This is a genomic window from Kiritimatiellales bacterium, from assembly GCA_041656295.1.
Lineage (GTDB): Bacteria > Verrucomicrobiota > Kiritimatiellia > Kiritimatiellales > Tichowtungiaceae > Tichowtungia.
Window position 1 is genome coordinate 1 of sequence record JBBADV010000011.1, and the last position, 57,671, is coordinate 57,671.

Consider the following 57,671-nt stretch of genomic DNA (forward strand, 5'->3'; position numbering starts at 1 on the left):
ACTTTGACCGGTTCAGATTCTGCCATCAGATTAAACAGGTCAAAATAATGACAGCATTTTTCAACCATTGTACCGCCGGAATATTCTGAAAACTTATTCCATTCCTCCCATTTATTCAAAAACGGGCGGCGATGCTCCATGATATACATCATCTTTATATCGCCAGCGGTTTTCCGCTCTTTTAATTCATCCAGCAGCACCTGATAAACCGGTTTAAAACGGTATTCCAGGCCGATGAAAAATACTTTCTCATAATCGCGTGCCAGCTCAGAAATTTTCCAGGCATCCTGCAGCGAAGCGGAAATCGGTTTTTCAAGTAAAATATGTTTTTTAGATTTGCAGACCTTTTTCACAACATCAAGATGTGTGTAATTCGGGCTGCTGATAATCATAGAATCGGAGTTTTTATCCGCACAGGCTTCATCCAATGACGAATAAATTTTTACGCCGGAAAGTTTGGGATGAAGTTGTAAACAATACTCTATGCTAGCCGGATTCGGGTCGTAAATTCCAACAACATCCGCCTCACCGACGGCTTCAATCGTCGTGATGTGCTCCGCCCCCATACAGCCGGCACCGATAATTGCAATCTGCGGGCGTTTCAAATTCGAATTGCCGTCTTCGCGGCCCCAAACAATCGAAAGGTCAAGCTCTAACGGAATATACGGCTTCTTCTCATTCATAACGATCTATCTCCTTAAACAAAACATTTCATTAATCTTTTAATTTACCGCGGATGCCTGCCGCCGGTTCAGATTTTATTTTTAATATTTTTCAAAAGGATAACCTAGCTTTCTGCGCGATAAACTGTTTTTTATGTTAATCGTTTTACCTTAACGCGATGGAGATATATTGTACCGCAAATTATGCGCTGGTGATATCCGGCAGCTCAGAGGAGATATCCTTAAATTGCTGATGAATATTTTGGAACCGGCACAGAAAATAAAAAACAATTCTAAGTTTTATAGATTCCCGATTTATTCAACTTTACCCAAAAAAGAGTTCATAAATTCGTTTTCGTCTTCCGGGAGAGCCGCTGTTTCTTTGCTGGAATGATCCGCATACCAAAAGCGCTAAGGAGCATGGATTCTAACCGCCCGGGCATCGGGATAATTTATCCGGAATTAAACGCGGATCGGGTAAAAAGACTCGCTGCAGGCAGGCAGCAAAAAGTGTCAAATGACACGAAGCAGGAGATTTATATCACCTTTGGGGCGGGTAAAACTCAACGTTTTTTAATTGCCAATGGCACTGTTGCTCTGCGGCTAGAGCATTTTAAATTAATGTATAGCCGCAAAAACGCGCAAAAATCGCCAAATAATTATGGGCCGAATGATTGATAAACCGCAGAACGCACTGAGAACTTTTCAACTCTCAACTGTAAACTGAAAACCCTGAATACGGAACGCGGCGAGGGCGCCGCGTCTACTGCTCTGCCGCTCTGCTAATCCCTGAATGCCTGATGCTTTCTGCAGAACTTCCGTGTGTGTTGTGAATCCCGTGGTTTAAATATCTGCGTTCATCTGCGTTATCTGCGGATTTCCCAAGGCAGGCAAAGATGCCTGCGATACATTACACTTTTGTGTGTTTTTTGTGACTATAATTTTTCTTAATACGCTCTAAACTGTAATTATTCATAAATCCATTTATGCCGCCACGGGTCAGACGTTTCCGTCTGAAACGCTTTCAGCTTTTCACAGTATTCTGCAACCTGTTCAGCATATTCCGGATCTCCGGCGAGGTTATTAATTTCATCCGGATCGTTTTCCAGATTATATAATTCAAACCGCGGACGATGCAGATAGTCGTTAACCTTCCGGACACCGAATGTTTCATGTCCGCCCTGGATTGCGGCCTGCCACGATGCCGAGTGCCATAAATCAGTCGAACTTGGATAGGTTAGCGGATGCGCAATGTTCCAGATGAATTTATATTTTTTCGAACGGATAATCCGCATCGGGTAATAATTTGTCACTTCGTGGAATGTATGGGCGGCAAAAACTTCTTCGCGCCAGTTCTCGGGAGATGTTTCTTCAATTATATTCCGGAATGACATGCCGTGAAATTCCTTTGAATCCTCCGGCAGTGCGCCGGCGAAATCAAGAATCGTTGGGGTAAGATCAACCCATGAAACCAGTGCGTCGCAGGCTATGCCGGTCTCTTTTTGTTGCGGAGCTTTAACAATGCACGGCAGCTGCATGCCCGGATCGTACAATGTTGTTTTCGATGCCGGGAAGGCGGCACCGTTGTCAGAAATATAGATGATCAGTGTGTCGTCATATTTCCCTTCTTCTTTCAGAATTTCGATTAACCGTCCGATACCGCGGTCGAGACGTGAAATGGATTGATAGTATTGCGCCAGCTCTGCGCGCACCTCCGGAAGATCGCTCAAGAACGGGGGCACTATCACTTCGTCAGCTGTATAAAACCGCTCTGTGTCGCCAGGATAGGCCTCCGCTGGATTTCCGAACCGGTTCGGTTTATATGGACTGCTCTCGTCGACATTCACGCAGCGGTGCGGATTGAATGAACACCAGTAAAGGAAGAACGGTTCGCCGCCGGAAATGAACTCACGGCACGCCTCCGCCAGCGCAATATCATTGCGGTCTAAATGATTTTCCGGCAGATTAAAATCGAACGGGAAAAGATTTTCCGGAGAAAAATGTTTTTTTCCGGCACGTCCGGTACGGTACCCGGCGGACTGCATACGCGCCGGCAGCGAGACCACGGAATCAAAACAGGAAAAATGATGCTGTGCATGCGAAAGTCCGTAGGTTCCGTTGGTGTGATTATGAATACCGGTGAGGATAGCAGAACGGCTCGGAGAACTGGATGCTGAGGTACAGAATGCATTTGTAAAACGCGTACCGTCTGCCGCAAGTGCATCAAGATGCGGGGTGTCGATAGCCGGATTTCCGTAACAGCCAAGCGACTCACGGCCGTGGTCGTCTGATACCATTAATACAATATTATATTTTTTTTTCTGTTTCATATAAGGATTTTTTCTGTTTTCTGTTCACGCTTTTATAAAATAGCTATCGCAAAATCGTTTACGTGCGAACGGTGTCTTTTATTTCCGACCAGCGTGCTCCATATTTTTGCAGACGTACCACCGGATCATCTTTCTCGTTTTCCCGGCGCGGAGCATCCTCCGCCCAGGTATAAACACGGCACGTATTCTCGCGATATGTCTTTATCCGTTCCGCCATTTCCGAACGAACGTCCTGATAATCCGGATGTCTGAACAGATTGTTCAGTTCGCCGGGATCATTTTTGCAGTCATACAACTCGCCGTCATCCGGCATGGTGTCGTAATGCACAAACCGGAACTGACCGTCGCGCACAGCATAAACTGCTTCCTGCGGCGGCACAAATTCCCACTCGCAGATAGTAAATTCGCGTCCGGCACTTTCGCCGCGAATGGCCGGCATCACTGAAACACCGTCGATGCCGGCTTCGTTTTCGATGCCGGCAAGATCGGTCAGCGTCGGATAGAAATCCGTGTTTTCAATGATCGCTTCGCAGATTTTTCCTTGCGGCACGCCGGGGCCGGCCAGAATGAACGGAATGCGGTGAATCGATTCGTAGATCCCCAGATTTTTAAGCGTCAGGCCGTGCTCGCCGGCGAAATCGCCGTGGTCGGCGGTGTACACAATCACCGTATTCTCAAGCTCGCCCTGCTCTTCGATTTTCTTGAGCACCTCGCCGATTGCCTCGTCCAGCATGGTAATCAGCGTAAAGTGCGCCGCCATCTGTTCGCGCAGCTCGGCGCTATCGACTGAACGGAACGGATAGCCGGAGCCCTGCGCCGCGTTCACATAGTTGCGCTGAAACTCCGGTTTGCCTTCGAATTTGCGTTCCAAATAATCGACGGCGCTGTCCGGCAGCGAAAGCGTTTCCGGATTATAGTCATGCGCCCGCGACGCCGGCGGCGAATAGGGATTATGCGGCCGCTGGAAACTGACCTTCAGGAAAAACGGTTTGTTCAAATCGCGCTGCTCAAGGAACTCGACGCCCTTGCGCCCCGTCCACGCTTCCAGCGAAAACTCTTCCGGCAGCTCGCTGATAAACGCGCGGTCGCCCCAACCCGGATGCCCCGGCACAATTCCGCCGTGGTCATACAAATCGGCAATGCCGGCTTCGACCAGATCGTTAAAATAGTGGCACGACTGCGGATTACAGGCCTCTGCGTCGCACAAATCCGACAGGCGTAAAAACCCAAATCCGGCGTGCACCCAGCTCAGCGGCAGATGCGCCTTGCCGACCATGCCGGTTTCATAGCCGTGCTGCCGGAACAGGCGCGCCACGTTCGGTGCATCGCTATGCAAATCGCGGACAAAATTGCCGGAAATTCCGTGTGTCTTCACCTGCTGCCCGGTTAAAAACGTACTGCGCGACGGCGCGCTGACGGGGTTGTTGGCATAGGCTCGGCTAAACACAACACCCTTTTTGGCCACGCGGTCGAGGTTCGGCGTTCTCACATCCGGATGCCCGGCAATTCCCATGCAGTTCGCGTTGTGCTGATCGCTCATCAGCCATAAAATATTCACTTTTTTCTTACTCATTCTGGTTCTTCACCTTTGGTTCAAAAATTGAACGCGTGTTATCGCACAGTTTTCGAACGGCTTCGACTTAAAAAGTAGTTAACCGGTTAACATTGACGCAATTCTTCGCGCAAAACCTCCAACGCCGGATAGCGCCCGCTCCACGCCAGCCACGGTTTTTCGGCACCGGCGTGCCTGCGGACGAACTCGATGCCGCGGTCCATGATCCAGCCATCCATCTGGTCTTTTTCGCCGAACACAGATTTGCCGAACGTAACGCCAAGCGTGCGTTCTTCCACGCGCCGCACCAGATCGCGATAGAACCGGTCCAGCAGACCCTGCAGGTTTAAATGCTCCGTATAGGCACTGGCGCGCAAAAAGGCATTGGAACATTTACCGGCGGTTTCCACGGCATCGGTAAACCCGAATTTACGAAGCAGCGGCGCGCTCAGCGGTAGCTCCGTATCGTGACGCCAGAAAAGATGCAGCTTACCGCGCACACCGGTTTCATAGCCGGCATCGCGCACCGCGCGCACCATATTCGGCGTGTCCGGCCACAAATTATAGGTGGGATTAATCACACACCCGTGCTGATGCACATACAAACCAGTAAACAGCGAAATCCGCGCCGGCACGCACACCGGCGCTTGCGTGACAACATTGCGGAACAAAACCCCGTCTTCCGATAACCGGTCGAGCGCCGGCGTTTTAACCTCCGGATGTCCCAACCACGACAGGCAATCCGCGCGCATCTGGTCATAAAGATAAACACAATGGACGGACGTTTTTTCATGAGTGGGTTTTCCGGCAAGGGGCTGCCATTCGGCGCCTGTTTCGATTCCTATTAAAACAAATTCCCGGCGGAACCGCCGGGAATTTTATGCCGGCAAATGCCGGCTCAACCCATCGACGCAAGGTTAGAGTTTACGCCGCGCAATGAATGCTCCGACAAGCCCGATAAGCAGCAACGCCAGCGAGCCCGGCTCCGGAATGGTTTCAATCGTCAGCACCGGCCACATACCTTGATTATCAGATTCTTTCGTCGCAAAATTGTAGCCACTAGCAGGGGTGGTATTGTCATATCCATCCACTTGCGCACGAAATACAATATGGCTCATTCCGTTTTCATATGCCTCGTTAATTGCCTCCACCAATTGTTCGTTCGACAACTGGTATTTTCCATTTGTTTCCGCATTTTCCGGCGTCAGGAATTGTTCGACTGAAAAATTCGCTGTTGCGGAATAATCGCTCAGCTCAACCGTGCCGTTATTTTTAAAGAAAACATCAATTCTTACATTGCTCACTGGTGTGCCGACAACTCCCCGAAGAAACCACTGTACACTGGCGAAGCTGACGATTTCATCTGCTGTCAACGCCGGCAGTTCAAATATAAAAGCGCCGGCAAACAGATTTTTATTATTCGGCCCATCAGTCACCTGTATATTATTTTTAGTCGCATCCAGATTATCGGCGGTGCCGGTTCCCCCATAATCCGAAAACCGGGCATCATCAGAGGGATAAATAAGCGCCGCCTGCACTGAAGCGACGACGAATGCTGCTGCCAGAATATATTTTATATACTTCATTTTGTTCTCCTTTTCCTTTCTTGCGTTTTTCAATCTGGATGATTGATGCGCTGGTTCCTCAATCTGCTTTCAATACACCTCTTTACTACATAGCTTCGAGCATACACCCGATTGTTCAGGGCAAAATTTCTTTTTTTGTTAACCGTTTAACGTCGCGGTGTTTCATTGGTTTTTTTATTTTGTCGGCGTGCCGGCATAACGCTCACCCAATTTTTTCCTGATTAAAACCGGTCTCTCTGCCGGACAAATTCGTCGAGCAGCGCCATAAAGTTTTCATATTTTGTTCCATAAGCGATGGAGTGGCTCGGGCCGAGGATAAAACCGGGGAAGCCATCCGCCTCTTCAAAACAACTGCGGACTGTTTTTCTAACATCGTCCGGCGTGCCTTCAATCAGCACTTCAAGCGGCACCGCGCCCCAGACACTGAGGCGGTCGTTGGATTTTTTGCGAAGCGCGGAAATCGACATCGCCGAGGTGGTCTGAATGGACTGGTAGCCGTCGATGCCGGCTTCGATGAACAGATCCAGCAGCGGCAGCGTGTTGCCGCAGTTGTGCATGACCACCTGCTGGCAGAATTTGCGCATGTGCTGCAGGCGGGCTTTGAGATATGGCAGGCACTGCTCGCGGAACATGTCCGGCGACATCAGCGGGCCGTTGGTGCCGGCCATATCGCGTTCGATCAAAATGCCGTCCGCCCACGGGCGGATGGTGTATTGATCCACAGCGTTCTGCTGAAACAGCAGTTGAGCATTGCACGCCTGCATCACTTCCGGATAGAGCGCCATGGTCATCAGCGCGTTGACGGTGCCGTCGAGCGGCGTATACGAAACGCACTCGAAATTGCCAAGCATCATATAGCGCTCATCGCCGAGCTGTTCCGCCAGATAGTCCATCAGTTCAAATTCAGACGGATCGGGAACTGGCGGCAGTTCGCGGGATGCATATTCCTCTACCTGGTGCTCTTTGAACGAGGTGTCGTCCGGAAAAAACATCACATCATTTGCTCCCGGCTCAAGCTTCCAGACGCCTTTGCGCGCGTCGTCCCGATAGGTGTTGGCATCAATTCGGCGCGGCGGATTTTCGGGCGTATGCCCTTTCGGCGGCACGCGCACGGCTTCTTTGGTGGTGACCAGATCGACGCAATCGAGCTTGCGGTAGAAGTCGACGATGTCCTGCTTGGCGGCATCAACCGCTTCGTCGCGCCGCCCTTCCCACATGGCGCGCTGCCATTCCGGCTTATTCCGCAAAATCGTTTTGCGGCCGATTACTTTGGAAATAATGTCGTGATCGGCAAAATAAAGCCCCAGCGGCGTTTTATCGACCGGCTGTTTGTTAATCGCTGCTTTTACGCGCTCTTTTGGATTCATCATTCCCTTCTCTCTGTATTATTAAAACTCATTCAATTCGTAAACGTCAGCGAATGAACCGTAAACGACCCCTCGGTGTCCGCCGGCGAATTGCCCTGAAGCGTCACTTCTCTGATTTTGTTCAGGTCCAACCGTCCGTTATCGTCCGGCGCGCCCCAACCGCCCAGCGGCGTGAAGTCGGCCGGCAGGCGTACGGTGACAATCTGCCGCTTACCCTTCGTTTCATGCTCAAGCTGCGGCACGGAGCGGTAGAGGCTGCCGTTGCGCTCTTTGAGAATGACGGAGAAGGTGAAGGTCGACGGATCGTCGAATTCAATATCCAGCAGCAGTTTTGAAAAACCGCCGAAGTCGTCGGCATCCGTCATGGTCGCGGTGAAATTGCCGTACACTCTCGTGCCGAATTTATAGGAAAATTTCACAGCGTTGCCCGCCGGCACGGCTTTCCAAACACCATCGTTCGGTGTCGCTGCCCATTGCCAGTCGGCGGCTTTAATCGTTAGCGGGTCGCGGTTCAGATATTTTCTCAACATGAACGGCAGCTTCCGTTCGACAACATAATTGGCGGCGGGCGCTTCGGCGACGGCAATCCGGAACATCGCAGTATTTTCTTCGCCGAGCGTGCCGTTGTCTGCCGGCACGGTGACGGTAAAGGTCAGAGCAGCGCTTGCGCCGGCGTCGAGTGGCAGCGGCGCGGGCGCCGACGGTTCGCAAATCCAGCCGGCGGGGAATTCCGGCGTGATGGTGAAGGTTGCCGGATGGGCGAAGATATTGCGCACATCAAACGCCATGGTGAAGGTCGAACCGTCCAGCACCTGCTCCGGCTCGCTTGTTACAACCAGCGGAAACTCCGGCGTTACCGGATTGTCGGCATTGAATTCGATATAGATCGGCTCAATGCCCACTTCAATCACCGTGGCATCTCCGGTTCTGTTTACCGTGTTGAGCGGCGCGCCGGCGATGTCGGTGCAGGCCAGCGCATTGGGCGAACGAAGTGTCAGATAGCGCGGATCGACGGAATTTTCGTTTCTAAATGCAACCAGAACCTGTTTGCCGTTTTCCGCGCCGAAGCGCAGCAGGTGCAGTGCGTGGTCGCCGGTTTCAATCCGCTCGGCAAACGGCAGTCCGTTCAGCGCGCGGGAGATTGCGCAAAATGCCGCGACGATTTTTTTCGGAATCATGTGTTCGGCGTTTTCATAATAGAAACCGTAATAGAACGGATTCGGCGCGCCGCCTATGCCGGACGGCATGAACCAGTAGGTGCGGTCAACGTGGTTCGCCATGAGCATCAGGTTCAGTTTTGCCATATAGCGCGCGGCGGCGGCTTCCGAAAAGAGGCGCACGCCGGGGAAGCGGGATGGTTTCATGGGCAGGAATCCGTCGTCGCAGCGGTAGCCGACTTCGGTCGCCCACAGCGCGGGCGAGAAGGATGCGTTTTCCGTCAACCGGCGCACAGCGGCAATTTCATCTTCCAGCGAGGTGATTTCCGCGCTCGTCAGGCGGTATGGATGGAAGGAGAGCACGTCCATTTTGCCGGCGGCGCCATATCCTAAAACGGATTCCATATAGCCCAGCGCAATTTGCGAGGTGCACATGCCAACCACATTTCTATCCGGCGCCTGCGCTTTGATCACGTCGTAAACTTTGGCGAGGTATTCTGCATACTCTTCCATTGTGCCGGGGAAATTGCCGTTGGGTTCGTTGTAGATTTCATAGTCGGAGATGAGGTCTTTGGTGTCTGCCACAACGCGTTTGACCATCTCCACTGCCACCGGAACATTAAACTGATAGTTTTCGTCTTTCGGCACCCACGACGGCGGCGGGCCGTAAACCAGCGCCATCAGTTCGGCAGCGGTTTCCTGCTTGAAGTATGCCAGCATGTCCCGGTTCACATTCCAGGCGTCCGGCGTGGGCTGCAGGTTGCGCCACTGGAATCCGTAGCCGTGGAGACGTAGGCCGCCGGCGCCCATGCGCGCGGCGGCGACGGTCTGGTTGCGGGGGTTGCTTTCAACCATGACCATGGAGAAGCGCGGATCGACCGGCCGGCGTGGCGGCGCGGCGACAACGAAGGCGGTGGCGCCGGTTGCGGCGCCACCGAGATCCCATTTTACGCGGTAATAGCCGGGGACGGAAACCGGCAGGTCAATCGTTTCGCTGAGGCGCCCATTCAGCGCCACCGTTTTTCCGTTCGCCAGCACTTCCTGATCGTAGTAATCCGTGACAGTATAGCTCAGTTTGGTGCTGGCGGCGTTGCCGGCCTGATAGTTGCTGGCACGCAGAATAAAGCGCGGCATTTCGTTCGTGAAAAAGATGGATGCGAGCTGCGTGCTTTCAAGTGAGGCTTCGACCGGCGCGAATGGAATGAATTCCTGCTCTTCAAATGCCCGGGTGCCCAGCATGACGTCGTCAATGTCCATTACGCCGGAGGCGGAAAAAACCAGCTGAAGCTGATCGAGATAAAATCTCGGCGCGTCAAATTCAAAGGCGTACCACTGCCACTCTGAGTTTAAATTAATCTGCTGCGCCAGCTGGGTTTCATATATGGCCTTGCCGGACGGGATTCCGCCGAGCGAAACCGTCCCGGTTGCGGCGTCGCCGCGCACCCGGAATTTCAGAAACAGTTTGCTGCCCCCACCTTTGACCCACGATGAACGCACAAACAGGTTATTTGCGCGGTTATCTTTGGGCGTCAGGCGCAGATAGGCGTTTCCGTCCGGCGTATCGGACGTCACGGCCATGCTGCTTTCAAGATCTTTGCTCTCCGGCCACCAGCCGAAGTTGCCGGCGTTGAAGGTTCCGTTTGGCATCAGGTTTTTGGCATCGGTTGACACCGGCTCGCTGATGAGCGGTTTGAGCGCCGAGGTCAGCCGGAATGAGCTGATTAATTCGGAGCCGTTCGTGTCGGTATCCGCGCCGATCACAACCCAGCGGATTGATTGCAGCTCCGGCGTGAACGAAAGACTTGCGAGCGGATAGTTTTCCAACACGGTCAGGTTATCCGCTTTTGCCGTAATCGTTTTATCAGCGAGGTTATATTCCAAGCGGTACATTTTGTCCGCGCCGCCCTTGATTGTGCCCCAGGTGCCGGGGATGTTGACCAGTCCGGTGTCGTTGACGCAGCGCAACTGATAGACCACATCGTCGCCTCTGGTCGACAACGACCAAAACAAGTCGCCCTTATAGCCAAACGTGCTGTGTTCGACTTTGGAGGAGAGCCCGATCTGAAGCGTTTTTTTCAGCCCGGCGGGATTCGCCGCCGTTTCTAAGAGCAGAACCGTGTGCTTCGAGGGAATATCCGACGCTTTAAAGCGGAACGAACTGTTGCAGTTCACTTCCGACGCCACGGCAGTGGTAATAAAGCCGTTGCCGTAAACAAATGAGGAAGATTTGCCGCCCTCATAGCGGCGGGTAACCACGCCCTGCTGCACCGGCGTGCCGGTGAGCGTCGCGCCCTCTTTCCGTCCGGAAAAATCATCTTCGAACAAGACATCGGCGGCAGACACCGATACATTAAAAAACAAAAACAAAACAAATAGTAGATGTTGCATTTTGATATTCCTTCAACTTGATGTTTTTTGCGAATAAACGCTCATAGGTTTCCGATTAAAAAAAGTTTCAGTGCGGGTTTCGGCACCGTGCCGATAACCAGCGACGGCCGTATGCTCGCGGTTGTTGCGTCAACGGACGCAAATTGATATCCGTCGATATTCGGATCCTGATTGCCCTCCTCCATATCCTGCAGCTGCAGGCGGAACACAATATGGCTCATGCCGTTTTCATAGGCGGAGTTAACGGCGGCGGTCAGCGCCGCATCGTTCTCCCATGAATACAGTTGCGCCGAGGCCGACGTTGGCGTCAGGAAGTCCAGTTTGATAGCATCCGCCGGCGCCTGATAGTCTTCTTTTTCAATCTCGCCGGTGTTTTTGAAAAAGACGCAAATTTTCAAATTTGGCGGTGAATTATAAAGCGTCCGATAATACCACGTTGCGGAAATGGAACCTGCTTTATTCTCTGCCGGCAAGTCCGGAAGCTTATAGATAAAAACACCGGCGGAAATATTTTTATTATTTGCCGCATCCCCTACCGTAATATTTAAGGATGTTTCATCGTAAATTCCGTTACCCACTCCGGAACCACCGGTTGAAGTAACCCGGGCATCGGCGACGGGATTGTTGGTAAAACTCGCCGCGTTCAGCGCGGCGGCGGTCAGCAATATCGGCATCATACATTTCGTGTAGTTCATAGATCGCTCTTCGTATATTACACCGAATCCGCCTGCCGCTTAGGGCTGCGCAGAAGATGACAACCGGAACGAACGGATCAGCGCCGAGCCGTTCGTATCGGGATCCGCACCGATCACAACCCAGCGGATCGACTGCAGCTCCGGCGCAAACGAAACGCTTGCGAGCGGATAGTTTTCCAGCACGATCAGATCATCCACTTTTGCCGTAATCGTTTTTTCGGCGAGGTTATATTCCAGGCAGTACATTTTGTCCGCACCGCCTTTGATTTTGCCCCAGGTGCCGGGGATATTGACCAGCCCGGAATCGGTGGTGCAGCGGAGCTGATAGACCACATCGTCGCCGCTGGCCGAGAGCGACCAGAACAGGTCGCCCTTATAGCCGAACGTGCTGTGCTCGACTTTGGAGGAGAGTCCGATCTGAAGCGTTTTTTTCAGCCCGGCGGGATTGGCGGCCACCTCAAGCAACAGCACTTTATGCTTCGCCGGCAGGTCTGCTGTTTTAAACCGGAACGAACTGTTGCAATTCAGCTCATTTGGAACCGCAGTGGTGATAAAATTTTTCCCGTAAACGAATGAACCGCCTTTGCTCCCTTCATAGCGGCGGGTAATGATCCCCTTCTTCACCGGCGTGCCGGAAAGGATGGCTCCCGGGTCGCGTCCGGTAAAATTGTCTTCAAATAAAACATCCATAGAAAAAGCGGACATAGACAAACCCAATGCGGCAAATAAAACAAACGTCGTTTTCTTCATACTTCGAATCTCCCTGTGTATTAGTGTTTACAAGCCACCGGCAGTAACCGGCTGATTTCTGAACGCGAATTTTAATCGGCGATTGATACAAGGAAACTGTTTTTATTGTTAACCGTTTAACATTTAATTTTTTCAACATTCAAGTATCGACATTTTTTAACAAAACTCCCATCGTCAGCAACATGGCAGAAAACATCAGAATGAAAGACATTGCCGACCGCGCAGGCGTCTCCATTGCGTCGGTTTCGCTGACCCTGAGCAATCATGCGCGAATTTCAGCCAAAACAAGAGCCCACATTCTAAATGTCTGCCGGCAGATGAACTATCAGGTTAATCCGGTGGGACGGGCGTTATCCAGCGCAAGAAAACTGTCGTCCGGCAAATCGTACCTTGGAACACTGGCGCTGCTCGAATGCGAGCAGCGTTTTGAGATCAGTAAAAACAATGCTGAAGTCGACAAACAAATCTGCCTGCTGAAAAAAATCTGTCAGCAATATGGCTATAAGCTGGATCATTTTGTCGTTACAGATTCTTGCAAAGAACAGCAGGCGCTCAGCCGGATTATACGCTCGCGAGGAATCCGCGGGGTGATTGTGTATGGATTTAACAGTGATATTCACCAATGGGCTCTGGAATGGGACTGTTTTGCGGCAATTGCTATTGCAAATTCAATGACCGAACATTTCATTCACAGTATCTCTCACTGCGCTCACGGCAATCTGAGCGAGGCGATAAGCAGAATAACGCAACGCGGCTATTGTGCGCCTGGATTTATTGTGGGACAATCGTTCCAGCAACACTATCTCACGGAATACGTCTATTCCACGGCATCTTTGAAATTGAAAAAAATCCCTCCCATCCAACTGGATTTTTCTCTGAAAAAATCCGTTTGGCGCAAACAGGCGTTAAACTGGCTCAATCGACACTCGCCGGATGTGCTCATCTCCAACGGGAACCGGGAAATTTTTGATATGTTACGGGAAGAGAATATCCGCGTTCCGGAAGATATCGGCTTTTTCTCGCTTGATGTTTGGAGCTTACGCCATCTGAGTGGATTTTTTAAAGATCACACGATTTTGTTCGAAATTTTGATCGATATCCTGCACGGCATGATGCTACGCAATAAAATCGGCCCGCCGAAGAATCCCTATTGCATCAGTTTGTCGGCAGAATGGAACGAAGGCCGCACCATTCGCCCCGAATCAAGCTGAACTTTTATCGTCGGCGGGAGTTGCCGGCGTGTTTTAGCTCACCGATCCATCATCCGCAGCATCTTCTCGTCCGTCCTGCCGCAGCAGGCGGAACATCACCGCCAGGTCGCGACAACCGCCAATGACATACCAAATGACTGTGATGAATGAGATCGTTGTGATCGCGATGGTGAAGAAATACCAGAACTGCCCCCAGACGTTGTCAGAGATTTGCATCGAGGCGTTCAGCGTTGCACCGGTGGCGAACAGAACCACCCACAGGAGCGCATAGCCGGTAACGCCGGATGCAATAATTTTATCCGCCAGGCTGTATTCTTTGCTCACGCCCAGAATCCGCCAGATCAGGGACGGCCGTTCGTGAACCGCCAGATGGTCGCCCGCAACGGCATATTCCCCGCGGTGGAGCATTTTTTCCATATTAAACGGCTGTTTGTAGGTGAGCAACGAAACGACGACATAGAGCAGCACGCAAATCGCCGAAATTCCGAAAGACGCCTGCATTCCGTTCAGCGGATATTGCGGGGCAATCGAAAGCATGCCGGGGATTACATCCCACCACGTGCGCAGGATTACGCTGAGCAATGCCAGCACGCAGCCGCTGCTCATCGCCGTCCATGCGCCGGCGGCGGTGCCGCGTTTCCAGTAAAGACCGCCGATAATGACAGAACCTCCGCCGCCGAGGAAGATGGTTCCGGTGATTTGAAAATACATCAGAATAAAATCTTTCAGCGGGAACAGCATGCTGAACATGAACGCAAACACCGCCGTGCCAACCACCGACCAGCGCAGCCATTTCAGGTGCTGCTGCGCCGACAGTTTTTTCTTTTTGAACGGCAGCAGCACGTCCTGGACGAAAATACTGCCCCAGGAATGCAGATAGGTGTCGTCAGTGGAAACCGCCGCCGCGATCACCAGCGCGACAAAGAACCCGATCATTCCCACAGGGAAAATGTGCGCAATAACCATCGGCGTGCGCATCTGAATCCGGGTCTGCGGATCGCCGATGGCATCCAGCGCGCCCTGAATCAGGGATGCATCGCTGGAAAATGCGACATGATGCAGCACAACAAAGGCAATAACCGGCGCCATCACCATCGTGAATTCCGTAACAATGCTGCGCCATACGCTGAGAATTCCCGCCATTTTCGCTTCATGAGGGTTGCGCGCCGATGAAAAATATCCCTGCGATCCCTGCCAGCCCATGAAGTTATAAAACCGGAGAACCGCCAGCATAATGAAAAATTGAACCGAAAAATCTTTGATGTCGGACTGGCTGTAGGGATTGAGCATGGATTCGTTTTGCGGCACGGCTTTCAGCGCTTCCATGATGGTTGTCCATTCAAAACTGATCAGCAGAAAGATGGTAATTCCGATTAACACAATCAGCGAAAACTGCCCTTGAATAAAATCCGTGACCAGCAGCGCGATCTGCCCGCCGGCCAGCGCCAGATACAGCGCGATTCCGATCATGATCAGCATCACCACCGGGAAAGTCGCAATGCTCATTCCGTAGACGGTGAATGAGGTCGGCAGGCCGCACAGGTGAATCAGCAGGCGCGCCGTCACGCCGGGGAAGATCCCGTAATTCATGATGCCGGAAAACCAGCAGACCATGCCGGAAAAGACGCGAAAACTGCGTCCATAGCGGACTTCAAAGAACTGCGCCATGGTCAGTGCGCGTGTTTCACGGAAGCGGTACGCGATAAATCCGGTGACAGCAATAATCATGGACACCGGCAGCAGCATCTGCTGCCACCAGTAAGCCGGGAAGCCGGCTTGAAAAAATTTCTCGTAATTCGCCACTAATGACGCAGCGCTCAACCCGGACATACCCTGCGCCACCGTCAGCAGATACCGTCCGGCACACCGGTTGGCGGAAAGATAATCAGCAACACCCTGCACATACCGTTTCGTGTAAATTCCGGTCAGAATCACTATTCCCATCACCGCAATAACGATCGACCAGTCCAGCCACTGCATATTCATTGAAATAAACTCCTCTTTACTCTCCGAATGATAACGTGCGGAATTTGCAACAGATAGGAAACGAATCAAAGCGATTTATGAGTTAAGCGTTTTACTCAATAATTGGATAAGTGTTCGCAAACCATCGAACATTTCATTTTCCATCAAAAAAAGGCTGGCAGATCATACCAGCCTGGAATTTTCTATTCTTTATGAGTCAGAGTAATTTCATCAATATGAACATAATCGTCATCCCAGTCGCCCTGCTTACGGAGAATAAACAGGTGCGGTTTTTTCATTGGAGACTTCACCCACTCTGAAAACGATAATCCACTGCCTGTATCGTATCCGGTGCGCCAGATATTTTTATTCGTATCCAGCTCCATTACCATCACAACAGGATCTGTTCCGGATAAAGGAACTGTAATTTGTCCTGCGGCACCGCTGCCGCCGGCCATCCAGCTTCTCAGAGCAATGTTCCCTGCCGTCCTGAAAAGCTGCAGTTGAATGTTTTTATTATCCTGATCCTGAAACAGAAAAACCAGCTGTTCACGGGCATCTTCTTTATAGGCAGATGTTATCTGCCATTTAGAAAGTCGCACCTGTACAGAGATCACTCCGCCTTTCACCGGCGAACCCCTATTTAAAGGAACATTGGCGCTGCCGAGTTCTTTTCCATTTTCAACCACCAGACATCCGCTGCCGTCTGTTGCGGCATCCTGAAATGTAAAGTTCACCGGATTAATTGAAACAGTTCCGGAAAACGCGGCGGTCTTCAGGGATGTTCCTTTTGGGTCATCAAAAGACCAGCATTGGGTTATTTCAGCGTACAGTCCAACAGAAAATGAAACTAGAACAAGCAATAGATTTTGAATCTTTTTCATATTACATCTCTATTTTAAATAATATTCATTTTTTTCTGTATTTCCGAATAACTACGGCTGCACAACAGGAAATTAAAATCAATTGAATTGACGAAGCCTCTGGGATTGTATGGGTAAGCGTAATTTCATCAATTTTCAGGATATCATCATCATTCCATTCACCCTCTTTGCTTATAATAAATGTTCCAATATTTGCCATCGGTGTCGTCGCCCATGCGTCGTAAACAGTATCCGCTCCGGTGTTATAGCCGATTCGCCATTCACCATCGTCAATGTTAAACTCCACAATCATGGTAAATTCGACCGAGTTACTGACCGTTGTTTTTACCGTATATGATCCGCCGGTCATAAAACTTCTTAAATCAAATTTATTGTCCGGCATTCTGAATAGCTGAAAATTAACCGTACCGCCGGAGCCTTGAAACATAAAATTAAACTTCTCTCTGGTGGTTCCGCCTCCCGCTGGGATTGCCGACGCCATATCCCATCCACTAATTTTCACCTCTAAAGACAGGATTCCGGATGTAATTGACTGACTCGCCAGACTGATATTGGCAGCTCCCAAGCCGTTGGAAACAATTAAGTTTCCAGCCCCATCTGTTGCCGCATTCGTTAATGTGAAATTTGCTCCATTAACGCTTAACGGGCCTGAAGATGCTGCGTCCAACAGGCTTGAGCCGGCGGGATCATCAAATGTCCATTTCTGAATAAAATCAGCAACGGCAAACTGCGTAACACACATTAAACCAAACATTGAACTAACTATTATTTTTTTCATATCAGATTCATCCTTTTTAATATTATATTTCTACTTTAGTCATACCACACCGCATATCAGCGTACCTTCTATGTGAACATTTTTGTATAAATGATGCATCACTTCCTTTCTTAATTTTGATCCAGAAAAAACCGGTCTTTTGTTCCCGGTAAAAATTTGATGAAACAATAACTGAATTATTGTTCAACACAGCGTCAGCCGGATAAAAAAGCCCGTCTTCACCGCAAATTTCAAACGCGCTGTTTTTTCTCTTTCAATCAGCTTATATTTCATTATCATTTTCCAAGTCTATTCACCGGTTTGAAATGACACATCAGATACCGCGCCGCTGATATAAAAATTCCCTGTTTTAAAATCTGTTACCGGTTTTCCCATCCACTTCATATCTTTAATCTTTATGTTTCTTATTGGATTTTTATCGCTGTATGAAATCAGCTGACATGCTGTTTTCTGATCAGGAGATTCTTCAATGAGCTGTAAGTTTTCGATAAGAACACCATCTATCCAGCCGGTCGGCGGAGGATGCCCGCCCGGAGGAATCGGCGGACGCATTTTAACACGGGTCTGAAACTCAATCATATATCCCGGCTGCGCCATTTGAGTTTTCTCACGAGGGCACTCTGAACGGATGTTGCGATATGTAATATTGGTGACAATTGCGGAGCCTTCTACTCCAATTCCGATTGCAGACCCGTATGCGTGCAGCACATCAATATTTTCAAAAAGAACATCCCTGATATATTCACCGTTTGTTTCTTTTCCGATTTCGCATGCCGCCCATCCGAAATCTATCCAGATCACCATATCACGAACCGTGATGTCTTCTGTGCTAATTCCGTTAAGAGCTTTAATTGCGATTCCGTCATCTCCGTTATGAATGAAACTTTTTTCAATCAACACATTTTTTGATGATAACGGATTAATTCCGTCCGAATTCTGCCGGTGAGCAATGATCTTGAAATTCCGGATGTGTACGCCGTCGGAATAATGCATCGCAACGCACCATCCCCACGCATCGAGAAATGTCAACCCCTCAAGATTCAGGTTTTTCGCGTTGTCCATCAACAGCATCTGGCCTTTGGCCGAATAGCTTTTATCCGCGTTTTTATCAATCACACCGCGCCCGCGCAGTGTCACATTATCCGCATTAATGCGAAAAGTGCATCCGTTCATGTAGGCTCCGCCGGCGAAATACAGTGTCTGCCCTTCTGCCGGAATAATCCGCAACGCTTTTTCTTTTCCCGCATAAAGTCCCGGAGCGAAATAAACCAGCGCACCGGGTTTATTTTTGATGATGTCTGTAATTTCATCGGCACCGTAATCTGTGCGCGGCTGAATTTTTATAACATCCTCACCGCTGACATTCGGTACATCCTGTTCAACAGGATTTCCGAAAATATGAAGCTCACTTGACGGATCATTATTAACTTCCAGCACAACATACATTGGCTCCGGCAGTGTCAGCGTAATTTCATTCCCCGATATTTCCGGCGTAATACCACGCGATAACGGACGCACAACTGCAGATTTTACAGCCTCATCTGAGACACGGATTTTCAATTCAACCGGATCAGAAAAACTGAAATTAGCCATGCCATACTTTTGAAAAGTTGCATCATCGCGATCCACAGCCATGAAGTCTGCATATACCTCCTGCACACGACAGGCTTCACCGTTAATCGTTAAAGAATACTTTTCACTCACAGGGATTGTGTCCGGCGCATTATGAATCGCAAGCTCTGCAACCAGCGCATTTGAAACTGTCACCAGCATTCCCATGATCGCTCTAAGCATAAATCAGCCTCCGTTAAATTTATATAAAGCAATATAAATACGCTCACGGCAAATCCAACAGATTTTTCAGTTAATCGCGTGAAATATAAAAAATATGCGTGAAAAAACAAAATCTACCGCATATAATCTCCAGATATGGATAAGATCACAACCATGAAAGATATTGCTGAACTTGCCGGAGTCAGTGCGGCAACCGTTTCTCTGGCACTAAACAACAATCCGAGAATTTCCCCTGCGACAAAACAAAAAATTTTAAAAATTTGCAGGGAAACCGGATATAAACCGAATCCCGCTGCCAGAGCGCTTGCACAGGTGAATACACAAGGCGGGAAAACCTATCTGGAAACACTGGCACTTCTGATTCATGAAAATACGACACCGTTCTTAAAATCTCAACACCGGCAGCTTTGGAATGAAAACCTGCAAACTTCATGTTCCTTAATGAGATACCGGCTTGAATCTTTCATAGTCGGTAAAACAAAAAAAGAACAGCTGGCATTAAGCCGTATTCTGCATACAAGAGGTATCCGGGGAGTTATTATTCCGGCGGTTTTTCATAAAATTTCTGACTGGTATATCGACTGGAGTAATTTTTCTGTTGTCAGCTATTGTGCTGATCACGGCGATCGTTTTTCACATAATGTCATCTGTAATTCATATCAGGATATGTACGATGCGGTCATTGGATTACATGATCGCGGTTATCAATGTCCGGCATATGTTGAAACGGACGAAACCCTTTATTTTTTGAAAGCAGGATTTGATTCCGCAGTACAACTCTGGCAAAAAAAAGGACTGTGTTTTAAATCATTAAAATACACAACAGGCACTACTCTGGAACAATTTGAAAAAAAGTTCATGCAGTGGTTCTACAAAGAAAAGCCGGATGTTCTTATCTCCAACAACGCAAATAAAGTTCCGGAAATCCTAAAAAAACACGGTCTTCGCATCCCTCAGGATATTGGATTCTTCTGCTCGGATATTCTTCCGTCACAACTCCATATTTCCGGACTGTTGCAGCAGCGTGACGCTGTATGCCGCATTCTTGTTGACACACTTCACGGAATGCTTATGCGTCATGAATACGGACAGCAGAACCGTCCTCTGACAATCCAGGTGCCAACCATTTGGAACGAAGGAACAACACTGCTTACCTCAAAAAATGCAGCGCCAGCATAAATGATTTTTTAATTTCTGCCGATAACGCTGCAATTATTCGCATTTAACCGCCGCCGGAAATACCTGCTGAATTTTTGACTGCACCTGTTGAATAATTTCTTCCGGCGTGCTGCCGGAAATTTCTGTCAGCAGCCATTTTTCCTGTGTGGAAAATGATTCTCCGGCACGCAGGAAATGAACCGGACTGGTGACTTCCATTTCATAGAAAGGGTAACGTCCGTCCCACGAAAAAACCTGCAGATTACTACCGTCAAGATACGGTTTCTTCTCCGGTGCCGGCGCGCAAATAATGAATGCTTCACCATGTTCAATCTTAGCGAGCCATTGCCCGTAACTGCCAAGTTTCAGCGGAACAGTGATTCCTGTGCCGGAAAATTTTAAGGCGCGCAGATCCTCATAATGTGTCACCTGCTCATCCAATGCCGGCTGCCGGATACAGTTGGCAAAGATATCTTCCACATGCGGTTCACGCGAAACATACACATCACCGCGCAGCGGGGCCTGAGCGACACTCCATAAATACACCGGAAACGGATTATCCCCCGCCCGCTCAACTGTGTAATCCATTGTCAGCACAGGCTGCTCAGCATCCAGCGTGATGCGCCAGCACACAGAGGCACTGACATCCTTCACAAACGTCTTCAGCGTGACAGAGCCATCTGTTTTTTCCAGCACCGTCCATGGAGAACCGTCGGTTTCCGCATCCGGCAAATGCCGACCGCGAATCTGCTTCCAAAACAGCTCCGGAGCCACCAGAATCTTCACGCCGCCGTAAAGCGGAACAGCATTGCCGAACGCAACCGGATCCTCTGCAACCCACAGCCGGTTTTCGCCGCCGGCGCGACGGAACGAAATAACGCGGCCGATGTCCGGACGGACAACCGCCTCTGCATTGGCATTACGCAAAACAATCTCTTCTGCATTCATAAAACCACTCCAGCATAAGATGCACATCAATAACTTTTTCACTTCACAAAATCCCCTTATTGGGTGGTTCCGACGGGAAGATCACTGTCCAGCGTCGAAAAATCGATCCCGCCCATCGATTTTAATTTATACTTAGTTTTTTTAGATAACGAAAATGTATTTCCGCGAATCGTTACATTTTTTGCATCGCCGATCATGATCGCCGAATCCGGGGAAAACGGCTGCGCTATAGTGCCGATCACATCAAACATCTGCGGATTGGTAATCTCATTATTCGCCACCGTAAGGCCGTCAACCGATTGCGCATAAACAGCGCATAATCCGCTCCGGATAATCTGATTGTTTTCGATGGCAACTGTTCTGGTGGAATAATTTGTGATGGCTCCGCCGGATTTCTCAATTCCAAAAATTGTAATGGCGCCGCGCTGCAAATGCCAGTCACTGCGAATGGTCTGCCCGAACGAGGTATCAATCATCACATTGTTGCTGATCACAATATCACCGCCCGTTCCGCTTTCGGCATAACTGTTCGCCGGCGACTGAGCGGCCATCGGTCCTATAGATACCGGGCAATGCGTCATCCATTCGAACCGGTTCCCTTCAATAATACCTGTTCGTCCCTGAACAATAATACCCCGACTCCGGATATTCATACACCGGTTTGAGCGGATCACAAAGTCGGATGAATAGTGCGGCAAACCAACCAGTGTGCCGGCGGGCAGCGTAATAGGATCGGCCAGCTGGATTTCGCCCTGATTGCTGTATGTATTGACATCACTTGGAATTACGAAATGATTTGCCGGCAGGTTTTCAATTAACTGCTCTATCTCCGGCGTGAACGGAATCGGATTAAACGCCGTAATTTTTGATGATCCGATCATTTTTCCGGTCAGCGCATCGTAAAATTCAACGGTCTTTCCTGCGAGATTAAGCTGATCCAATCCCATTTCCCAATATGTATCGCTGATCAACAGCGTGTCCGCCGCTTTCTGCTGCAGCACGACAGAATAATAAGAGTGGTAATTCAAGACATCGTCGCCGATGTCTTCAATCGAACAGTTTTCAACGAGAATACCATGGCTGTTTATGCCATGGAATGCGTCCGCACAGATTGACAGCAGGCGATCACTGTCCGGGCGACGGGCAATATTAACATATTTAAATGCCGTTTCCTGACAGCGATGCATGCGGAATGCCATACCGGCGGCGGTATAGACCGAAACATGCTCAAAGGTTACACCCTGCGAATCATACAGCCAGAAGAGCGGAACACGCCGCAGGGGAATCACAAGGGGATCGCCGTTTTTATAGTTCATCTGTGTTAATGTCAGATTCTGATAGCCGCTCAGTTTGAACCGGATTGTTTCCTCATCAATCTGTTCAACAGAACCCTTGACAATTGGACGCTTCATAAAATCCGGTTTTAATTTCCGGGTTTGCGCATCAAACAGCGCCACCGGCGAACCCAATCCCCTTAAAAGGAGATTTACGGCAGGAAAAAATCCCTCATCAACACGCAGATCAATCGTCATTGCACCATTATTGATGGCAACAATTTCTCCCTGGACATACGGCACCGGATCAAAATCCACCGTGAATCCACAGAACCGGACATTTTCGCAGTTTTTAAAAAAGATACTGGCTGAAATATCCTCAATCCAAAGCACCGCATTGCTGCCGTTTACCGTTAAATTTGAAAAGTTATTGAAATTCCATGATTTTGTTATCCGGTAATGTCCCGGCGGCACAGTAAATTCCTGAACACCGGATTCAGCCGCCGCCTGAATTCCGTCAAAAATTTCTATCCCGGCTTCTCGCTGCTGCTCTTTTTCTGCGTCGCTCCAGCCCGCTATTTCCGGCGGAAACGCTTTATTCGCAGTGGCGGCGCTGCGCCCTTCCGGTACATAAAAAAACAGGGCATAAACCAGAATAATCAACATGTGCATAGATATTTCCTTTCAGTTAAGAGAAAACAACTTTAGATATGTCTAGTATGAAATCAGTAGTCATACTACCCTTTCTTCTGTTAACCGGTTAATATCCGTATCATATATTTATTATTTAACACCAGATGATCTCGTAGCAAGACCGGCGTGACACAGGTTCCGGAGGCGCCGCTGCCGGAGACGCTGATAATAGACCCCCTGACGATGCTGAATAGCTGATGACAGATACCATCTCCTGCAGACCGGTTGACGGACAATGAACATCAGCCGGGATAATCAAGATGTTTTTAGCATATCGGCTTTAGTAGCAAACCGAGGTGCGGCGCACGAGTTCTTCACAGATGCAGCGGGGTACCGTCACCGCGGGTTACCGGAATAGCTTCAAGCTGCATGCGGCTCATATCATCGAGCACATCGGCCAGTTTCATTTTGGGTGTCGCTTTTTCTTCCACGGGCTGCATGACATCGCCGGCAACGAGCCAGTACCCGCCCTTTAAATCAATTGCCGGAATAATTGTAATCATTGAAAGGAACTAGTAGGTCGAAGGTCTGAAGGTCAAAGGTCTAAAGTCAGAAATCCGTATCGCCGGAATTTTTTAGACAGGATTTACAGGATCGACGGGACTGCCTGAAACGCCGTTCTTATTCATTTTTATTCGCGAAAATTTCCGTTCATTCGCGGTTAGTCGCCACAAAATTCTTCATCATCTGCAATCCGGCGGACTGGCTTTTTTCGGGATGAAACTGAACGGCGAAGAGGTTGTCTTTCCAGACGGCGGAACAATAACTGATACCATAGTCCGTTGTTCCGGCGATAATGGCGCTGTCTGCCGGCAGCACATAATAGGAATGCACAAAGTAAAACCAGGCGTTATCGACAATTCCGGCGAACGCCGGACAATCCGGCTGAACCTGCCCTACTGCATTCCAGCCGATTTGCGGGATTTTTAATTCACCGGATGAGGGCACCCCATCCGCAGCCATTGCATTAAAATTAAATTTTTTTACCGTGCCGGCAAAAATACCGAGTCCGGCAACACCGGGCGACTCCTCAGAGCGTTCAAACAGCATTTGCAGTCCCAGACACATGCCCATAAACGGATTGCCGGATTTAATCCAGCTGCACACCGGCTCGATGAATCCGTGTTCCGTTAAATGCTGCATGCATTCTTTAAACGCGCCGACGCCGGGCAGAATGATTGCGCGGCAGGCATCCATTTGTGCCGGTGCGGTAATTATCTCCGCATCGAGCTTCAGAAACCGGAATGCGTTCAGCACACTGCCCAGATTTCCCATACCGTAATCAATAATGCCGATTTTCATGAACGTGGTTATTAAATGTTAGTAACTGATCATTTGGAATCATGCATGCACTCACCCATCCGGTCAAAAAATTTTCTGCTGTTTTTCCGGTATGAAACAGTTCATTATACAATACATGAAAAAACTTCTGCCCAGTGTTCTGCTTCCGCTTTGTTTTCTTTCCGTTTCGTGCCTTACGCCGGGCAGCACACCGAAAAAAACACCGGAGTGGGTCTATTTCCCGGAGCGGTTTTATCCGCCGGATCAATATATTTTCGCTAAAGGATCCGGGATGAATCTCCATACGGCGAAGAAAAAAGCAAAAGAAAACGTGCTGCTGAAATATAATATTCAGATGCAGGAATCGCGCCGGATTGCCGGACAAACCTACGCAGCGTTCGGGCTGCCGGCGAATTTCCGGCCGGTGTATAATCCGGCGGCACCGGTTCAACCGGAAAAAATTCCGGTGCCAAAAATAAAAATCGGCAAAAATTATACTGATTCCAATCAAACCACGCACACCATCGCTTACGCCGATCGCGGCGAAACAGCCCGGCCGTTTGCATCCGGCATGGAAGCCGGTGCTGTAAAAGTCCGCGCCCTCACCGCCCGCGCCGAACAGATTTCGCCGCTCGATCCTTTCAGCCGCTATGCGCTCTGCCGGGCGGCAACACTCACCGCAATGCAGAATCAACTGCTGATTATTCGCACCGCGCTGCTGTATCCGTTAGCTGCGGCGGATTTTGACCCCGGTTATTCGCTGAGCGACTTATTCGCCCGGGCAGCAGCGGCATCGACGGTCGCAACCGTTCGTATTTCCATTGAAAACGACACTTCCGGCATTATTTCCGGACTCATCACTGAAACCGTCCGTGCCGCCGGATTAACCCCGGCAACCAACGGCACGCTTTTCGTTACTGGAAAATTCGAGCCTTCTGTTTCGCAGACCAAAGATCACCGCAATGCCGATATAAAATATACGCTCACACTGCGCCTGGCTGATCGTAGCGGCCGTACACTCGTTAGATTCCATGACAAACATTCGGAACGTTATGCAGTGGCCGAAGCCGAAGCCAAAACGACTCAGGCGCTCACCACTGCGATCCGGCAGGACTTTGCGCAAAATATCACTGCTGCATTAAATCGCGCCGCCGGCGTTGCGGATTAGATGTTTTCAGGTGAATTGTTTCGGCGGGACCGGCACACGTTGAGCTGTCCGCCGCACGAATTGAAAAATAACGGCATCCGCCGGCGAGCGCCGCTAAACGCGGGCAGACATTCCTGTCTGCCTTTTTTATACTGATGAATTGAGCCGGCAGGACTGAGCCTGTGGAAGCAGTGCCCACAGGGAATGGCAATTCTGCTCTTCGCGATAAGAATAAATTAAGGGTCATGACTAGGACAGAGGTTTTTCTCTGCACATTTTTAAGACTATTTTATACAAATCTTCGTGCCTATGATTAAACCGGAATTCACATTCCTTCAAATGAAAATAGAACGTGTGTTTTTGCATCCCTCTGAAACGAATCAGACGAGTCTTGGCATAGGCCCAAAAACTTTCTATTCCATTAATATGACACGGTTTGTTCGCAAATTCATTTTCTCCGTGTTGCACTCGATAACGCTTTTGATAGCCAAGGTCCACAAGACCCTTATAGCCACGCCAGCCGTCAGAATGAATAACGCTTTCAGGGTCTGCACGACCTCGAATAATACCTTGCAAGGTCGCTCTGGAGCAGTCCGGGACTATTTCTGTATAAACACGGCCTTGTCTTTTAACGAGGCCAAATACGATGGTTTTTCCTCTGGCTCCTCGCCCTCTAAGACCACGAACACGGCGGGCACCAAAATAACTTTCATCAACCTCAACCTCGCCAGAAACAGGCGATTCAGCTTCACAGGCCAGGGCAATTCGTTCTCTTATTCCCTGTAATAACCTGTTTGCAGTGTTTCGGTTTAAACCAGCAACCCGGGCAATTTGAGTGGCATTTAAATCCACACAAAAAAGCCTGACGAATTGGCGAAATTCAGTTTCAGAAATTTTTGAACGATAAATATACTTGTTTCTTATTGCCATAACTAGACTTCAGCCTTTTTTCGGCCTCTGTCCTAGTCATGACCCTTAAATTAATGTATAGCCGCAAAAATCACCAAATAATTATGGGCCGAATAATTGATAAACCGCAGAGCACACTGAGAACTTTTCAACTCTCAACTGTAAACTGAAAACCCTGAACACGGAACGCGGCGAGGGCGCCGCGTCTACTACTCTGCCTCTCTGCTAATCCATGAATGCCTGATGCTTTCTGCAAAACTTCCGTGTGTGTTGTGTATCCCGTGGTTTAAACATCTGCATTCATCTGCGTTATCTACGGATTTCCCAAGGCAGGCAAAGATGCCTGCGATACATTACACTTTTGTGTATTTTTGTGTTTCTTGTGGCTATAATTTTTCTTAATACGCTTTAGCGTTTTCGCTGTTTGTCCCACCATTCAAATTCGGCGATGTTGCAGCCGGTGGTGCGTGCGGAAAATTTAAAATATAGAAATGCGTCGAGAAATGCACGATGCGTACTGAAGCGCTGATAATTTTTCGGCGTGATGCGCAGAAACCGCGGCTGGCAGCTCATAATTTCGGCAATGCGGTGAGTCACAGATTTTGGAATGAGAATGCGGTCGATCTGCCGCAAATGCCGCGCAACAGCTTCCTGCAGCGCGGCCGCAAGTGAAAGGTTTTCGGATTTCATGAGTTGTGCGGCAGCCCATTCATGATATTCGCCAAAAATGAGCGTAAAAAACAGAGCGGGATCAATCAATATGCCGGCGGCGCGCCAGCGGTCGATCTGCAAAAAACTTTTTTCAAGCCAGTGCGTTTTACTGCCGCCATCCGGCATTTTCATCCACGCAGAAAGTTCGGGGAATAAATGTTCCTGAACGTTGAGTTCATTAAACAGCTGAAAAAACCGGACGGAGCGGCCGCAGTTGCAGAGTCTCAGAATTTCCTCGTAGAGCCGTGATGACGAACAGCCTTCGAGCAGAGGAGCATTCCGGCGGATGGCTTCCTGCGCTGACTGTTCGATAGTAAAGTCGAGACAGGCGGCAAAACGGACAGCACGCAGAATCCGGACAGGATCTTCAATAAAACGCTGATCCGGATCGCCGATCACACGGATGATACGCCGCTGGATGTCGTCACGGCCGTGCACGTAATCAATGATGGAATAATCGGCAACGTTATAAAAAAGCGCATTCATAGTGAAGTCACGCCGGAGAGCATCCTCTTCGGGAGTGCCGAATACATTATCGCGCAGGACAAGCCCGTCTTTAGAAAGAAATGTATCGTCTTCGGCATTCGACACCGGATTGAGCGCACGAAAGGTGGAAACCTCAACGATTTCGTTACGGAAATAGACGTGCGCCAGCCGGAACCGGCGACCGATGAGCCGGCAGTTGCGGAATACTTTTTTGACCTCTTCCGGTGTAGCACTGGTGGCGATATCGAAATCTTTTGGCGCGCGCCCGAGCAGCAGGTCGCGCACACCGCCGCCGGCGAGATATGCGGTGTAACCGGCATCGTTCAATCCATATAAAACCTTCAAGGCAGCGGAACTGATATGCCGGCGGCTGACAGGGTGGTTATTGCGTACTATGATTTCGGGATCCATGCGGCTGAAAATTACAATCTTCAGGGAACTGTAATGACATTCATCCGCCGGTGAAAGTTTTTTTTCGAGCCGGCAGTAATTCAAGTAAAGCTGCCGACCTGATCCTCGATCCAGCGCAGAATAATTCCAACCACATACGTAATCTGTTTTTCCGTCATTGCAGCGCCGGCGCGGATGTTATGAAATTTTGCGAGCTTGGCCCGGTCACTGGTGCCGGTGGCATGCTGGGCAATGAACACCGGATGTCCTTTGGACGGAGTTTGAAAACCGTCATTTTTCGGTTCGGCCGGCGCCAGGCGTTTGCGGACAAAGTCGGTGGCGTGAAGTTCCAGAATATCACGGCCGCGCGATGAAACATATTCTTTCTCCGGCTCACCCATTTTCATGTCCGGAATTTGTTTTGACCGCATGAGTTTCTGTTTCAGCGTCTTCCATTGTTTATCATCAAACTGTTGCACGTTACCGGTTTCCTTTATGTAGTAAATATAACTCCAATGCGATGTCAGTATAGGTTACGGACAACAGGCAGACAAGCAAGAAAATGGATTGCAGAAACAACTGTGCTGTTCTTAGATTGAGTTTAAGTTTGTGCTGCCGGTGTTCAGGACTTGAACTATCATCAAATTATGGTTTGTTTTACATTTTTTAATACGAAAGTATTTTTGTTATGGCAAATTGTCGTTGTGATATTGAAAAAAAGGTGGCGAAGCTGATCAAGCAGATCGGCAGTGATCCGGCACTGGCGATTCCGCTGCTGCAGGCGGTGCAAAATGAATTCCGTTTTATTCCGAAGAAGGCGATCGAATACATCGCTGCCCACACGGATATGACAGAAACCCAGCTTTACGGCGCGGCAACCTTCTATTCGCAGTTCCGTCTGGAGCCGGTCGGTGAAGTCATTATTAAAGTGTGCCACGGCACCGCGTGTCACGTCGGCGGTGCGCCGGGTTTAACGGAAGCACTGGAAACACGGCTGGGGATTAAAGACGGTGAAACAACGGCTGACGGAAAATATACGCTGTCATCCGTCGCCTGCGTCGGCTGCTGCTCGCTCGCGCCGGTGGTGATGGTGGATGAAGCGGCGCATGCAAAACTGGATCGTAAATCTGCTGCCGCACTGATTGACAATTTAGAGAAAAAGCCACGAGCGAAGGCCCGAAGTGCAAAGAATGAATGAACCAGCAACGAATAACGTTTAACCGATAAAAAACCATGTCTAGCGTCTCTCCTTTTAAAATTGCAGTCGGCATGAGCAGCTGCAACATTGCCGCCGGTTCACAAAACGTTTACAACCGGCTGCATGCGGCTGCCGCCGCCGGCACAGTAGATGCCGAACTGAGCATCATGGGCTGTCTCGGATTCTGTCATGCGGAGCCGCAAATCCGCGTAACGGATGCCGCCGGAAAGCAGTTCCTTTACATGGCGGTGAATCCGGCAAAACTGAATAAAATTATTGCCGATCATCTGCGGAACGGCACGCCGGTTGCACAGTGGATTGCCGACGATTCAAGGCCGGATTTTGTTCAGCTTACCGGCAAGCAGCACCGCATCATACTCGGAAACTGCGGTAAAATTAATCCGGAATCGCTCAATGCGTATCTCGTGGCGGGCGGCTATCAGGCGCTGGAGAAAGTGCTGAAAACCATGTCGCCGGCGGATGTGTGCGAAACGGTGATTGCATCCGGATTGCGCGGCCGCGGCGGCGCCGGTTTTCCGACCGGATTGAAATGGAAATTTGCCCTGAAAGAGCTGAACGAAAAAAAATATGTAATTTGTAACGCCGACGAAGGCGACCCCGGCGCATTTATGGACCGCACGACGCTGGAAAGCGATCCGTTTGCGGTGCTCGAAGGCATCACGATTCAGGCGTTTGCCACCGGCGCAAACGAAGGATATATTTACTGCCGCGCCGAATATCCGCTGGCGATCAGGCGGTTGAAAATGGCCATCGCCGACGCGGGAGCGCGCGGCTACCTCGGCAAAAACATTCTCAGCACAGATTTTTCGTTTGAGCTTCATATTCAAGAAGGCGCCGGCGCATTTGTATGCGGTGAAGAGACGGCGCTGATGGCGTCGATTGAAGGTCAGCGCGGCATGCCGCGCCTGCGCCCGCCGTTTCCGGCGCAGTCCGGACTGTTCGGCAAACCGACAACCATCAACAACGTTGAAACGCTGGCCGGTGTGCCGTGGATTATCCGTAACGGCGCTGAAGCCTATTCTGCCATCGGCACCGAAAAATCAAAGGGCACCAAAGTTTTTGCGCTGGCCGGAAAAATTAAACGCAGCGGTCTGATTGAAGTTCCGATGGGCATTTCGCTCGCCGAAATTATTGAAGAGATCGGCGGCGGCACCGGCACCAAACGTCCGGTGAAAGCGGTGCAGATGGGCGGTCCGTCCGGCGGCTGCATACCGGCAGAGCTGTTTGCGAGTACACATATTGATTATGACGAACTGATGCGCACCGGCGCCATTATGGGTTCCGGCGGAATGATTGTGCTCGATGATACAACCTGCATGGTCGACGTCGCGCGCTATTTCCTTGATTTCACACAGCATGAATCGTGCGGCAAATGCACCTTCTGCCGCATCGGCACCAAACGCATGCTCGAAATTTTAACGCGCATCTGCGACGGCGACGGCAGGCCGGAAGATATCGCTGAACTCGAAGAGCTGTCTGTGAAAGTTAAAGATACCAGCCTGTGCGGGCTCGGACAGACCGCGCCCAATCCGGTGCAAACCACCCTGCGCTATTTCCGGCACGAATACGAAGAACACATTCACGATAAAAAATGCCGTGCCGGAAAATGTAAAAATCTGTGCGGGTTTGAAATCACAGACCAATGTACCGGCTGTACCGTTTGCGCCAAACAGTGTCCGGTGAATGCCATCGCCGGCGCACCGAAAAAACAGCATGTGATCAATCAGGAACTCTGCATCCATTGCGGCGTCTGTCGCGATGTCTGCAACTTCGAAGCGGTAAAAGTAATATGACAAGAACGTCTTAAAGACTAAAGGTCGCAGGTCTTAACGTCGAAAATTTGGCAGCCAAAAATCCGTGTTTTCCGACCTTCGACAAAAAATTTTCAAATTTAACCATGAAAAATGTGAACTTAATTTTAAACGGACAGCCGGTCTCCGCGCCGGAAGGAACCACCCTCCTGGAGGTGGCGCGGCGAGAAGGATTTTATGTGCCTTCGTTCTGTCATAATGAAAAATTGAAACCGTTTGCATCCTGTTTCGTTTGCGCGGTGGAGGTTGAAGGCCGCCGCGCACTCGTGCCGGCGTGTTCCACCGTCATCACCGAAGGCATGGTGGTGAATACTGAAAACAACCGCGTAAAATCGGCGCGCAAGACCTGCCTTGAACTTTTACTGTCCGATCATTTCGGCGACTGCCTCGGCCCCTGTATGACCGCCTGCCCTGCCGGAATTGATATTCCGGGATTCATCAGTCTTATTGCCGCCGGCGACGATGTTGCGGCGCTGGAGCTGATCCAAAACAATATGCCGCTCGCCGGCTGTCTCGGTCGCGTCTGCACGCGCCCGTGCGAAACCGCCTGCCGCCGGCAGCTGGTTGAAGAGCCGATCGCTATCTGTCAGCTGAAACGTTTTGCGGCGGATCAGGCCGGAGAAAGAATTCCGGCAAAGCGCCCTGCCTCCGGAAAAACTATCGCTATCGTCGGCGCCGGTCCCGCCGGACTTTCGGCAGCCTTTTATCTGCAACTGATGGGGCATCAGTGCACTGTGTTTGACGCGCACGAAAATCCCGGCGGCATGATCCGCTATGGAATTCCGTCGTACCGCCTGCCGCGCGACGTGATTGACAGCGAAGTTGACGTCATTAAAAAACTCGGCGCCAAATTCTGTTTCAATCAGAAACTCGGCAGGGACATTTCATTCAAACAACTGCGCGACATATTTGATGCGGTGTTTCTTGGACTCGGCGCGCAGACAGCATCGTTGATGCGCACGCCGGGCGAAGAGCTCGCCGGCGTTGAAAGCGGCATTAAATTTCTCGAACGCATTTCGCGCGATGAACATCAGACCGTCGGAAAAAGGGTGATTGTTGTCGGCGGCGGAAATACGGCAATAGACGCGGCGCGCACCGCACTGCGGCTCGGTGCCGGCGATGTACGCATTCTCTACCGCCGCGCACGCGAGCAAATGCCGGCGTGGAACGAAGAAATTGAAGCGGCGCTCGCAGAAGGCATAACACTCGAACCGCTGGCCGCGCCGGTGAAAATTGAACCGTCTGGCAGCGGGCTGAAACTCACCTGCATTCGCATGGAGCTCGGCGCACCGGATGCCTCCGGACGCCGGTCGCCGGTGCCGGTGCAAAATTCTGAATTTGAAATCCAGGCGGATACGGTGATTACCGCCATCGGGCAAACGGTGGATGCCTCCGCCGTGCCGGAACTTGAAACAACGAAATGGCGCTCGATTCTTGCCAATGAAAAAACCGGTGAGACATCTGTCGCCGGAGTGTTTGCCGGCGGCGACTGCGTGACCGGCGCCGATATTGCGGTGAATGCCGTGGCGGCCGGACGCCACGCCGCGTTTGCGATTGATCAGTATTTGCGCGGTGAACCCGTTTCCGGCGCGCCGGAATACTATAATCATACCATGGGTGAGCTGCATGAAATTCCGGCGGCGGTGTTCGACCGGTTTGAAAAATCGCCGCGTATTCCGATGCCGCACCTCGACACAGAGAAGCGCACGAAAACATTTGAAGAGGTCGAAACCGGGTTCACCGTTGAACAGGCGCGCGCTGAAGCCCGGCGCTGTATGGAATGCGGCTGCCGAGACGCGCGCGACTGCGCCCTGCGCAGTTGCGCGACAGTATGCGATGTGGATGCCAGCCGCTATGCCGGCGCACGGCGCGAGTACCGGCGAGACGATTCGCACGCCGTGGTTGTGTATGAAGAACATAAATGTATTCAGTGCGGTAACTGCGTGCGCGCGTGCGATGAACTGCTTGACAGTCCATGCATGGGGTTTGCCGGACGCGGATTTTCAGCCCGCGTCAAACCGGCGCTCGACCGGCAGCTGGTTTTAATTAACGACGAACACCTGCCGGATATTGTAAAATTCTGCCCCGTCGGCGCCCTCACCCTGAAAACGGATCCGGTGCCGGCACTGAAGCCGATGGAATTTTTAGAACAAGATCTTAACCATTAGGCTGCGCGGTGTTTCTGTAACAATGATGCCCGTCACAGTAGCTGCGATACTGCGAAGTTGATCCGCAATCAGTTTGAGCGGTTCACCTTGATTTGATCCGGACGTTTTACTTTACCGGTATGAAAAAGGGCAGGTAGAAGTGCCTGCCCCACATTTTACCGGCGCTATACTGACTCCGCAATATATCAGCGGCAGAGCGATGATCCGGACGACTGCCGGAATACCTCCTTGCGCAATCACGTACTCACCGCCGTTCGATCCACCACCGGCGCAGGAAAATAATCGCGCAGATGAAGATCATAAGGGACGATGCCCCCGGTTCGGGGATCAGACCGGTGACGGTAATGTCATCCACAGCCCATCCGGGGGACGGGTAGTTGTAATCCGCGCCAGTGTAGAAGATCAGCTTAAAGGTGTCGTTGGCGGATAGAAAGGAGGAGAGATCGATCGTCTCGTGCAGGTAAACGGACATATTCGTAAGATAATTCGGGACTTGCGCTGCGTACATTCCAACCGTTCTAGGGATTCCATTGCCGGCGGTTGGATAGAGCTTGACCATCTGCCAAGCGCCGTCATTGACCGAAATCTTGAGCGATACCTCGTCACTCCCCTGGTTGTTGTACAGGTGGTAATAATCGACCAAAACGGCTGAATCCCCGGCGGTCAGCTCGGGCGAGATGATCGCCTGTGTGCGATACGCATCCAGCACAGAGGAATAGGCGACATTCATTCCGCTGTGCGCAACGAGCGGTGTCGAAATGCGCCAGTCTGTGGTTCCACTTCCATGCCAGAGCGTCCATCCGTCAAAGCCGTTCTCGAAGTCCTCAGTGAACGTGGCCCCCGTGAACAGACCGGCGGCCGCCAGACAAGGGAACAGAAGAACAAGACCGACACAGACATGAAGAACAATACACCGCACGACGGACTTCTCCTGCGCTCTATGATATCGAGTATACATCTTATCCCTACCTTTTTTCGTAACCATTCACGGCATTCTGTTTTTGCGAACCCGCCTGCCGCCGGCGTAGTCGCACGGAAACCAGTATTTTCTAATTTCGACAAAATTATGATAACTTTTCAAACAGCGACATACAAGCTCAAAAAAAGTTTTTGTATTAACTCATAGAAGTTTTATGCGAGCGAAGACAGAACACCACAGCTTTAGCCGTGGATGAATGAGCCTCCTGATTGCCGCGAACGCAAAGTTTCGCGGCGTTCAAGTCAGCTCCGAGAGGAGCTGTGATGAAAAAAGACCCCCGAGTTTACTCGGGGGTATCTATACCGATCGCGGTATGAATCAAACAAACTCCAACCGGATACCTGCGTTTACAACCTACCATTTCTAAAACTGAAAGACATTTTTTAAAAAAACCGGTTGACAAATCTCAATGAAAAACAAAGATAGTAATCAATTACTTACTTTATGTGGAAACTAATATGAACTCATCAAATAAATATCTTTCCGCTGGGAAACGACGGGCGTTAACGGTGGAAGCGGTGGTTGAGCTGGCCGGAGAACAGAACCCGAACGAAATTACCACAGCCTCCATTGCCGAACGCATGGGACTGACCCAGGGTGCGCTCTTTCGTCATTTCCCAAATAAAGCTGCCATCTTACAGGCGGTTATGGAATGGGTGGCCGAACGATTAATTTCCCGCATTGAAAAAGAAATTTGTGCAGAGCCCTCTCCTCTTGCCGCACTTAAACGTATGTTTATGGCGCATGTGGACTTTATAACAGAGCACCCCGGTATTCCCCGTATGTTGTTTGGTGAATTGCAACACTCTGAAGAAACCGCGCCCAAGCAAATAGCACAAATGCTCATCCGCCGGTATAGGAAACACCTCAATCGTTTATTTGAACAGGGAAAGTGCTGCGGTGAATTTGATGAAACACTTGATAGCAAGGCTGCAGCCACGCTCTTCATCGGCACTGTTCAAGGATTGGTTATGCAATCGTTGATCGCTGGAGATGTGAGCCATATGCGTCGCGATGCACCGAACGTTTTTGCCATCTATCAGCAGGGCATCAGGAGTGCATCATGAAAAGATTGCCTTTCCAAAAAACCACATTGACACTGATCGCCGTACTTGTTCCTCTGCTTGCACTTTTTGTCTATGTGGCCTTGCGTTCAGGACCGCTTGCTCCGGTATCGGTTGTATTGGCCGCCGTCGAAAGCAAGAGCATTTCACCGGAACTATTCGGCACAGGAACCATTGAGGCCCGTTATACCTACAAGATTGGTCCCACGTTTGCGGGACGGGTTAAACGTCTGGACGTACACGTTGGTGAACGTGTCAAGACCGGTCAGGTACTTGGCGAAATGGATCCGGTGGATCTTGATGAACGTATCAGGGCGCAGAATGCCTTGCTGAATCGAGCAAACGCTCAGTTAAATGAAGCGCAGGCGCGTAAAGATTATGCGCAGTTACAGGCTTTACGTTACGGGCAGCTACTTAAAGCGCGCTCCACCAGTGAGGAAATAGCGGCCGCCAAGCAGCAAGACCTCCTGGTTGCGAAAGCGGGATTGATCGCAGCACAGGAAGAGCTGTCCCGTGTACGTGCCGAGCGAGAGGCGCTAAAGGCACAACGCAGTAATTTATCATTGATTGCACCGGTCGATGGTTTGGTGGTCTCGCGTGATGCCGACCCGGGAACCACCGTAGTCGCGGGTCAGGCGGTCGTGGTGCTGATTGATCCAAATGCGCTTTGGGTCAATGTTCGTTTCGATCAGCTTCGCGCACAAGGTCTCGCCGCCGGTTTATCGGCCCGGATCACATTACGATCCCGGACAGGCAGACAGCAGACTGGATGTATTCTGAGAGTTGAACCCCTGGCAGACGCAGTAACAGAGGAAATACTGGCCAAAGTTGTCTTTGATCAACTTCCCGATCCGATGCCGCCGATCGGCGAGCTGACCGAAGTAACGATTACCTTACCGGCGCTCATGGCTGCACCGGTGATCCCTGCTGCCGCAATTCATCACATCGATGGCAGGTTGGGCGTATGGCAGGTAATACATCGTAATCTTCGTTTTACACCGGTTTCACTGGGAACAGCCGATTTAGAGGGCTATGTGCAGGTACTTGAAGGGCTTGAGGTTGGTGACCGGGTAGTGGCCTACAGCGAAAATGCATTGAATAAGCGCCATCGGATTCACGTTGTTGACTATATTCAGGGAGTGGCGCAATGATCAGTTTGGCTGGTCGCGACATCATGCACTCCTGGGGAAAATTTGTCTTTACCGGCATGGGTCTTGGGCTGCTGATCGGCATCACACTGTCGATGGCGGGGATTTATCGCGGCATGGTGGATGATGCCAAAGTGCTGCTCGACAATAGCGGTGCCGATCTCTGGGTGGTACAGAAGGATACTCTTGGTCCCTACGCTGAGTCATCAAGTCTCTTTGATGATATCTGGCGCGGGATTCGAGGCATGCCGGGGGTGGAGCGGGCAGCAAACATCACTTATCTCACCATGCAGGTGGGAAAACAAAATGGTGACGTACGTGCCATGGTTACCGGCGTCACTCCTGGAGGACCAGGGACACCCGGGTGGCCGCCATATCTCGTCGCGGGGCGCCAGATTACCCGGAGCCATTACGAGGCCGTCGCCGACATCACTTCCGGATTTAAACTTGGCGACCGTATCCGGATCCGACGCAACCACTACACCATAGTCGGCCTGACCAGAAGGATGGTCTCTTCCAATGGCGACCCGATGGTGTTCATTCCTCTTAAAGACGCTCAGGAAGCACAGTTTCTAAAAGATAATGACGCCATCCGGGAGCAGCGTCGACGCACGGCCGAGAACCCTGCTTTTAACCGTCCCGGAGTGCCAGGCCTGCTCGATGCGGTTATTGCCTTACAAAGCACCAACCCCTACGTCAATGCGGTTTTGGTGCGGGTTGAACCGGGCCATGCCCCGGAAGAAGTCGCTGAATCGATCCGCCGCTGGAAGCGCTTAACCGTCTATACCCGCAGCCAGATGGAAGAAATTTTGATTGGTAAGCTGATCGCCACCTCTGCCAGACAAATTTTTATGTTCCTGGTGATCCTTGCAATGGTCAGCTCCGCCATCGTGGCCTTCATCATCTACACTCTGACACTCGGAAAAATTCGTGAAATTGCGGTTTTGAAACTGATCGGCACGAAGAATCGCACCATTGTCGGTTTGATTATGCAACAGTCCATCGCTTTAGGTTTGATCGGCTTTGTGGTGGGCAAAATCTCGGCAACGTTAGTGATGGCGCCACTCTTCCCAAAATATGTGCTGTTACAACCCCTTGACTCCGTTATGGGTTTTATCGCCGTGGTTACGATCTGCGTATTGTCGAGCATTATCGCCATTCGCGCTGCACTCAAGGTTGATCCAGCCGAAGCCATAGGGGGCTGACATGACTGCTAAAGGTATCCGTATCCAGGGGTTAAAAAAACGCTATGGGCGCGGCGATACCGCTGTTGATGCCCTGAAAACCGTCGACATGCATGTTGCGCCGGGTGAGGTCGTTGGGCTGATCGGTCCCTCAGGTTCCGGTAAAAGTACGCTCCTTAAATGTTTGGGAGCAGTGATCGAACCGACCGCCGGAAGAATGATACTCGGTGATGACATTATTTATGACGACGGGTGGAAGGTCAAAGATCTTCGTGCCTTGCGACGGGACCGGATCGGTTTTGTATTCCAGGCACCTTATCTGATTCCTTTTCTCGATGTCACCGACAACGTCGCCCTTCTGCCCATGTTGGCCGGAATGCAGAATGCCGAGGCCCGTAAGCGGGCAATAGAATTGTTTAAAGCGCTTGATGTGGAACATCGCGCCAAGGCCATGCCGTCTCAACTCTCTGGTGGAGAACAGCAGCGAGTGGCTATTGCACGTGGCTTGGTGAATCGCCCCCCGGTAATATTGGCCGATGAACCGACCGCTCCCCTCGATAGTGAGCGCGCCCTGGCCGTAATCCGGATCTTGAACGATATGGCCAAACGATTCAAGACCGCCATTATTGTCGTCACCCATGATGAAAAAATCATTCCTACCTTTAAACGCATTTATCATATCCGTGACGGGGTGACCTATGAAGAGGAGGGCGAAGGACGTAGCTTCGAATGAAATTTACCCAAAGAGGCCGTACAGAAAGCCTCCTCGAGGAGCATTTATATGAACAAAAAGAAAATGACACATTATACGTTGCTTGCCGTTTATGTCGTTTTACTAGCAGGGTGTGCGGTAGGGCCGGATTTTTATCGCCCAGCGCCCCCTGATGTGACCGGGTATACTTCCACTCCGATGGCTACAAAGTTGACTGCCTCCCCCACCACACTGGGTGGTCCGCAAAACATTATTAAAGTAGAACGACTAACGAAATATTGGTGGCGGGAGATGAGCGCCGACAAACTGGAAATGCTTATCAGCGAAGCACTGGAGCGTAATCCGACCCTGATGGCGGCAGAGGCTGCTTTGCGTCAGGCCCATGAGCTTTATGCGGCGAGGGCCGGCGCGACACTTTATCCACAATTAGAGGGTAACTTGACTGGCCGGCGTCAACGCTTCAATCCTGGAACATTAGGACAAGCCGGTGAAGCGCGGGAATTCAGTCTTTACAACGCCGGCATCGGTGTTCGATATACATTTGACCTGGCTGGAGGCAATCGCAGGATGCTGGAAGCTCTGGCCGCCCGGAGCGATTATCAGCAGTTTCAACTGGAAGGCGCTCGTTTGACATTGGCGGCAAATATAGTGACAACGGCTATTACTCAAGCCGGCCTGAGAAGACAGGTTGAAATTATAGAAAACATCTTGAAGTCGCAGGAAAACCAACAAGGACTAACCCGGGAACGCATTCGTCTTGGTCATGGAGAACCGGATGATGCGTTAACCTTGCAAACACAATTGGAGCAAACGCGCGCCGAACTGCATTCGTTACGTTATCAGCTTCAACAAAACGAACATTTTTTGGCCATTCTTGTGGGTAAAGCTCCGGGAGAGAGCTTGCTGCCGTCGTTTACCTTGGAGGATTTCACCCTGCCTCCGGAGCTGCCGTTGCTAATCCCCTCTGAGCTGGTACATGCAAGGCCGGATATTCTCGGCGCTGAAGCGCTGCTGCACGCCTCTAACGCAGAATATGGGATTGCAATATCGAAACTGTATCCCCAACTCAACCTTAGCGCCGACCTGGGATCGCAGGCATTGACGACCGGTGCGTTGTTCGGCAGTGGCTCCGCTGTTTGGAGCTTGGTGGGGCAGCTGACACAACCCCTGTTCAATCCAGGCTTGCCCGCTGAAAAGAGAGCGGCTCTCGCCGCCTTTGATGCAGCCGCGGCAAACTACCAGTCCGTCGTTCTGGAAGCTCTTCGCAACGCAGCCGATGTATTGCGGGCATTGGAGAATGATTCCAAACAACTGGAGGCTTTTTCTGCTGCTGATTCCGCTTCAGAGAAATTTTTAGAGTCAACACGACGTCGGTATACACTTGGAACAGCCAGCGATTACGATTTGCTTATTGCACAACAACATCGGCTTCAGACCAAACTCAATCTAACCGAAGGCCAGGCCAAATGCCTGATTAATACCGTTGCTTTTTACCAGGCGATGGGCGGCGGCATTTTATATGATGAGTCTGTGGAAGGAGCTTATTGAGTTCTTCTGGCAGTATGAACAGGAACTCAAAGCGCCGGCGGATCGGCTTCACAGTGCTTCTCCATTACCGGGGGTAAAACGGGTCCGGCGGAGAGGATGATGGTCGTGCCGGATCGATGTCGCTAAGGACTCGGAAACACCACCGTCTCCTTGCGAAATTAAAAACGCCGGCGACAACACCCGAGCAGATCAGGGTGAACACCTACTCCAATCCCCTTGACAGCAGGCGCAGTGAATTGCATGTGCTTAACAGGATCATCGCTCACAGTGTAACGGATTCTTGACTTGAGTCATGGTTGCAATAACACTGCATTCTTTAGTTTTAGGATTTCTTTCATGCCCGGGTTTTGTATGTTGCGGACTTTTTTATTAAGGACAGGAGAAAACGATGAAGTTTTTTGACTCTATTGACAGCGCGCTTGACTTCGCCATTGAACTTGAAGAAGAGGCATTCGCGATGTACCACAGCCTGGCGCGTATGACGGCCGACAAAAATATGCGCGCAACATTCATCGCCCTCGCCGAAGAGGAGGCCGGACACAAACGCCGGCTCGAAGCCGTCAAAGAGGGTGAAATCCAGCTTTTAAAAAACTCAGCCGTACCGGATCTGCACATCAGCGCCTATCTTGTCGACATACAGCCGACGGCGGAAATGACGTTGCAGGATTCTCTCGTCTACGCCATTAAGCGCGAAGAGTCGGCACACAAACTTTACATCGACTTCGCCGGCGCTGTGGCCGCACCCGCACTGCAGGAAATGTTCCTCGCTCTCGCCGCCGAAGAAGCCAGACATAAGCTCCGCTTCGAAACCATTTATGAAGCCGGCTTCATGCCGGAAAATTAAGCGCTGTGCAAAACACAGAAATTATAAATTCCTGTACCATGTTCAACGGAATATGATGCGTTGTTAATGTGAATTGCGACCCGCCGGGGTCTGTTGGAATATCATTAGGCCTTTGAAGATATTCCTGAGGAAACAGACTCATGGATCGTAATGCTGTTCTGCGCGGAAATATTTTTCAGGTTTCCGGACGTTATATTCTCAGCGGCATAACCGGAATGCTTGGATTCTCCCTTTATGTGCTTGCCGATTCGTTTTTCATAGCAAACGGCATTGGCGCAACCGCATTTGCGGCGTTGAATTTATGCCTGCCGGTTTACGCACTGATCATCGCCTGCGGGCTGCTCGCCGGAATCGGCGGCGCTACGCTGTTTTCACTATCTAAAGGACGCAGCGAACCGGTGATGGCAGCACTCACGGCTGGAATCATTTTTGCACTCATCTTTACCGGCGCCGGAATTTTCTCAAAACACATTGCCGTACGGCTCGGCGCAAATGCAGAAACAGTAAACGACGCCGGGAATTATCTGCGCATGATTTTTTTCATGTCCGCCGGATTTATTTTTAATCAGATTTTTCTGCCATTCACACGCAATACCGGCGCACCGGGTCTGGCGATGACGGCCATGCTCGTCTCAGCCGTCAGTAACATCGTTCTTGATTATATTTTCATCTATCCGCTTGGATGGGGCATGTCCGGCGCGGCGTTTGCCACCGGCATCGCTGCCCTGCTCGCGGCGCGCGGCAGAACACAGCAGGCCATGATGATTTCATTGTTACGCGGCGGGGTTTTGTTAATTCCATTGCTGATGCTTCTCGCCGGCGTTTTTCAACTCAACGGTATCTGGAGCAGCGTACCGGTAACAGAAATTTCCATACTGTTCATTTATACAATTGCAGCTCACAATAACGCCGCCAAACGAATGGTTACCCTTTCGGGAAACCGACAGAACGAGAAATGACAAACTGAATGTGACAACGTTAGGCATGATCGCTCCCGTTGAAAATTCCAGTATTATAAACTTTCTTCACCAGCGAGCCGGACGGCAGAAAAGTCTGCTCGCTATCACTAGAGAGTTCATTATATATTAAGCCGAATTTATCAGGGAAAGGATTACTACTGATGCTAAAAAAACTGTTTCCTGCCATTGCTGTCCTGCTGGTTTCGTTCACTGCGTTTTCCGTGCCGCTGGAGCTGCCGTCAATCTTTTCTGACAACATGGTTTTACAGCGTGACATGAATGTGCCGGTCTGGGGTAACGCCGATCCCGGTGCGACAGTCACCGTTGAGTTCGCCGGGCAGAAAAAAATGACAGTGGCAAATGCGGGCGGTAAGTGGCAAGTGACATTAGATCCGATGGAGGCATGCGCCGAACCGCAAACCATGATTATTAAATCGTCAATCGACAACCAGCAATCGTCATTCACCAACGTTCTTGTCGGTGAAGTGTGGCTCTGCTCCGGACAGTCAAATATGCAATTGTTCCTGCGCGACACAAAAGACAGCGATACGGAAATTGCCAAAGCAGATCTTCCTTTAATCCGTTTATATCAAACACCACTTAAATTTTCGACAATACCGGAGGAACGGATTGATACAACATGGATGGCCTGCACTCCGGAAACGGTGAGAAAATTTTCCGGCGTGGCGTATTATTTTGGAAAAAAATTGCAACAAGATTTAAATGTGCCGATGGGACTCTGGCAAAGCGCGTGGGGCGGAACACGAATTGAGCCATGGACACCGTTGAATGGATTTAAAAGTGTTGAATCACTGGAAGACATTTACAAACTGGCACAGACCGTACCGAAGCTTTCCGGGAATTTTCGTAAAGACCGGCAGCATCCAACGTGGATTTATAACGCAATGATTCACGCCAACGTACCGTTCGCGATTCGTGGCGTAATTTGGTATCAGGGCGAAGCTAATCATGCTGAAGGCATGCTGTATCTTAAAAAAACGCGCGCGCTACTGAATGGCTGGCGTGATTTATGGGGCTATGATTTCCCTTATTATTTTGTCCAGCTTGCTCCATATCAATATGGTGAGGACGATCCCTTGATGCTGCCGGAATTTTGGGAGGCACAGGCAGAAATTGTCAAACAAATCCCGCATACCGGTATGGCGGTTATTACAGATACCGTCAGCGACTTAAACGATATTCATCCGCCAAACAAACAAATTCCAGGTGAACGTCTCGCCCTGCTCGCTGAAGCCAACACCTACGGTATGAATGTCATTTGCACCGGCCCGACGTTTGAAAAAATGGAAATTACCGGCGATACAATTAAGGTGACATTCAGTTCCGCCGACGGATTAACAACGCGCGATGGCAAAGCGCCGGACTGGTTTGAAATTTCCAGCGACGATGGAATTTTCAAACCGGCGGACGCGAAAATTTCCGGCAACTGCGTAATCCTTTCTTCACCGGAAATAAAAAATCCGGCGGCTATGCGTTTTGCGTGGCATAAAGAAGCGATGCCGAATTTAATTAATGGTGCCGGACTTCCGGCCCCGGCGTTCCGTTCCAATAATTAGAGCAGACTTTTTTTAGCCAAAAAAATCACAAATTAATTTTTGTGTTTTTTGTGGCAACGCAAAACTACCACGCTGTTACGGTGACGCTAACAATTTTGCGGGCGAGCTGTTCGGCGACGGCCGGCAGTGAATACAGTTTGGATGAAGTCAAATCGGCGGCATAAATAAAATCAGTTTCGCCGCGGACAACGGGGGTTTCGGCGATCACATCACCGGTTTCTGCATTGGACAGTACAGCACGCGCGGTGAGCATGACGCGATACTCGCGGGCTTTGGAACCTTTCCGCCGGTCGTAAGCTACCGGTGTCAAATCATACCGGTTCAATGTCACTGTCAGAATTGCGCCGGCGTCATCAGATGATTTCAGTTTGAGCCGTCCATCCATTTGAATTTCAGCCTGCAGCGCTTTGACCACTTCCGTTTCGATCGCCGGTTCGGCGGTTTTATTTTCAACCCGTACGGCGACCGTCTGAACAGACGCCGGCAGTGAACTTTTTACGGTATAGCCGCAACCGGACAGAATCAGCGCCGCGACAGAAGGCAAAATCAGTTTATTCAGTTTCATGCGCACACCATAAAAGAGTGCATCGATCATAGCAAGCGCGCGAAAAATAAAACCGGCACTTGATTCAATTCCGCCGGAAGTTTAACGTAATAGGCTCAATTTGACTTTCAATGGAGCCGTACATGAAAAAAGTATTAATTCCAACCAAACTGGATGCCGTCGCCAAAGAGCTGCTGGAAGCCAATGGCAATTATATCGTCGTTCAGGACGAAAAAACCGACATTAACGCACTGGCAGCAAAGCATCCGGATGCTTACGCTCTGATTGTCCGCAGCGAAAAAGTTCCGGCAGCACTGATCGATGCCCTGCCCGCACTGAAGGTGATTATCCGCGCCGGTGCCGGTTACAACACGATTGACATAAAGTATGCGCGCCAGAAAAAAATCGATGTAATGAATACGCCCGGTGCGAATGCCAATGCTGTTGCTGAAGAGGTGATCGCGCTGATGCTCGCTGATGCCCGCCACCTGATTCCGGCAGACGCGACAACCCGTGCCGGAAAATGGGAAAAGAAAACGTACATGGGCAGAGAAATCACCGGTAAAACCGTTGGAATTGTCGGACTCGGCGCCATCGGCCGCCTGGTTGCCAAACGCCTCAGCGGATTTGAAGTCACAGCGCTGGCATACGATCCGGTACTGTCCGAGGAAGCGGCCGAGCGCATTGGCGTGAAACTCGTTCCCCTAAAGGATCTTTTCCGCCTGGCCGACTATGTTTCGCTGCACATTCCCGAAAACGAAAGCACGCGCGGAATGATTAATAGAGATCTGCTCGGTCTCATGAAAAAAGAGGCCACGCTGATTAACTGCGCACGCGCCGGCGTAGTAAACGAAGACGACCTGCGCGCACTGAAAGCCGAAAAAGGGCTGCGCTTTCTGAATGATGTTTATCCGAAAGATGTTGAGGGTGACAAAACAGTAACAGATATTGCTGATATTATGGTACCGCATCTCGGTGCATCCACCAGGGAAGCAAATTTTAATGCCGCGAAGCGTGCTGCTGAACAGCTCATCGATTTCGATGAAAAAGGCATCACATCCTATATCGTTAACCGTGATATCCCGGAAGGACTTGACGAAGCCTATCCCGAACTCACCTTCACCATTACCAAACTTGCCTATGCCATGCTCGGCGGAAAAAGAACGCAGCCTAACCGCATTGAATCCACATTTTACGGCGACCTGGGTAAATTCAGCGACTGGCTCATCGTTCCGATTACCGCTGCGCTCAGCAAAGAATTTGACCGCTCGATGGATAAAAAAGCCGCCGGCGAATATCTGAAAGAAATGGGTATCGAATACGTTGTGCGCGATGCTGATGAACGCAAAGGGTACGGCAACTCAATCACCATCGACTTAATGGCGAATACCGATAAAGACAACCTGCGCCGTATCAGTGTGCGCGGTACTGTCGCCGAAGGCGTTCTGATGATTTCACGCGCCGGCAGATTCGATAAACTCTATTTTGAGCCGTCCGGGAATATCGCCCTTTTCACCTACAACGACCGCACCGGAGTTCTCGGCGAAATTGCCAGCGCGATCGCGAAAGAGGGGATTAATATCGACGATGTTCGTAATCCGCATGACGACACCGGCGAGCGCTCCATCGCCATTTTGAAAGTCAGTCAGCCGATACCGGAAGAAGTGATGGAGAATATTGCGCAAAGAATTGATGCCATCAACTACTGTGCTGTTTCCTTTTAAACGCAATAATTAAAACAAAAAACGCTTCGGTACTCCGAAGCGTTTTCAGGCTGAACCCATTGCCGCTATTTTACCAGCTGGCCTTAATGACTCCAGGGATTAGCCCCTGCGATGCCATTTCGCGCAGACTGATGCGGGAAAGACCGAATTTGCGATAAACGGCACGCGTCCGGCCGGTTACACGGCAGCGGTTCATGATGCGGTTCGGATTGGCATCGCGCGGAATTTTACGAAGTTTATCGAACGCGGCCATGCGGTCTTCAAATGAAGTATTTGGATTACGGATGATTTTTTTTAACTCCATGCGCTTGGCAAAATATTTATTTGCCATTACTTTGCGCATTTCGTTTTTTACGATTTTACTCGTCTTAGCCATAAATTTTTTCCTCAACTGGTTCAGCAAAACGAGTATGAAACAGGAAACTCTGCTGAAGTGCAATTGCTTTTTGCATAAAACAGCGGATTTTATAATTTGGGGTAGATTGTAAAAGTAAGTGTCCGGATGGAGATTTTTGATTCATGCTGCCATTTCCTGATTGAACCGTTCTTCCGCTGTTTCAAAATACAATATCTTACGCGGATAGGTGTTAATTCATGTTTCGATTTCGTGAAGCATTTTTCTGCTGATTCGCCCTAACTTTTTCCCTTTCGGAATAAACCGGCGTACAAGCCGATTCGCATTTTCATTACTTCCGCGTCCCCACGCACTGTACATTTGATAATGATAAAATCGGTGTGTTCACCGCCAGACATCTGATCGCCTGCGGCGCAAAAACGTTCGGCATGATGTTATCCGAACAGGAGTTCGCCAAATATCGGCGGCAGGGATTTGCCGATGAGCTGCATCGTCAGGGATTTACTTTGCTGGAAGAAAATTTTTTCTTTCGAAAAGATATCCCCGGAAAAAAATTCCAGCAGACCATCCTCTCCTGGCCATGCTGCGTCGGGGTGTTTTCAGATTCCGATGCTGGCGGAACACAGTTTATATCAAATGGCTGAAAAACTGGAGCGTCATGTTCCGAATGAAATTGCAGTGCTCGGCTGTAATAATATGGTCAATATATGCATCGACTGTGCTCCGCTGCTCAGCAGCATTGAACTGCCGGAAGTGGAAGGCGGCATCGCCGCTGGTGAGCTTCTTGACCGGTTGATGCGGGGGGGGGGGACAGTGCCGCAAAAAACCGTTATAAAACCGGAACAGATTGCCATACGCGAATCAAGCGATGTTCAGATGCTTGAAGATCCGCAGGTTACCGCCGCAGTACAAATTTTAAAAACACCGAAAGGGATCCGACTGAATGCCGAAGAACTGGCTCAGCGTCTGATGATAAACGCGCCGAACGCTCGATTGCCGGTTCTACCGCACGCTGGGGCATTCTGTCGCTAATTACATTCGTGATTTGCGATTGGAGCTGATAAAAAAAGAACTTGCCGCCGAAAATCAGATTGTCGCTGAAATTGCGCTTGATGTCGGTTGTCAATCTGCCACGTATCTAAGCAGAGTCCTGCAAAAATCAACCGGCATGCGCCCTTCAGATTTCCAGAAAAGCAGATAAAAAACACGTATGGAGCGTAATGTTCAGATTTTCAACCTTACTGTAAATAATCCGGCGGCAGTGCGGGCATTCAATTTCTCTGTATTCCCGCCCCCCGTCAACAGTAATCATATGTCCGCGGCGCGACCAGCAATGCGCCGGATGCTCGGATGCTGTAATCATGATAACACCGCCCAGCCCGGGCAGCTGCCGCACCAGCTCTTCCGCCGAATTATATAAATATTTTTTAACCGGCTCTTGAGATATGCACATAGAGTAAACCGTGTATACCTCACCGAAGTTACACCCTTGCATAAGCTCACGCTGTCCTGAGATTTGCGGATGATTCCGGAAAACGTCATGCCCTTCCGGCAGCGTCAGCAGCGGTTGCAGATATAAAAATACAGACAGCCCGTATTGTGCCGCCCGGTTAATTAATTCATTCAGTCGCCGCTGGTGCTCAGCCGCATCTATGCCCAGCTCCGGATTATCCGGGGTTTGAACAATGTGATGAAGCAGCGCATGAACCCAAATGGCGTTAAACCCGGAATCTGCAATGCTCTTAAGTTCGGCATCGGTATACGCCTCAAGCGCATTCCAGGTTTCTTCCCGGGATGGATCATACTGCTCGCTGAACATTCCGAATGTACTTTCCGGTGAACGCCAGATTTTTAATAATCCATTCACATTTTTTCCAGCTCGATCAGCTCATGGTTCATCGACGGAAAATGCGTATAGTTCCGCATATCCGCAATCCGCGCCGGTTTCGCCCACGGAACGCCGGCATCAGAAAACAACAGGCCTTCATTCGCCATCTGCCGGACATGTGCACCGATATTTTTAATACATTGGAATTTTTTTTGATTCTTCTGTTCAACCGTTACAAACTCTGCATCTACTATTGCCGGAATTCCGGCCAGCGACGGATGATTTAAAACACCGGAAAGTTCTTCGCCGGCATACACCGGCGCCGCGCCGGAAAAATTCTTCAACTCGTCGGCAACCTGCGGCCAATGTCCCCATCCGCCGATAAATACAATTTTCGCCATAAAAATCCTGTCTGTTAATAATGACTGATTTTGACCGAAAACCGGCGCGGTTTTCAAAAGTATAAACCGTCCATTTCAACTTATTCTTTTTGGACACAGCACGCCGGAATCCGAATGAATTAGCGGTCGCGCAGTTTTACGAACTCGTCGAGCAGCGTCAGCGAAACGCATTCGTTGCAGACCATTAAATACCGGTCGCCGAAATTTTCCGCCATAAAATCCATCAGTTCAAATTCGGACGGATCGGGCGGCGCCGGAATTTCGCGCGCCGAAAATTCCGCCGGGGAATGTTCTTTAAACGACGCATCGTCCGGCACAAACATCACATCATGATCGACAAGATAAAATCCCAACGGCGTTTTACCCACCGAACGCAGCGGCGACGTTTTTTTTCGAGTTCATCATTTCCTTTCATTCAAACCGGGACGGTACATTTTGCATTCTTTTTTTCAGACAGCCGCGCGAAGCACATTCCTGCCTGCCCGTCTCCAAACGGAAATGAGCAGACAGGAATGTCTGCTCCACCTTTTTTAAGGCGTATACCGCATGCGCAGCTGTTCAACTTTTTTATCGGCGTTGTTGTCGTTAAAAATATGGCAGTCGTATTCTTTAGTGTAGAGCGTGGCACATGACGGATACGTTTCCGGCAGTTTTTGATACGCCGCCCACGCATCGTCGTATGCACAAATCCGCCGGCGAATATCATTTGCATCGCCGCGCGTCGAAGCGTCGGCCATATAAATCAGTGCGCGATAAATTTCATACAGATGCAGTCCATACAACGAAGACGCAATTGCAAATTCTTTCGTCGCCGCATCCGCCCACTGAATTTCTTCGGCAAGCGCGACAATCTCTTTCCAGATTTCAACCGACTCGTCTTTCTGTTTCAGATTCCGACGGATGGCTTCCGGACTTTTATTCGCTTCCGCCCACATTTCAACACCGGGCCACGCAATGCCCTGATCGCGCGTCCACCATACCTCCATATCGCCGAACGTTGAGTTACGCCCGCGCACCACAGCGGCGGCGGACAGCAGACACAGCCGCCGGAATTTCTGAATGTCAGTTGCATTCAATTTTAATTCGCCGGCGGCGTAGCGGTTGAAAATTTCCGCTTCGCTCTGCGCCGGATTCTGTCCCCACTGTGAAACCACATAGGCATTCAAATCCGTCCACAGTTCATTTGAAATATACGGACCGTCCCAGCCGCCGCCGCGGCACCACGTCCAGATTCCGGCAAACATTTCCGGCGTTTCCCCGGCGAACTCGCGCAGGCTGTTAAAATTTTCCGGCGCGGTTTTTACATGCTCTTCAAATCCTTCAATCACGCCGTTCATCACATAATTCGGATACGCGCCCTTGCCTTCATATTCGCGTGCACATTGCACTTCAATCAGCTGCGGGTGCCGGCCTTTGCCGATTATTTCACTGAACGCCGTCGCGCGGTGAAAATCGTTCTCGCAATGTTTCACCGCAAAAATAAAATCCGGATGCGGTTCAACAGCGGCGCTGATGTTTAAATAGGTTTCCAGATTCCGGTCAAAACTCAGCCACGTCCGGAAAATCAGTTTTTTATTCCGGCGCGCGCAGACTTCTTCGCGCAATAACTGAGCGAGCGGAATAATGGTTTCGGCGGCGCTCCATTTATCGTGAATCGCGCCGGAATGGAACGGCGCGTCGTGCAGATAAGTTTCGCCGATGCGCACCACCAGTCCGTCCAGCGCCGGAAACTGATCGAACGTTTCAGCGATTTGAATTTTCAACAGTTCCTGCACGCGCGGATGGCGCGGATCGCCGAATACATCCCGAATCTGTTCGCGCTCAATTAATTTTGTTGGAAGCAAAACCAGATCGCCTTGAGCATACACATCAATTCCGGCGCGCCGGCAGGCATCATGCTTTTTCAGAATCGCGGCGCGTTTTGCATCCATCCATTTTTTTTCGGCACTGCCCGTCGGAAAAAAATTAGGATCAACCGTTTCCCAGCTGATGGCCAGCAGCGGCGATTCGAACAGAAAAAACACTTCACCGTTATACCCGCGCCGTTTTAAAAATTCCGGGTCGTTGTATATGGATTCATACGGCGCTTCGCCGGGATTGTGATGCACCATATTTAAAATCAACCGTTTTTCATTTTCGTTTTTCATGCCGCAGAATCTCCGGAATCATTTCAAATTAAACAAGAATTATCACGGTGACCGCTTGACTACCACGGATGGAATCCGTACGGATCGTCGTCCATGCGATACGGGCGGATATATAGCAGTTCCTGCAACTCCACCGGCGGTTCAACGAGCGAACTGCTGCGTTGAGCTGATAGCGGTGCAGAGTCCGGTGAGCTTAACGACGGCTGCCAGACGGCATCGCCGGGATCGCTTACAGAACACCAGAAACCGAACGTTTTTACATCCGAAGAAACAAACACCTCCAGCAGGTTCCAGCCTTTTTTCAACGGCGCTTTAAAGCGGGTTTCGCCGGGGCCGGAAGCGCCGGCAGGACGCCTGATTTTACTGTTATCCAGCACTGCTTTTTCATTTACACGGAAAACCATTCCGCGATCGGCACCGGTGGCAAACACCGCATCGCGCGCGGCACCGGAATAGAGCCAGGCCCGGGCATAACCGACGCGACCGGTTTTTGCGCCGGAAATCCATTCCAGATAAATCCGTCCATTCGGACGGGCATTCAGGAGCGTCCAGCCGTTGATGCCGGAAAAATCCTGTCCGTGCAAATCCGCTTCACCTTCGCCAATGGTTACTCCGCTGCGCTGCACACCGGTGGAGCCGGATGAAATTTTATTCACTGCCTCCGGCGGTTTAATTCCGGCAAGTCCGGGAAACAGTCCGTCTTTTTCACCGATGGAGTCGGTCTGATGTTCAACGCACGCCTGCCAGTCGGTAATATTCACCAGCGGAGCCGGCGCGAACCGTTCCATAGAAAACATTCCGGCGATGAGCTGTTCGCTGCTGGCGGCACCGAGATTGGTTAAGAGCTGCCGGTAAAATTTGGTGATGTTCCACAGCGCTTTTTCGGTGTGCCAGATTTCTGGATCAAGTGCACGCCAGTCGAGCTGGCTGAAAATTATTTTTCCGGCGGTGGTTTTCTTTTCAAGCATCACCCCGTCTAACAACCGCCGTGAATTTTCCGGCAGTTCATTGCCGGCGAAGCGGTGCTGTTCAAGAAATACACGCCACGTGCAGTGCGCCGGCCCGATGCCGCGCAACAGTTCATCGCCGGCAAAACCGGCGCGTGCAAAACTGCCGGTTTCCATTGTAAACGCACCGGCAAAATCCGCCGGTGTTTGCGGCAGTACAAAAACGGTGCCGCCGGCATTGGCAAAATTTTCCGCCGCGCCGGAATTTGTTTTCCACGCACCGGTGCCGACAACCAGAATATCCGTGGACGGATTCAACTCGCCGGAAATTTTAACGGCGTTGAGTCCGAGTGTTTGAATGAAATTCCAGCCGGTGTCATCGCCGGTAAAAACAATGCGCCGGTTTTGCGGCGATGCAAACGGCTGATCGACAGCCTTAATTAAATTTGCGGCGAGCGCGGTGGCGGCGGCGTCATCATTAATGCGATCGGTGAAATCGAACTGCGAAAAAAGTATTCCGCCGGCACCGTGCCGCCATTCTAAAAGCGGACTGTATGCGAGATCAAACTCGGCATCGGCCAGCGGTGTGAAACTTCCGGTGTGCGGTGTTTCGATGATGACGGATGCAACGGCACCGGAATTGCCCCAGTGCGGCGGACGCGGATAGGAACGCGGGCGCATGCCTTCGTGCATCGACGGCAGCAGATCCGGCGTGCCGCGCCAGTTGATGAGATCGGCGGCGGAAATTTCATTAAACACCGGATGTGCGGAATCGCAAATAAATGTATAGCGCGTAACGATGTCTTCGGTGCGGAAACGGAAACCGTCAAGCGCATCGCGGTTCTGTTCGAGAATCAGCACACGCAGACCGGCGGCGATATCGGCGGCGGTGAACGGCAGCTGTGCGCCGGAAACGGCTTCGCGCCCGAGTACGAGCACCTGTGCACCGGCTTTTTTCCAGTCCGCCGGTTTTGCAAGTACCGCGGCGTTTTCGAGTCCGAGCTGCTGCAGCCAGCCGGCGGATTTTCCGGCGGGATCGTAGATTGCCCAGCTGGATTGCGGTTGTATTTTTTCCGGCAGCGGCCGGAATGACAGTTCGAGCCGGTCGTTCCACTCTTCACCGGTTTTTGCATCGCGCGCAACTAAAATCAGTTCTGCGTCCATGCGCGTTTCAACGTCCGGCGCACGAATACGCAACGGAATTTTTTTTATTTCACCGGGCGAAAGTTCCAGTTGAAATGCATCGGAACCGCCGGCGGCGCCGCCGGAATTCAGCGTCCACGAAACATCCAGCGTGCGCGGCGAAAAACCGTCCCAGACCGCGATCATTGTTTTTTCAAATGTTTCGCCGGAAAAGAACGCGTGGCTGCATTCGGTGAACTGTCCGGGTTCGCCGCCGAGATAAATGAGCAGCGGGCGCATGGTGCTGCGATAAATGGAGTACATTGGGTTTGTCCATTCCGGTATTGCATTCAATGCGGACTGCGCTTCCGGTTCGGTGATGTCGAGCCATGAACGGTTTCCCGGCAGTGTGCCGAAACCGATTTTATGCATCCACGGAACCCAGCCACCGGGCACACCGTAGGTGCGCCATGCGCGGTCGGTGCGGATGTTGAACAGTTTTTCCCACTCCCAGTGTGCGGTCATGTTGCCGAACTGTTCATATTCGGCATCCGAGTAGTTCAACCGGCCTTTGCGGTCGCGCTCGCGTTCCAGCACAGTCTGTGACAGCCGGACATAATCATCGGTTTCCATTGCGTACGCTTTATCGCCGAAATAGATGGCGTAATATTCTGTATTCAGCGGCGTATTGCGCCAGCGGTTGAGGTTGAGAAACGCCGGCTGTCCGTGTTCAATTGCGCCCCACGGCATGTTGCCGTTTTCCGCCCAGCCGGACGGAAAATCTTCGCGTTCCTGCAACGGCATGAAGTTGAGATAGTTATTCGGATAATCTATATCGCCGCCACGGCCGGAATGGTGAAATACTAACCGCGTCGGGTCTTCGGTGCGCACCAGATTTTCAACGTACGGTGCCCACGCCGGAATTTCGGAATCATCAAGTTTGCGTCCGATTTTCTCCGGATTTTCGCGCGTGATGCTCGCGGTGTTCATACTCGGTGTCCACAGAAGGATGGACGGGTGGTTTCGTAGGCGGCGCAGCCACAGCGCCAGATCGCGCTGATATTTTTTTGTTCCTTCCGGCGTCATCACTGCGTCGCGGATGTGACTCACACCCGGCACCTGAATCAGCAGCGCAAAGCCGCATTCATCTGCTTTGTCAAACACCGCCGGATCAACCCAGTGTTTACTGATTTGCGGATTATTTTCTTTATCAATCAGCGTCGGACGCAATCCCCAGGCAGCATACCAGCCGGTGCGGTTCGGCTGCCATTCAATCGCGTTATAACCAATGCTTTTCCAGAAAAGCAGGCGTGGCCATTGCGGTGAAAATTCCGGTGCGAGGCGCAGGCGCAGCGGATAGCCGTTCAGAATCAGCTGTTTTCCTTCTGTCCAGATTTCACGAAAACCGAATTTTTCCGGCAGCGTATGCACCGTTTCACCGACGTTGTTCAGCAATGAAATTTTGAGCTGATACAAATAGCCGTCGTCCACCATCCACAACCGCGGCGCTTCCCACGGGATGGAAACAGTCTGAAGTCCGGTGCCGGAAAATTCCGCCGGCACAATGACCGGCGCCGGAACGGAACCGCCCTCGCCGCCAGGATTTTCAATTTCAATTTTAAACTGCGCGTTTTTCAAATCGTTGCGCGCTTCAATATCAATTGCCATCCGCTTTTCGCGCACCGATGTTTTTACAAACGCGGCGGTGACTTCGCCGGCGGATGGACGCGAAACGAGCCGTACAAAACCGGACAGCCCACCGGGAATCAGTTTACGCTGCGCCTCTTCGCCGCCGGCACTTTTGGCGCGTTCACTCAATACGGCATCGCGCAGAATATCATCTTTACGCATTTTCGGAATATCCTGCCACCAGCGCGTAACCCACAGCCGCAGCGTCGCTTCTTTGCCGGGCGTTACGAGTGATGTGATGTTTACGCGTGCTTCAGGCCCTTCAATAAAGACAGGCTCTTTTTTGTCGATAAAAAGAACGGCATCGCATTCGATGCCGTCAAACTCCAGCAGGATGCGCTGTCCGTCCCACTCGGGCGGAATATAAATCCGGCGTTCAAACCAGCTGCTGTCAGTATTCGACAGCAGGTCTTTATCTTTGCGGTAGAGCGACGAGGCCGGCAGCGATGTATATGCCTTCGTCCATGAAAAAGGAATGTTCACCGCTTCCCAGCCGGATTTTTCCGGCGGCGTTTTAATGGCTGTTCCCGGCTGAAACAGCCATTCATTAATACGGGAATCGGCGGAAGCTGCCGGAGAAAAAACCGGCAGTTCACGAAGAATATCTTCACCGGCGGGTTTCGATGTGATCATTAATAACGGCCCGGCGGCCAGTTCGGGATCTTTTTCCACCGCTACATCCGTTACAGTTGTTCCGACATAAAAGCTGTCGAGTTTCAGCATCGACAACGCCCAGCCGTCAATCGCAATCCGGTCAATAATTTTTGAATTACGATAAGCGCGGTAGTTCACAATATCCGGCGTTCCCGGATTCTCCAGGTCGGCGGGATTATACCACAGCTCCAGTTTCAACTCGCCGCGATCATCCGAAATCCGGCCGTAAATGTGCAGAAAATGTGAACCGTCCAGTTTGCTGAAGTCCTGTGCATCAACAATCTTCTCATTTATATTTGACCGGAATTGTGTGATGTTTCCGGTCTGATTCCGGATTTGTGCCACGGCATAGGTATGAAGATTTCCTTGATAAGACGATGACGTCATTCCGGCGCGAAAACCGCCGTCGGAAAAACAGACAGAAAAGCGGAACCACAGTTCCGGCACAGTCTTGCCCGCTTTTGTTCCGGATGAGACTGCATAACTTTGCGACAGAGAATAGAGAAAACTCATCTTCTTGCCGGTGGCGCGGAGCATGCCGCCGGAAACAACGCCGCGGCCGGTTTCTCCGCCGTCGTCAACCCAGCCGGAAATCTGCTCCAGTTTCGTTCCGTCCGGGTAATTAAAATTCTCTTTTACAATAATTTCACTGAAACTTGCGCTGACACAGCAGCACAAAGCAATCAACACTGGAATTTTTTTTGCCATAAGAAATACTCCTCTTTCTTTGCATCAATCAGTATTGCATCAAAACGAATTGACTATATGACTGCCAGCGATAATGACCAGAGGCATTTTGCTGAAACGGTTCAGCAAGAAAATACTCCTCACCAGAAAATATCGGTCTACTATTGCGGCAGTTATGTGGGTTGTTTTCCAAGACTAAAACGAAGGAGGAAGAATAATGAGTAATAAAAAAAACATAAAGTCATGGATAGTAGCAGTACCAGTTATTTTCATCGCGGTGACCGTGTCCGCGCAGGATATTGGTGATTATCGATGGAATAAAAGCGATGGCAATGCCGGAAATCACAATAATATAACTTTCTGGCGGGTTTACGACGGAACTGATTGGCAGACGACATCCGTTGAACCGGGAAACAGCGCAACGATCGTTACTCCTGTTAGCGGGGCAGGAAATTTGCGTGTAAATGCCACAGACTGGACAGTAGGCAGCATTAATTTGAACCTGGCAGAAAACTGGACGTTTTCAGGATATATGACAGGTGCATCCTTATCCGTTACAGGGGATGTCGCAAAAGCCGGGAACAGTACCTGGTCTTTTATTAATGGCGGCGGCAGCAACACAATAAGTTTTTCTGTCGGCGGAGATTTAAATGTCAGCGGTGGTTCCATGATTCTCGGCGGCGGAACATCAAGAATTCAAGCGTTTAATGCCACCGGGTCCACAACAATAAACGGATCACTATATATTGCGGCCAATGCTGCAGCATTGAAAACAGTAAATTTAAACAGCGGCGGAGTGCTGACAGTTATGGAGGCAAACAGTGGCTCCGGAGGTGTGACGCTAAGCGGACTGAACTCGGTATCCGGAAATGGAATTGTTGCCGCCCGGGCGATTGCGAATGCAAATAGTGTTAATAATGCTCCGAATGGAACGCTGACGATTAACGGCACTTCCGGAACATTTTCGTATGGCGGAGCCATACAAGATAAAACCGGTTTAGCAGATGACCGAAGCACGCTGAGCATCGTAAAATCCGGCGATTCTACTCAGATTTTTAACGGCACCGGCAGCTATTCGGGTACCACCGCAATTAACGGAGGTGCTCTGATTATTAACGGCGATTTCAGTGCCGTAACAAATACATTCACAGTTGCCGCAGCAGCCATACTCGGCGACACAGGAGAAATCGGTGCGGAAGTTGATTTTGCCGCCGGAGCAATGCTGATGTTCGACTCCATGCTCACTGTCGCCAAAGCAACATTCGCCGATTTTGATATTCATGATATTGGTGGCCTCGACAGCAGCACCGCGTTAAATACATACGCGCTGATTTCCGGTGACATTGCCGGAACGATTGCAGACGGAGTTGCAAATGCAATTGGTCTCGGCGGCGGGAAAAGCGCTTATCTTGAATTAACCGGTACCGGATTGAATCTGGTTGTTGTTCCTGAGCCTTCAATCATGGGTATCTTTCTAGTCAGTGGAACCGTACTTTTTGCGATTAGAAAAAGAAAAATTTAATATTCATAGCGTTTCGATCCTGAAAGCGTGCTGCTCAAAAACAGCACGTTTTTATTTTTTGGTCAAGACAAGTTAATGGGACGTTTTCTGAATCTTTTTAATAGTAATTGATAGAGGTCTTCATGGAGATGCTTAAATCGGAACTCACACTCTTTAAGATGGAGATAAAACGTCGATTTATGAATCCCTCTAAATTTTGAAAGCCGAACCTTGGCGATACTCCAGAAGTTTTCAATGCCGTTCATATGGTTCCGTCCAGCAGCAAATTCATTTACTCCATGATGAATTCTGTAATGCTGCCGGCAACCGAAATCCACCAGGCCATCCTAACTTTTCATCCATCGGTATATACAATTGATTCAGGATCAACATTCTATTGTATAATAGGGAGTAATTCTTTGGTGGAGCAGTTCTTAACAACCTGTGTGTAGACTCGGTCTTTTCGTTTTATTAGTCCAAGCGCGCTGGTTTTTCCTTTCGCGCCACGACTGTGAATTCCCCGTACACGCCGGGCGCCAAAATAGCTTTCATCTAATTCAATTTCACCGCATTTAAACGGGCTGTCCAGTTCACAGCATTCAGCAACCCGCCGGCGCACCGCAGAAATAATCCGATTGATCGTATTACGGCTTAATCCAGTCAGAACAGCAATCTTTGATGCCTCAATATCCACTGGGAAGTAGCGGATAATACGTCGGAAATCGTGCTCTGAAATTCGTGAA

48 protein-coding genes and 1 pseudogene are annotated in these 57,671 nt (G+C 50.4%); 19 read left to right on the forward strand and 30 right to left on the reverse strand.

The window, feature by feature from the left end:
* The coding region (locus WC959_08215; protein ID MFA5689115.1) for a Gfo/Idh/MocA family oxidoreductase at positions 1-683 on the reverse strand (683 nt) is incomplete at its 3' end.
* Positions 684-1,082: 399 nt separating this feature from the next.
* Between WC959_08215 and WC959_08220 the strand changes: the two genes are divergently transcribed.
* Positions 1,083-1,340: a hypothetical protein gene (locus tag WC959_08220; protein MFA5689116.1), complete on the forward strand. Its 258-nt coding sequence runs from the start codon at positions 1,083-1,085 to the stop codon at positions 1,338-1,340.
* A 290-nt stretch (positions 1,341-1,630) separates the two neighbouring features.
* Here WC959_08220 and WC959_08225 read toward each other — a convergent pair whose 3' ends face one another.
* The 8 genes from WC959_08225 to WC959_08260 form a co-directional block, all read right to left on the reverse strand.
* Entirely contained in the window at positions 1,631-2,992 is a 1,362-nt protein-coding gene (locus tag WC959_08225; protein ID MFA5689117.1) for a sulfatase, read from the reverse strand.
* A gap of 58 nt (positions 2,993-3,050) precedes the next feature.
* On the reverse strand, positions 3,051-4,565 hold the full coding sequence (locus WC959_08230) for a sulfatase-like hydrolase/transferase (protein MFA5689118.1): 1,515 nt from the start codon (positions 4,563-4,565) through the stop codon (positions 3,051-3,053).
* Between the two features lie 86 nt (positions 4,566-4,651).
* The gene (locus WC959_08235; protein ID MFA5689119.1) at positions 4,652-5,296 is read right to left on the reverse strand and encodes a sulfatase-like hydrolase/transferase; all 645 of its coding nucleotides are present in this window, start codon (positions 5,294-5,296) and stop codon (positions 4,652-4,654) included.
* A 165-nt stretch (positions 5,297-5,461) separates the two neighbouring features.
* Positions 5,462-6,130 carry a PEP-CTERM sorting domain-containing protein gene (locus WC959_08240; GenBank protein MFA5689120.1) on the reverse strand — a complete coding sequence of 223 codons (669 nt, stop codon included), beginning with the start codon at positions 6,128-6,130 and terminating at the stop codon, positions 5,462-5,464.
* A gap of 221 nt (positions 6,131-6,351) precedes the next feature.
* Entirely contained in the window at positions 6,352-7,500 is a 1,149-nt protein-coding gene (locus tag WC959_08245) for a uroporphyrinogen decarboxylase family protein (protein ID MFA5689121.1), read from the reverse strand.
* A 29-nt stretch (positions 7,501-7,529) separates the two neighbouring features.
* Positions 7,530-11,042 carry a hypothetical protein gene (locus WC959_08250; protein MFA5689122.1) on the reverse strand — a complete coding sequence of 1,171 codons (3,513 nt, stop codon included), beginning with the start codon at positions 11,040-11,042 and terminating at the stop codon, positions 7,530-7,532.
* Positions 11,043-11,083: 41 nt separating this feature from the next.
* Entirely contained in the window at positions 11,084-11,737 is a 654-nt protein-coding gene (locus tag WC959_08255) for a hypothetical protein (GenBank protein MFA5689123.1), read from the reverse strand.
* 39 nt (positions 11,738-11,776) lie between these two features.
* Positions 11,777-12,487: a hypothetical protein gene (locus WC959_08260; GenBank protein MFA5689124.1), complete on the reverse strand. Its 711-nt coding sequence runs from the start codon at positions 12,485-12,487 to the stop codon at positions 11,777-11,779.
* Between the two features lie 200 nt (positions 12,488-12,687).
* Between WC959_08260 and WC959_08265 the strand changes: the two genes are divergently transcribed.
* Positions 12,688-13,698 (forward strand): LacI family DNA-binding transcriptional regulator, encoded by a 1,011-nt coding sequence (locus WC959_08265; protein MFA5689125.1) that lies wholly within the window; start codon positions 12,688-12,690, stop codon positions 13,696-13,698.
* 33 nt (positions 13,699-13,731) lie between these two features.
* Here the strand turns inward: WC959_08265 and WC959_08270 are convergent, their stop codons facing one another.
* The 4 genes from WC959_08270 to WC959_08285 all read right to left on the reverse strand — a co-directional run bounded on the left by WC959_08270 (position 13,732) and on the right by WC959_08285 (position 19,119).
* Positions 13,732-15,684 carry a hypothetical protein gene (locus tag WC959_08270; protein MFA5689126.1) on the reverse strand — a complete coding sequence of 651 codons (1,953 nt, stop codon included), beginning with the start codon at positions 15,682-15,684 and terminating at the stop codon, positions 13,732-13,734.
* A gap of 182 nt (positions 15,685-15,866) precedes the next feature.
* The gene (locus WC959_08275) at positions 15,867-16,547 is read right to left on the reverse strand and encodes a hypothetical protein (protein MFA5689127.1); all 681 of its coding nucleotides are present in this window, start codon (positions 16,545-16,547) and stop codon (positions 15,867-15,869) included.
* A gap of 25 nt (positions 16,548-16,572) precedes the next feature.
* Entirely contained in the window at positions 16,573-17,325 is a 753-nt protein-coding gene (locus tag WC959_08280) for a hypothetical protein (protein ID MFA5689128.1), read from the reverse strand.
* A 288-nt stretch (positions 17,326-17,613) separates the two neighbouring features.
* Positions 17,614-19,119, reverse strand: coding sequence for a glycosyl hydrolase family 28 protein (locus WC959_08285; GenBank protein ID MFA5689129.1), 1,506 nt, complete (start codon positions 19,117-19,119; stop codon positions 17,614-17,616).
* Positions 19,120-19,254: 135 nt separating this feature from the next.
* Between WC959_08285 and WC959_08290 the strand changes: the two genes are divergently transcribed.
* Positions 19,255-20,298: a LacI family DNA-binding transcriptional regulator gene (locus WC959_08290; protein MFA5689130.1), complete on the forward strand. Its 1,044-nt coding sequence runs from the start codon at positions 19,255-19,257 to the stop codon at positions 20,296-20,298.
* Positions 20,299-20,331: 33 nt separating this feature from the next.
* Here the strand turns inward: WC959_08290 and WC959_08295 are convergent, their stop codons facing one another.
* The 4 genes from WC959_08295 to hisH form a co-directional block, all read right to left on the reverse strand.
* Positions 20,332-21,225 (reverse strand): hypothetical protein, encoded by an 894-nt coding sequence (locus tag WC959_08295; protein ID MFA5689131.1) that lies wholly within the window; start codon positions 21,223-21,225, stop codon positions 20,332-20,334.
* A 56-nt stretch (positions 21,226-21,281) separates the two neighbouring features.
* Positions 21,282-23,171: a right-handed parallel beta-helix repeat-containing protein gene (locus tag WC959_08300; protein MFA5689132.1), complete on the reverse strand. Its 1,890-nt coding sequence runs from the start codon at positions 23,169-23,171 to the stop codon at positions 21,282-21,284.
* A gap of 335 nt (positions 23,172-23,506) precedes the next feature.
* The gene (locus WC959_08305; GenBank protein ID MFA5689133.1) at positions 23,507-23,695 is read right to left on the reverse strand and encodes a hypothetical protein; all 189 of its coding nucleotides are present in this window, start codon (positions 23,693-23,695) and stop codon (positions 23,507-23,509) included.
* A 148-nt stretch (positions 23,696-23,843) separates the two neighbouring features.
* Positions 23,844-24,494 (reverse strand): imidazole glycerol phosphate synthase subunit HisH, encoded by a 651-nt coding sequence (gene hisH, locus WC959_08310; protein MFA5689134.1) that lies wholly within the window; start codon positions 24,492-24,494, stop codon positions 23,844-23,846.
* Between the two features lie 91 nt (positions 24,495-24,585).
* Between hisH and WC959_08315 the strand changes: the two genes are divergently transcribed.
* Positions 24,586-25,641 (forward strand): hypothetical protein, encoded by a 1,056-nt coding sequence (locus WC959_08315; protein MFA5689135.1) that lies wholly within the window; start codon positions 24,586-24,588, stop codon positions 25,639-25,641.
* Positions 25,642-25,869: 228 nt separating this feature from the next.
* Here the strand turns inward: WC959_08315 and WC959_08320 are convergent, their stop codons facing one another.
* The 3 genes from WC959_08320 to WC959_08330 all read right to left on the reverse strand — a co-directional run bounded on the left by WC959_08320 (position 25,870) and on the right by WC959_08330 (position 28,595).
* Positions 25,870-26,550: an IS1595 family transposase gene (locus WC959_08320; protein MFA5689136.1), complete on the reverse strand. Its 681-nt coding sequence runs from the start codon at positions 26,548-26,550 to the stop codon at positions 25,870-25,872.
* 387 nt (positions 26,551-26,937) lie between these two features.
* The gene (pcnB, locus tag WC959_08325) at positions 26,938-28,221 is read right to left on the reverse strand and encodes a polynucleotide adenylyltransferase PcnB (GenBank protein ID MFA5689137.1); all 1,284 of its coding nucleotides are present in this window, start codon (positions 28,219-28,221) and stop codon (positions 26,938-26,940) included.
* The gene (locus WC959_08330) at positions 28,218-28,595 is read right to left on the reverse strand and encodes a DUF4186 family protein (protein MFA5689138.1); all 378 of its coding nucleotides are present in this window, start codon (positions 28,593-28,595) and stop codon (positions 28,218-28,220) included. Before WC959_08330 ends, pcnB begins: the two co-directional genes overlap by 4 nt.
* A 209-nt stretch (positions 28,596-28,804) precedes the next feature.
* On the opposite strand from WC959_08330, the gene nuoE reads away from it, so the two are divergent.
* The 3 genes from nuoE (at position 28,805) to WC959_08345 (ending at position 33,314) form a co-directional block, all read left to right on the forward strand.
* Positions 28,805-29,314 (forward strand): NADH-quinone oxidoreductase subunit NuoE, encoded by a 510-nt coding sequence (gene nuoE / locus WC959_08335; protein MFA5689139.1) that lies wholly within the window; start codon positions 28,805-28,807, stop codon positions 29,312-29,314.
* Positions 29,315-29,385: 71 nt separating this feature from the next.
* Positions 29,386-31,128, forward strand: coding sequence for an NADH-quinone oxidoreductase subunit NuoF (gene nuoF / locus WC959_08340; protein MFA5689140.1), 1,743 nt, complete (start codon positions 29,386-29,388; stop codon positions 31,126-31,128).
* 113 nt (positions 31,129-31,241) lie between these two features.
* Positions 31,242-33,314 (forward strand): FAD-dependent oxidoreductase, encoded by a 2,073-nt coding sequence (locus tag WC959_08345; protein MFA5689141.1) that lies wholly within the window; start codon positions 31,242-31,244, stop codon positions 33,312-33,314.
* A 244-nt stretch (positions 33,315-33,558) separates the two neighbouring features.
* On the opposite strand, the gene WC959_08350 is transcribed toward WC959_08345, so the two are convergent.
* Positions 33,559-34,233 (reverse strand): hypothetical protein, encoded by a 675-nt coding sequence (locus tag WC959_08350; GenBank protein ID MFA5689142.1) that lies wholly within the window; start codon positions 34,231-34,233, stop codon positions 33,559-33,561.
* A gap of 518 nt (positions 34,234-34,751) precedes the next feature.
* Here WC959_08350 and WC959_08355 point away from each other — a divergent pair.
* From WC959_08355 to WC959_08390, 8 genes are all read left to right on the forward strand, one after another.
* Complete coding sequence (locus tag WC959_08355; GenBank protein MFA5689143.1) at positions 34,752-35,360, forward strand: TetR/AcrR family transcriptional regulator; 609 nt, start codon at positions 34,752-34,754, stop codon at positions 35,358-35,360.
* Positions 35,357-36,508 (forward strand): efflux RND transporter periplasmic adaptor subunit, encoded by a 1,152-nt coding sequence (locus WC959_08360; protein MFA5689144.1) that lies wholly within the window; start codon positions 35,357-35,359, stop codon positions 36,506-36,508. The genes WC959_08355 and WC959_08360 overlap by 4 nt, the downstream gene beginning before the upstream one ends.
* Positions 36,505-37,710 carry an ABC transporter permease gene (locus tag WC959_08365; GenBank protein ID MFA5689145.1) on the forward strand — a complete coding sequence of 402 codons (1,206 nt, stop codon included), beginning with the start codon at positions 36,505-36,507 and terminating at the stop codon, positions 37,708-37,710. The genes WC959_08360 and WC959_08365 overlap by 4 nt, the downstream gene beginning before the upstream one ends.
* Position 37,711: 1 nt before the next feature.
* Entirely contained in the window at positions 37,712-38,422 is a 711-nt protein-coding gene (locus tag WC959_08370) for an ABC transporter ATP-binding protein (protein MFA5689146.1), read from the forward strand.
* Positions 38,423-38,470: 48 nt separating this feature from the next.
* The gene (locus WC959_08375) at positions 38,471-39,949 is read left to right on the forward strand and encodes an efflux transporter outer membrane subunit (protein ID MFA5689147.1); all 1,479 of its coding nucleotides are present in this window, start codon (positions 38,471-38,473) and stop codon (positions 39,947-39,949) included.
* A gap of 388 nt (positions 39,950-40,337) precedes the next feature.
* Positions 40,338-40,793: a ferritin family protein gene (locus tag WC959_08380; protein MFA5689148.1), complete on the forward strand. Its 456-nt coding sequence runs from the start codon at positions 40,338-40,340 to the stop codon at positions 40,791-40,793.
* A 140-nt stretch (positions 40,794-40,933) separates the two neighbouring features.
* Positions 40,934-41,752: an MATE family efflux transporter gene (locus WC959_08385; protein ID MFA5689149.1), complete on the forward strand. Its 819-nt coding sequence runs from the start codon at positions 40,934-40,936 to the stop codon at positions 41,750-41,752.
* A 161-nt stretch (positions 41,753-41,913) separates the two neighbouring features.
* Positions 41,914-43,329, forward strand: a complete 1,416-nt coding sequence (locus WC959_08390) for a sialate O-acetylesterase (protein ID MFA5689150.1) — start codon at positions 41,914-41,916, stop codon at positions 43,327-43,329.
* A 64-nt stretch (positions 43,330-43,393) separates the two neighbouring features.
* Here WC959_08390 and lptE read toward each other — a convergent pair whose 3' ends face one another.
* Positions 43,394-43,894, reverse strand: a complete 501-nt coding sequence (gene lptE, locus WC959_08395) for an LPS assembly lipoprotein LptE (protein MFA5689151.1) — start codon at positions 43,892-43,894, stop codon at positions 43,394-43,396.
* A 122-nt stretch (positions 43,895-44,016) separates the two neighbouring features.
* On the opposite strand from lptE, the gene WC959_08400 reads away from it, so the two are divergent.
* On the forward strand, positions 44,017-45,597 hold the full coding sequence (locus WC959_08400) for a 3-phosphoglycerate dehydrogenase family protein (GenBank protein MFA5689152.1): 1,581 nt from the start codon (positions 44,017-44,019) through the stop codon (positions 45,595-45,597).
* A 70-nt stretch (positions 45,598-45,667) separates the two neighbouring features.
* On the opposite strand, the gene rpsN is transcribed toward WC959_08400, so the two are convergent.
* Together rpsN and WC959_08410 are read right to left on the reverse strand one after the other, a co-directional pair.
* On the reverse strand, positions 45,668-45,973 hold the full coding sequence (gene rpsN / locus WC959_08405) for a 30S ribosomal protein S14 (GenBank protein ID MFA5689153.1): 306 nt from the start codon (positions 45,971-45,973) through the stop codon (positions 45,668-45,670).
* A complete protein-coding gene (locus tag WC959_08410; GenBank protein MFA5689154.1) occupies positions 45,966-46,118 on the reverse strand; it encodes a hypothetical protein in 153 nt (50 codons plus the stop codon). The genes rpsN and WC959_08410 overlap by 8 nt, the downstream gene beginning before the upstream one ends.
* A gap of 214 nt (positions 46,119-46,332) precedes the next feature.
* Here WC959_08410 and WC959_08415 point away from each other — a divergent pair, with 214 nt between their 5' ends.
* Both WC959_08415 and WC959_08420 read left to right on the forward strand, forming a co-directional pair.
* Positions 46,333-46,596, forward strand: a complete 264-nt coding sequence (locus WC959_08415; protein MFA5689155.1) for a hypothetical protein — start codon at positions 46,333-46,335, stop codon at positions 46,594-46,596.
* A complete protein-coding gene (locus WC959_08420; protein MFA5689156.1) occupies positions 46,589-46,984 on the forward strand; it encodes a substrate-binding domain-containing protein in 396 nt (131 codons plus the stop codon). The genes WC959_08415 and WC959_08420 overlap by 8 nt, the downstream gene beginning before the upstream one ends.
* Positions 46,985-47,129: 145 nt before the next feature.
* Here WC959_08420 and WC959_08425 read toward each other — a convergent pair whose 3' ends face one another.
* The 5 genes from WC959_08425 to WC959_08445 form a co-directional block, all read right to left on the reverse strand.
* Positions 47,130-47,819 (reverse strand): hypothetical protein, encoded by a 690-nt coding sequence (locus WC959_08425; GenBank protein MFA5689157.1) that lies wholly within the window; start codon positions 47,817-47,819, stop codon positions 47,130-47,132.
* Positions 47,816-48,181 (reverse strand): hypothetical protein, encoded by a 366-nt coding sequence (locus WC959_08430; protein MFA5689158.1) that lies wholly within the window; start codon positions 48,179-48,181, stop codon positions 47,816-47,818. Before WC959_08430 ends, WC959_08425 begins: the two co-directional genes overlap by 4 nt.
* Positions 48,182-48,300: 119 nt before the next feature.
* Positions 48,301-48,549: a hypothetical protein gene (locus WC959_08435; protein ID MFA5689159.1), complete on the reverse strand. Its 249-nt coding sequence runs from the start codon at positions 48,547-48,549 to the stop codon at positions 48,301-48,303.
* 162 nt (positions 48,550-48,711) lie between these two features.
* Complete coding sequence (locus WC959_08440) at positions 48,712-50,328, reverse strand: hypothetical protein (GenBank protein MFA5689160.1); 1,617 nt, start codon at positions 50,326-50,328, stop codon at positions 48,712-48,714.
* Positions 50,329-50,387: 59 nt separating this feature from the next.
* Positions 50,388-55,448, reverse strand: a complete 5,061-nt coding sequence (locus tag WC959_08445; GenBank protein MFA5689161.1) for a hypothetical protein — start codon at positions 55,446-55,448, stop codon at positions 50,388-50,390.
* 196 nt (positions 55,449-55,644) lie between these two features.
* Here WC959_08445 and WC959_08450 point away from each other — a divergent pair, with 196 nt between their 5' ends.
* Positions 55,645-56,949: a PEP-CTERM sorting domain-containing protein gene (locus WC959_08450; GenBank protein ID MFA5689162.1), complete on the forward strand. Its 1,305-nt coding sequence runs from the start codon at positions 55,645-55,647 to the stop codon at positions 56,947-56,949.
* Between the two features lie 62 nt (positions 56,950-57,011).
* Here the strand turns inward: WC959_08450 and WC959_08455 are convergent.
* Positions 57,012-57,664 (reverse strand): annotated as a pseudogene (locus WC959_08455) (IS1595 family transposase).
* Between the last annotated feature and the right edge of the window lie 7 nt (positions 57,665-57,671).

Coding starts and splice junctions, on each gene's coding strand:
- WC959_08315 (MFA5689135.1), top strand. CDS start 24,586: ATGAAACAGTTCATTATACAATACATGAAAAAACTTCTGCCCAGTGTT.
- WC959_08270 (MFA5689126.1), bottom strand. CDS start 15,684: ATGAATATGCAGTGGCTGGACTGGTCGATCGTTATTGCGGTGATGGGA.
- WC959_08430 (MFA5689158.1), bottom strand. CDS start 48,181: ATGGCGAAAATTGTATTTATCGGCGGATGGGGACATTGGCCGCAGGTT.
- WC959_08450 (MFA5689162.1), top strand. CDS start 55,645: ATGAGTAATAAAAAAAACATAAAGTCATGGATAGTAGCAGTACCAGTT.
- WC959_08220 (MFA5689116.1), top strand. CDS start 1,083: ATGGATTCTAACCGCCCGGGCATCGGGATAATTTATCCGGAATTAAAC.
- WC959_08360 (MFA5689144.1), top strand. CDS start 35,357: ATGAAAAGATTGCCTTTCCAAAAAACCACATTGACACTGATCGCCGTA.
- WC959_08445 (MFA5689161.1), bottom strand. CDS start 55,448: ATGGCAAAAAAAATTCCAGTGTTGATTGCTTTGTGCTGCTGTGTCAGC.
- WC959_08225 (MFA5689117.1), bottom strand. CDS start 2,992: ATGAAACAGAAAAAAAAATATAATATTGTATTAATGGTATCAGACGAC.
- WC959_08230 (MFA5689118.1), bottom strand. CDS start 4,565: ATGAGTAAGAAAAAAGTGAATATTTTATGGCTGATGAGCGATCAGCAC.
- WC959_08240 (MFA5689120.1), bottom strand. CDS start 6,130: ATGAAGTATATAAAATATATTCTGGCAGCAGCATTCGTCGTCGCTTCA.
- WC959_08265 (MFA5689125.1), top strand. CDS start 12,688: ATGAAAGACATTGCCGACCGCGCAGGCGTCTCCATTGCGTCGGTTTCG.
- hisH (MFA5689134.1), bottom strand. CDS start 24,494: ATGAAAATCGGCATTATTGATTACGGTATGGGAAATCTGGGCAGTGTG.
- WC959_08255 (MFA5689123.1), bottom strand. CDS start 11,737: ATGAACTACACGAAATGTATGATGCCGATATTGCTGACCGCCGCCGCG.
- WC959_08295 (MFA5689131.1), bottom strand. CDS start 21,225: ATGAATGCAGAAGAGATTGTTTTGCGTAATGCCAATGCAGAGGCGGTT.
- rpsN (MFA5689153.1), bottom strand. CDS start 45,973: ATGGCTAAGACGAGTAAAATCGTAAAAAACGAAATGCGCAAAGTAATG.
- lptE (MFA5689151.1), bottom strand. CDS start 43,894: ATGAAACTGAATAAACTGATTTTGCCTTCTGTCGCGGCGCTGATTCTG.
- WC959_08260 (MFA5689124.1), bottom strand. CDS start 12,487: ATGAAGAAAACGACGTTTGTTTTATTTGCCGCATTGGGTTTGTCTATG.
- WC959_08235 (MFA5689119.1), bottom strand. CDS start 5,296: ATGCGCGCGGATTGCCTGTCGTGGTTGGGACATCCGGAGGTTAAAACG.
- WC959_08420 (MFA5689156.1), top strand. CDS start 46,589: ATGGCTGAAAAACTGGAGCGTCATGTTCCGAATGAAATTGCAGTGCTC.
- WC959_08390 (MFA5689150.1), top strand. CDS start 41,914: ATGCTAAAAAAACTGTTTCCTGCCATTGCTGTCCTGCTGGTTTCGTTC.
- WC959_08355 (MFA5689143.1), top strand. CDS start 34,752: ATGAACTCATCAAATAAATATCTTTCCGCTGGGAAACGACGGGCGTTA.
- WC959_08385 (MFA5689149.1), top strand. CDS start 40,934: ATGGATCGTAATGCTGTTCTGCGCGGAAATATTTTTCAGGTTTCCGGA.
- nuoE (MFA5689139.1), top strand. CDS start 28,805: ATGGCAAATTGTCGTTGTGATATTGAAAAAAAGGTGGCGAAGCTGATC.
- WC959_08280 (MFA5689128.1), bottom strand. CDS start 17,325: ATGAAAAAAATAATAGTTAGTTCAATGTTTGGTTTAATGTGTGTTACG.
- WC959_08290 (MFA5689130.1), top strand. CDS start 19,255: ATGGATAAGATCACAACCATGAAAGATATTGCTGAACTTGCCGGAGTC.
- WC959_08285 (MFA5689129.1), bottom strand. CDS start 19,119: ATGCTTAGAGCGATCATGGGAATGCTGGTGACAGTTTCAAATGCGCTG.
- WC959_08300 (MFA5689132.1), bottom strand. CDS start 23,171: ATGCACATGTTGATTATTCTGGTTTATGCCCTGTTTTTTTATGTACCG.
- nuoF (MFA5689140.1), top strand. CDS start 29,386: ATGAGCAGCTGCAACATTGCCGCCGGTTCACAAAACGTTTACAACCGG.
- WC959_08380 (MFA5689148.1), top strand. CDS start 40,338: ATGAAGTTTTTTGACTCTATTGACAGCGCGCTTGACTTCGCCATTGAA.
- WC959_08320 (MFA5689136.1), bottom strand. CDS start 26,550: ATGGCAATAAGAAACAAGTATATTTATCGTTCAAAAATTTCTGAAACT.
- WC959_08250 (MFA5689122.1), bottom strand. CDS start 11,042: ATGCAACATCTACTATTTGTTTTGTTTTTGTTTTTTAATGTATCGGTG.
- WC959_08375 (MFA5689147.1), top strand. CDS start 38,471: ATGAACAAAAAGAAAATGACACATTATACGTTGCTTGCCGTTTATGTC.
- WC959_08245 (MFA5689121.1), bottom strand. CDS start 7,500: ATGATGAATCCAAAAGAGCGCGTAAAAGCAGCGATTAACAAACAGCCG.
- WC959_08400 (MFA5689152.1), top strand. CDS start 44,017: ATGAAAAAAGTATTAATTCCAACCAAACTGGATGCCGTCGCCAAAGAG.
- WC959_08275 (MFA5689127.1), bottom strand. CDS start 16,547: ATGAAAAAGATTCAAAATCTATTGCTTGTTCTAGTTTCATTTTCTGTT.
- WC959_08410 (MFA5689154.1), bottom strand. CDS start 46,118: ATGAATCAAAAATCTCCATCCGGACACTTACTTTTACAATCTACCCCA.
- WC959_08305 (MFA5689133.1), bottom strand. CDS start 23,695: ATGATTACAATTATTCCGGCAATTGATTTAAAGGGCGGGTACTGGCTC.
- WC959_08440 (MFA5689160.1), bottom strand. CDS start 50,328: ATGAAAAACGAAAATGAAAAACGGTTGATTTTAAATATGGTGCATCAC.
- WC959_08370 (MFA5689146.1), top strand. CDS start 37,712: ATGACTGCTAAAGGTATCCGTATCCAGGGGTTAAAAAAACGCTATGGG.
- WC959_08365 (MFA5689145.1), top strand. CDS start 36,505: ATGATCAGTTTGGCTGGTCGCGACATCATGCACTCCTGGGGAAAATTT.